Source organism: Coprococcus sp. AM11-30B, from assembly GCF_027674365.1.
In the GTDB taxonomy this organism is placed as follows: Bacteria; Bacillota; Clostridia; order Lachnospirales; family Lachnospiraceae; genus Allocoprococcus; species Allocoprococcus comes.
Genome location: NZ_JAQDVB010000011.1, coordinates 1 through 57671 on the forward strand (window position 1 = coordinate 1; position 57671 = coordinate 57671).

Here is a 57671-nt window from a genome sequence, read left to right on the forward strand (position 1 = left end):
TTACTGTAAAATATTAAATTTTCAAGGTTCTATTTTGGGGCTTTTGACCCTGGCATCATATAATTAAAGTAATACAAATGGATGGTGGAGGGAGGTAATCATGGTATGAAAAGAAGAAATATTATATTATTGATTTCGATTCCGTTAGGCATTATGTTAATTGTATATTATGGCTATACCGCATTAGATACCTGGCTCCAGTTTCAAATTACAACAGGAAATGGTATTTTGGCAGCAAATAGTGAATGGATATTTTCCATTCAAAACACATTTCTTTTCATATTGAAATGGTTTGGACCGATCTTATCAATCATATGTATATACGGAATTCTAAAATGGTTAAAAAAGAATGAATAAAGAAAAACTCCAGAATCAATTTTATACTGCTGATTCTGGAGTTTCTTTTACTTAGAAACGATATAATTTCACTTTATTACTTCTCTTTACTATATTCCAGAGAAGCTTCCACAAATCCCTTAAACAGCGGATGTGGTTTGTTCGGACGGGATTTGAGTTCCGGATGTGCCTGGGTTCCGATGAACCAAGGATGTTCCGGAATTTCCACCATCTCTACGATTCTGCCGTCCGGAGAAAGTCCGGATAAGAGCATACCGTTCTGGGTAAGAGCATCACGGTAGTCATTGTTGACTTCATAACGATGACGATGACGTTCGTGGATCTCTTCTTTTCCATATAATTTATAAGCTTTTGATTCTTTGTTAAGAACACAAGGATAAGAACCAAGACGAAGGGTTCCACCGATGTCTTCAATACCGATCTGGTCAGGCATGATGTGGATGACCGGATGTGTAGTGTTTGGATTCAGTTCTACGCTGTGTGCATCATGATATCCGACAACGTCTCTTGCAAATTCTACGATGGCAAGCTGCATTCCAAGGCAGAGTCCGAGGAACGGAACCTTATGTGTTCTTGCATATTTGATGGCTTCGATCTTACCTTCGATACCACGGTCACCGAATCCACCAGGTACGAGGATACCACTTACATCACCGAGAAGTTCATCGACATTTTCCGGTGTGACAGTTTCAGAGTCAATCCATTTGATATTTACGGTTGTGTGGCTGTAGATGCCGCCATGTTTTAATGCTTCAACAACGCTGATATATGCGTCGTGGAGCTGGATATATTTGCCGACCAGGGCGACTGTTACATCTTGTGTCGGATGTTTCAGGCATTCGACCATCTCTTTCCAGTCTTTCAGATCTGGTTCCGGACAGTCAAGCTTCAGGCATTCGCATACAACGGAAGCGAGATGTTCTTCTTCCATGGCGAGTGGTGCTTCGTAAAGGTATTCCACATCCAGGTTCTGAAGAACGTGATCAGATGGCACGTTACAGAAAAGGGCGATCTTGTCTTTGATTCCCTGATCCAGTGGATGCTCAGAACGGCAGACCAGAATATCCGGCTGGATTCCCATTCCCTGTAATTCTTTTACGCTTGCCTGAGTCGGTTTGGTCTTCATCTCCTGGGAAGCATGCAGATATGGGATTAGTGTGACGTGGATCAGCGCAACATTGTCATGTCCCATATCATGTTGGAACTGGCGGATAGATTCCAGGAAAGGCTGGCTTTCGATGTCTCCGACGGTTCCACCGACTTCGATGATCGCAATCTCGGTATCTGTAGCTGCAGGGTTACGATAGAAACGGCTCTTGATCTCATTCGTGATATGCGGGATGACCTGTACGGTTCCTCCACCAAAATCTCCACGACGTTCTTTCTGAAGAACGGACCAGTAAATCTTTCCTGTCGTTACATTCGAGTTCTTGGTAAGACTTTCATCGATAAATCTTTCATAATGTCCAAGGTCAAGGTCTGTCTCAGCTCCATCGTCTGTTACAAAAACTTCACCGTGTTGTACCGGATTCATTGTACCCGGGTCAATGTTGATGTACGGATCAAATTTCTGCATTGTAACTGTGTACCCGCGTGCCTTGAGCAGACGCCCAAGAGAAGCTGCTGTGATTCCTTTTCCAAGACCTGAGACAACGCCTCCGGTAACAAATACATACTTAACTGCCATAGTTCCAGTTCCCTCCTTATGGTAATTTTTTTTGTCTACTACTCATTGTGTTCTGTAAAAAATAAGATAGAATGCGATTTTTATTCACCAAGAAAGTCCGATATAACCTTCTGACGGATAAAAATAGAAAAAAACCCCATAAAAACAAATTTATGTGGCTCCCTCGCTACTTTGATTTCCCCTTGAAATCAATTCCCCTATAAAATACTTTAAAAGTATACACCCATTCCAGAAAAAAATACAACAATTTTTTTTGAAATGGGTGTATAAAAATCAAAAATATAATATTTGTCTACTGATAGATCGGTTTTTTCTCGTATCTCGGTTCAGATGTAACCTGGATGGATAACTTCTGGAACAGACGGATATCTACATTTGCAAGCATAACGGATACATGAGCCTGGCAGCCTTTTAAATTCGGGACTTGTCTGAGTGCCTGTTCAGCAACCGGATTGGAAGAGGCACTGATAGAAAGTGCAATCAGAGCTTCATCGATGTGAAGTCTTGGGTTCTTGCTTCCAAGGAATTCGGTTTTAACTTTCTGGATCGGTTCCAGGGCAGTCGGTGAGATCAGGTGCATATCATGATCGATTCCGGCGAGTTCTTTTAAGGCGTTCAGGATCAGGGCAGCAGATGCGCCAAGCAGATCAGAGGTTTTTCCTGTTACGATGCGTCCGTCCGGAAGCTCCAGAGCGGCAGCCGGTGCACCGGTTTCTTCAGCGCGTGCAAGAGCGGCATCAACAACCTTACGGTCATGTACGGTAACTCCTGCCTGATTCATCAGAAGCTCGACCTTATAAGTCTCTTCCTTCGGGCATTCACCGGAAAGGAAACGGTCCATGGTGCGGTAGTAGCGGCGAATGATCTCCTGACGGGAAGCTTCTTTGCAGACTTCATCGTCACAGATGCAGTTACCTGCCATGTTAACACCCATGTCTGTTGGTGATTTGTATGGATTTTCTCCGTAAATGCGCTCAAAAATTGCACTCAGTACAGGGAAGATCTCTACGTCACGGTTGTAGTTGACGGTAGTAACACCGTAAGCTTCCAGATGGAACGGGTCGATCATATTTACATCGTTAAGGTCAGCAGTAGCTGCTTCATATGCTAAGTTGACCGGATGCTTTAACGGGATATTCCAGATCGGGAAGGTTTCGAATTTGGCATATCCTGCGCGGACTCCGCGCTTGTGCTCATGATAGAGCTGGGAAAGGCAGGTAGCCATCTTTCCACTTCCAGGTCCAGGTGCGGTGATGACAACCAGAGGTCTGCTTGTCTCAATATATTCGTTCCTTCCGTATCCTTCGTCACTTACGATCAGCGGGATGTTGGAAGGATAACCTTCTATTACATAATGGATATAAACTTTAATGCCAAGCTTTTCCAGACGTCCTTTGAAAAGATCGGCACTGTTCTGTCCGGAGTACTGTGTGATAACAACACTTCCGACAAAGAGACCATTGGCTTCAAATTCGTCTTTCAGGCGGAGAACGTCAGTGTCATAAGTGATCCCGAGGTCACCGCGGATTTTGTTGGCTTCAATATCGGCTGCACTGATAACGATCACAATCTCTGCGGTATCCGATAATTCTTTTAGTAAATGTAATTTGCTGTCCGGCTGAAATCCCGGAAGCACGCGGGAAGCATGATAGTCATCGAAAAGCTTTCCACCGAATTCGAGATACAGTTTGTTGTCAAACTGATTGATTCGCTCACGAATGTGAGAAGACTGCATTTGCAGGTATTTTTCATTATCAAACCCAATTTTCATAAAGTTCCATCCTTTTTGTCCATAATTTTACTTTCATAGAAGCAATTCAAACCTAGTATACTATAAAATATGACTTTTTTACAATCTTTTCATAAATTTTTCATTGATTTCTAAAAAACGCCTACTTATAATAGAGAGGACGACACTTAGGAGGTAGGTATGGATAACCAGAATAATAGAAATAAGCAGAATCTTCCGGGAAATAATAATCCGAATAATAAAAATAACCGCCAAAGATGGAATATTATATTATTTACCGTTATGCTGATCTCGTTTATCGTATTTGCGTTGTATCAGTTCCGGGAAGACACAGATGCCCGGGAGATTACCTATGATCAGTTCCTGAACATGGTAGATTCCGGGGAAGTTAAGAAAGTTGTGATCGAGGATGACAAGATTGTGATCACAGCGAAGACAGAAGCTGAGATGAAGAACAGCAAGAAAAAAGGCGCTTCTGAGAGCGATGTGGTCGAAGGTTCTGTAGCAGATAACAACGACAGCAGCAGTAAGGACAGCAGCGATGACAGTACAGGTCTGTTCAGTAATGTGACAAGGAAGCAGTATTATACCGGTATTGTGAAGGATGATACCCTTTCGGACAGACTGTATAAAGCAGGTGTTGAGTATGAACAGAAGATACCGGATTCTACATCTTATATGGTGATGAATCTTCTGGTCAACATTGTTCCGCTTGTGATCATGATTGGTCTGGGCGTGATGCTGATGCGCCGTATGACAAAGGGTGGCGGCATGATGGGCGTTGGTAAGAGCAATGCCAAGATGTATGTGGAAAAATCTACCGGAGTCACATTTAAGGATGTAGCCGGTCAGGATGAAGCAAAAGAATCCCTGCAGGAAGTAGTCGATTTCCTGCATAACCCTGGCAAATACACCGGAATCGGAGCGAAGCTTCCGAAGGGAGCACTTCTTGTAGGCCCTCCCGGAACCGGTAAGACACTTCTTGCAAAAGCAGTTGCCGGAGAAGCAAAAGTACCGTTCTTCTCTCTTTCAGGTTCTGCATTTGTTGAGATGTATGTCGGTGTCGGAGCGTCAAGAGTACGAGACCTCTTTAAGCAGGCACAGCAGATGGCGCCGTGTATTATTTTTATCGATGAGATCGATGCGATCGGAAAAAGCAGAGATTCACAGCTTGGTGGCAATGATGAAAGAGAACAGACACTGAATCAGCTCCTTGCAGAGATGGATGGATTTGACAGTAATAAAGGTCTTCTGCTTCTTGCGGCAACGAACCGTCCGGAGATCCTGGATCCGGCGCTTCTCCGTCCGGGAAGATTTGACAGACGTATCATCGTAGATAAGCCAGATCTCAAGGGACGTATTGATGTCCTGAAAGTACATGCCAAAGATGTTAAGATGGATGAGACAGTCAATCTGGAAGAGATTGCACTTGCAACTTCCGGGGCAGTCGGTTCTGATCTTGCCAATATGATCAACGAGGCTGCGATCAATGCAGTAAAAAAAGGAAGAAATGTTGTATCTCAGGCAGACCTTTTTGAGGCTGTTGAGGTCGTTCTTGTGGGTAAAGAGAAGAAAGACCGTATCATGAGCCAGAAAGAACGCCGTATCGTATCATACCATGAAGTCGGTCATGCACTGGTAACTGCCCTTCAGAAGGACGCAGAACCGGTACAGAAGATTACAATCGTTCCGAGAACCATGGGTGCACTCGGTTATGTGATGCAGACACCGGAGGAAGAAAAGTTCCTGAATACCAAGGCTGAGCTGGAAGCAATGCTGGTGACAGCTCTTGCAGGACGTGCAGCAGAGGAACTGGTGTTTGACACAGTTACAACCGGAGCATCGAACGATATTGAGCAGGCAACCAAGATTGCAAGAGCGATGGTAACACAGTACGGTATGTCAGAAAAATTCGGACTTATCGGACTGGAATCTATCCAGAACCGTTATCTGGACGGAAGAGCTGTTATGAACTGCGGAGAGGCAACCGCGGCAGAAATCGATCAGGAAGTTATGAAGATGCTTAAGGGAGCATATGCAGAAGCGAAGAGAATGCTTTCCGAGCATCGTGAAACGATGGATCAGATCGCCGGATTCCTGATTGAGAAAGAGACGATCACCGGAAAAGAATTCATGAAGATTTACCGCAGATGTGAAGGAATTCCGGAACCGGAAGAAAAGAAAGAAGAGAATCCTGTAAAAGAGCAGACGATCGAGATGCCGAAGAAAGAGGCAGATACCGAAGCTGCACAGCAGGAAGAGAAAGAAACGCAGAAGAAAGTAGAAAGAGATGAAGACGGATTCATCCTTCCGCAGAAGCGTGACTAGTCTAAAATAACAGAAGATGCAGAGGTTTCAGAACAATAAGTTCTGAAGCCTCTTTTTTTTCTGTAGATTCTTTTGAAAGAATGACTTGTATTGTCTGCAGGAAGCAAGGTATAATGTGACTATGGAAAATCAGACATTTATTATTGAAGACGAACTTAAAAAACTTCCTGGGAAACCGGGAGTCTATCTGATGCATGGGGAAAAGGACGAGATCATTTATGTTGGAAAGGCGATCAGCCTGAAGAACCGTGTCAGACAGTATTTTCAGCCGAGCAGGAACCGGGGGGCCAAGATTGACCAGATGGTGACGCATATCACCCGGTTTGAGTATATCGTGACGGATTCGGAACTGGAAGCACTGGTTCTGGAATGCAATCTGATCAAGGAACACCGGCCAAAGTACAATACGATGCTGATGGATGATAAGAGTTATCCATTTATCAAAGTGACAACCGGCGAAGCATATCCAAGGATTATGATGGCAAGGCAGATGAAGAAGGACAAGTCAAAGTATTTCGGCCCTTATACCAGTGTGACGGCGGTAAAAGATACGATCGAACTGATCCGGAAGCTTTACCGTCTGCGTAGCTGTAACCGCATCCTTCCGCGCGATATCGGGAAAGAAAGATGCTGTCTCTATCATCATATCAAGCAGTGCGATGCACCGTGTCAGGGGTATATTTCGCAGGAAAAATACAGAGAATCGGTTGATGAAGTACTCAAATTCCTGGGAGGAAATTATGATAAAATCTTAAAGGATCTGGAGAAAAAGATGCAGGAGGCATCGGATGATCTGGAATTTGAGAAAGCAATTGAATACCGGGAGCTTCTGCACAGCGTGAAGCAGATTGCACAGAAGCAGAAGATTACCGATACAGGGGGCGAGGACCGGGATATTGTGGCTCTTGCAAGAGAGCATGAGGATGCGGTGGTACAGGTATTCTTTATCCGCAATGGTCGTCTGATCGGCAGAGATCATTTTTATCTGCGGATTGCCCAGGGAGATGAAAATGCAGAGATCCTCTCCAGCTTTATTAAGCAGTTTTATGCCGGAACGCCATATATTCCGGGCGAACTGATGCTTCCGGTGGAACCGGAAGAGCGGGAGATCCTGGAAGCATGGCTTGGAGAAAAACGTGGGCATAAGGTTCATTTCCGTATCCCGAAAAAAGGGGAAAAAGAAAAGCTTGTTGAGCTTGCGGCGAAAAATGCAAAGATGGTACTGGAAAAAGATAAGGAGCGTATCAAGCGTGAAGAAGGAAGAACGATCGGTGCAGTAAAAGAAATAGAAAAGTTGCTTGATCTTAATAACCTGGTGCGTATGGAGGCGTATGATATTTCCAATACCAATGGATTTGCCTCGGTAGGGTCGATGATCGTTTATGAGAGGGGCAAACCGAAACGAAACGATTATCGTAAGTTCCACATTAAGGGTGTGCAGGGGGCGGATGATTATGCAAGTATGCGTGAGGTCCTCACCAGAAGATTCCGGCATGGTCTGGAGGAACAGAAAAGCGGGAAAGAGCTGGGAAGTTTTAATGTTTTTCCGGATCTGATCATGATGGATGGTGGAAAAGGACAGGTTAATATAGCACTGGAAGTACTGGATGAACTTCATATATCCATTCCGGTATGTGGTATGGTCAAAGATGACCACCATCGGACGAGAGGACTCTACTATCAGAATATCGAGATTCCGATCGACCGCAATTCCGAAGGGTTTCGACTGATCACAAGAGTGCAGGATGAGGCGCACAGATTTGCTATAGAATTTCACCGGAAACTGCGTAGTCAGGGACAAGTGCATTCGATCCTGGATGATATTCCGGGAATCGGACCTGCGAGAAGAAAAGCACTGATGCGGACATTTGCCAGTCTGGATGAGATTAAGAATGCAGAGGTGGAAGATTTGAAAAAAATTCCATCAATGGATGAAAAATCAGCCAAAAGCGTGTATAATTTTTTCAGAGGAAGCGAAATGGAAGATACAGAAGCTACTCGGATGGAAGAACAATAAAAGGAGACAGGACTATGGGAGTAACATTAACAAAAATCGTAGAGAAGATGGAACTTAGAAATCTTACTCCGGATGTCGATATGACACAGCGGGAAGTAAAAATTCCGGATATTAACCGTCCGGCACTTCAGCTCGCCGGATTTTTTGATCATTTTGATTGCGAACGGATTCAGCTTATCGGATATGTAGAGTACACTTATCTGCAGACACTGGAATATGAGCATAAGATGAAAATATATGATACACTGCTTGATTATGGGATTCCATGCTTTATTTTCTGCAGAAATCTGCAGCCGGATCCGGAATTTCTGGAGAAAGCAGTGAAGAACAATATTCCGGTATTTATTACGGATAAACAGACCTCTTCCTTTTCAGCAGAACTGATCCGCTGGATGAAAGTGGAACTGGCACCGTGTATTTCAATTCACGGGGTACTGGTGGACTGTTATGGAGTCGGTGTTCTGATCATGGGAGACAGCGGTATCGGTAAAAGTGAGGCGGCACTGGAGCTGATCAAGCGAGGTCATCGTCTGGTAACAGATGACGTGGTGGAGATCCGGAAGGTCAGTGATGATACTCTTGTTGGTACAGCACCGGATATTACCCGCCATTTTATTGAACTTCGCGGAATTGGTATCATTGACGTAAAGACGCTGTTTGGTGTGCAGAGTGTAAGAGAGACACAAAATATTGATCTCGTCATCACGCTTGAGGACTGGAACAAGGATCGTGAGTACGACAGGCTTGGACTTACTGAGGAGTATACAGAATTTCTTGGTAATAAGGTTGTATGCCACAGTATTCCAATCCGCCCGGGACGTAATGTTGCCATTATCGTAGAATCAGCGGCAGTCAATCACAGACAGAAACAAATGGGTTATAACGCAGCTCAGGAGCTGTACCGCCGGGTACAGGAAAATCTAAAAAAGAATATGTAAGGAGCAGGAGACAGATGAAATATTGTTTTGGTATCGATATAGGCGGAACGACAGTAAAGATGGGACTTTTTCAGGAAGACGGAGAGCTTCTTGACAAATGGGAGATCAAGACACGTACGGAGAACCAGGGAGAAGCAATCCTCCCGGATATTGCACAGGCAGTGAAAGCGAAGATGGCAGAGAAGGACCTGGTGAAAGAACAGATCATCGGACTTGGAATGGGGCTCCCGGCACCGGTAACCGAGGATGGAATTGTTCAGAATACAGCAAATCTCGGATGGGGATACAAAGAAGTGACACGTGAACTGGAAGAGCTTCTTGACGGAATGAAAGTGATTCCGGGGAATGATGCAAATGTAGCTGCGCTTGGTGAGATGTGGAAAGGTGGCGGAAAAGGTCACAAGAATGTTATTATGGTTACCCTTGGAACCGGTGTTGGCGGTGGAATCATTGTGGATGGAAAATGCCTTGTAGGGGCACACGGAGCTGGCGGAGAGATCGGTCATCTGTGTGTAAACTACCAGGAGACAGAAACCTGTGGATGTGGAAAGAAAGGCTGTCTGGAACAGTATGCTTCTGCAACAGGAATCACAAGACTTGCCAATATGCGTCTTGCAAAAGATGAGAAACCAAGTACCCTCAGAAATGTGGCAGAGATGTCTGCGAAAGAAGTGTTTGATGCAGTGAAAGCCGGAGACGAAGTTGCAATCGAAATCGCAACTGAATTTGGAAATTATCTGGGACATGCGCTGGCGAACCTTGCAGCTGCATGTGATCCGGCGGTTATCGTAATCGGCGGAGGTGTATCAAAAGCCGGAGAGGTTCTGCTCGATTACATCAAAGGACCATTTAAAGAAATGGCATTCTTTGCAGATAAAGATACAGAATTTGCACTTGCAGAGCTTGCAAATGATGCAGGAATCTGCGGAGCAGCAAAACTGGTACTGAAATAAGTGAAAGATATTATAAAAAATAAAAATCTTGTGAGAAATATTTAACATTCTTGCAAGATTTTTGTTTTTTTGCAGAAGAAAATGAAGAATGAGAAATGTTTACATTTGACATTCTTCACAAAATGATGTAGACTTATCGTAGTAACATTGTTAAATAAGCCTATAAACTCTAAATAATTGTGAAAAGGAAGACAAAATGATAATACGTAAAACATTAAGAGAGCAAGTAGTTGAAATTTTAAGACACAAGATTTTATCAGGAGAGATCAAACCGGGAGAACGAATTATAGAGGCAAAAGTAGCAGAAGAGCTGAAAGTCAGCAGAGGTCCTTTAAGAGAAGCTCTCAGGCAGATCGAAGAAGAAGGGCTGGTTGTATATGAAGCACAGAAAGGCTGCGTAGTAAAGACGATGACTTATGAAGAGATGCAGGAAACATACCTGATCCAGTCTACGCTTGAGAAACTGGCAGTGCAGATGTGCGGGGGAGAGATCAGCAAAGAACAGGATGAAGAGATGCAGAAGCTTGTCCTTTCCATGGAGAAAGCGGCTAATCAGAAAAATCTGTATGATGTTATAAAATTCGATGAACAGTTCCATGAATGTATTGTGAAGACCGCACACAGTGAAAAACTTCATAGAATCTGGAAAATACTGGAAGGAGGAAATACGGCGGCATATTATACGATGGATACAAAAACTCTGGTACCATTTGATGTGGTCCACATCAATCATCAGAGAATTTTGGATCTGTTTCATAATGGGACAGTCGAAGATATCTGTAAAGAGATAGAAATCCACTACATGGTTGTCCCGCATGTTCTGTATGAAAATCAAAAGAAAAACGGAGAAAGGAACTGAAGGTATGGTTAAATTTATTGGGAAAAGGCTGACATATGCTGTGTTGACATTGTTCTTGATTGCCACAGCAACATTTTTTCTGGTGGCAGGTGCTCCGGGAGATCCGATCGCTGCAAAAGTCGGACAGATGCCGGAACAGGCACAGGAAATCATCCGTGAGAAATACGGACTGGACCAGCCGGTAGTAAAGCGGTATACAACGTATATGAAGAATCTTCTGACGACAGGAGATTTTGGGGAATCAATTATTTATACCGGACAGTCAGCAAATGATATTATAAAAAATAATACGTTGGTATCAGCGAAGATTGGGTTATTGGGATTGCTGTTCCAGGTGACGATTGGTATCAGTCTTGGAATGGTTGCAGCACTGAACCGGGGAAAACCGGTGGATCATGTCATAAGGGTACTCGTTGTATTGGCAATTTGTGTTCCTAGTTTTGTATTTGCATCGGTATTGCAGTATTTTCTTGCATTCAAATGGAAACTGGTGCCGGTATTTGGCTGGGGAGAATTAAAACACTATATTCTTCCTGTTGCCGCCTATGCAATCGGAGGAATTGCATCTTATACAAAATATATGAGGAGCAGTACACTGTCTGTAATTGGGGAAGATTATATTATCACAGCGAAAGCAAAGGGATGTACGAAAAAAAGAGTGGTACGGAAACATATTTTGAGAAATGCAATGCTTCCGATCATTACAATGATCGGACCTTCTCTGGCAGGAATTTTTGCAGGATCATTCATCCTTGAACGTATGTTTGCGATTCCGGGACTTGGATTCTATTATGTAAAAGCAGTTTCGGATAATGATTATACGATGGTAATCGGTCTTACAATTTTCTTTGCTATTTTGTTCGTTGGCTCGCTGATTGTCGTAGACATTCTGTACGGAATCGTCGATCCGAGAATCCGAGTTGCAAAAGGTAAGAAATAGGAGGGCTTCTGATGAGTACAAAAGAGGTAGTAATGACAGAAGAATGGAATGAATCAGATGATTTTAAACGTATCGGGACGGAAGGATTATCTGGTGAAGATATCGGAGAGAAATCCCTGACCTATTGGGCGGATGTCTGGAGAAGATTCAGGGAAAATAAACTTGCGATATTTGGTCTTATATTATTAGCTGTGATCGTAGTGATCCTGTTTATCGGACCAGTGATTACAGGACAGAATTATCAGCTGATTGATGCGTCAATTAAGAACCAGGGACCAAGCAGTGCACACTGGTTCGGTACTGATGATATGGGAAGAGATCTCTTTACCCGTGTCTGTGTCGGTGGACGTATTTCAATCTATATCGGTTTATGTTGTACATTGGTAATGTTTGTGATCGGAGCACTTCTTGGTGCACTGGCAGGATTAAAAGGCGGACTTGTAGATGATATTATCATGCGTATCTGTGAATTTATCGGAAACCTGCCGTATCTGATCATTGTAGTAATTTTATCCATGGTACTTGGAAGAAGTATGTTCTCCCTCGTCTTTGCGATGAGTCTTACCGCGTGGGTAGGAACCGCGCGTATGGTACGAGGACAGATCCTTCAGATCAAGGAACAGGATTATGTGCAGGCAGCAACAGCACTTGGCGCGTCAACGGGACGTATTATTATCAAACATCTTCTTCCGAATACACTTGGAATTATTATGGTTGATATTACGATGTCAGTTCCGGGATTTATTTTCAGTGAGGCTTTCTTAAGTTATATCGGACTTGGAGTAAGACCACCGGAAACCAGCTGGGGAGCACTTGCATCAGCAGGACAGCAGCAACTTATGTTTTACCCGCATGAATTGTTCTTCCCATGTCTGATGATCGTACTTACAATGCTGACTTTCCATCTGATCGGTGATGGACTTTCAGATGCATTGGATCCGAAGCTGAGAAAATAAAAGGGGGAACTACAAGATGAAAGAAAAAATACTGGAAGTGAAAAATCTGGAGGTATCTTTTAAGACCTACGCCGGAATCTCACACGCAGTAAGAGGAATAGATTTTGATCTGCATAAGGGAGAAACTCTTGCGATAGTAGGAGAGTCTGGTTGTGGTAAGACGGTATCTTCAAAAGCAATCATGCGATTGCTTCCAGAATCAAACACATTATTAAATGAAAATTCTGAAGTATTGTTTCATGGGGAAGATCTTCTGAAAAAGTCAGAAAATGAAATGGTTTCTATTCGAGGAAGCAAAATTTCAATGATTTTCCAGGATCCAATGACTTCACTGAATCCGACCATGAAGATCGGAGATCAGATTGCGGAAAGTATTCTGATCCATAGACAGATTTCTAAAGAAGAAGCACATAAAGAAGCTTTAGAAATGCTGCAGCTGGTTAAAATACCAAATGCAGAAAAACGAATGAAACAGTATCCATTTGAGTTTTCCGGCGGTATGAGACAGAGAGCGATGATCGCAATTGCGCTTGCATGTAAACCGGAAATCCTGATCGCAGACGAGCCGACCACTGCTCTGGACGTAACGATCCAGGCACAGATCATGGAGCTGATCGGAGAATTGCAAAAAGAACTGGATATGGCGATGATCCTTGTAACACATGACTTAGGTGTTGTAGCGAGCGTTGCAGATAAGATTCAGGTTATGTATGCAGGAAAAATTGTAGAACGTGGTGATGTACGAGAAATTTTCTATCAGTCTACACATCCTTACACGAGAGCTCTTCTGGATTCCGTTCCGAAGATCCATTCTACAAATAAAGAAACATTGTATTCCTTAAAAGGAACGCCGCCGGATCTTATTAATCCACCGGTTGGATGTTCTTTTGCTCCACGTTGCGAGTATGGAATGAAGATCTGCAGAAAGAAATATCCGGAGCTTACAAAATTCAGTGATACACAGGAATGTAACTGCTGGCTTCACGATCCAAGAGCGGATGTGAGCAATCTTCCTGAGAATATGATAAGGAGGAGACAGTAACCATGGATAAGAAAGAAGTATTGATCGAAGTAAAAGATTTGAAGAAGTATTTTCAGGTTGGAAGAAACCAGACACTGAAGGCAGTGGATGGAGTAAACTTTAAGATCTATAAAGGTGAGACTCTTGGAATTGTAGGTGAATCCGGCTGTGGAAAAACAACCTGTGGAAAGACAGTTATGGGGCTTTATAAGGCAACAGACGGTGAGGTTCTTTTTGACGGAGTCGATATTAATAAACTGAATAAAAAAGAAAAGAAAGAGTTTACAAAAAGAGCTCAAATTATTTTCCAGGATCCGTATTCTTCACTGAATCCAAGAATGACAGTCGGTGACATCATTGGGGAAGGAATTGATATCCATAAGCTTTACACTGGTAAAGAACGTCAAGAAAAGATTTATGAATTACTGGAACTGGTCGGACTTAACAGAGAGCATGCACTTCGTTTCCCTCATGAGTTTTCGGGTGGACAAAGACAGCGTATCGGAATTGCAAGAGCACTTGCAATCGAACCGGAATTTATTGTCTGTGATGAGCCAATCTCTGCACTTGACGTTTCCATTCAGGCACAGGTTGTTAACCTGCTGATCGAACTTCAGCAGAAGAAAAATCTGACCTATCTCTTTATCGCACATGATCTGTCTATGGTAAAACATATTTCAGACCGTGTCGGTGTAATGTATCTGGGAAATATGGTTGAATTTGCAGAGAGTGATGAGTTATATCAGAAACCATTTCATCCATATACAAAGGCGTTGATGGCAGCGATTCCGATTCCGGATCCGGATACAGAAGAACAGAAGACGAGAATTCGACTGGAAGGAGAGATTCCAAGCCCGGTTAATCCAAAACCTGGATGTAGATTTGTGACAAGATGCAGATATGCAACAGAAAAATGTCATCAGGAAACACCGAAGCTTGAGGAACTCGCACCGGAACACTTCGTAGCTTGTCACAGAGCAAAAGAGTTGATGGAAGATCACCCGCAAGCGTAATCTTGCTGGATATAAAGGAGGAAGACTATGAAAAAAAGAAAAACATTAGCAATGGGGCTTGCAGTAGCAATGGCTGTCAGCTGTCTGGCCGGATGTGGCGGAGATGACAAAAAAGCAAGTTCTGACGGAAAAACAGAACAGGTTCTGAACATCTCCAACAACAGTGTGGTTGTCGGACTGAACCCGCTGATCAACACAACAGGTCCTGATAACGCAGCATTTAATATGGTGTTAGACCCACTCGTTAAAAGAGTAACTCGGGATGGAAATACTTATGAGATCATTCCTGCTGCAGCAGAAAGCTGGGATATAAGTGAAGACGGACTTACTTATACCTTCCACATGAACAAAGATGCAAAGTGGAGTGATGGAACGAAAGTAACAGCAAATGACTTTGAATTTACTTTCCAGAAGATGGCAACTCCTTCCGTTGCAGCAACAAACGCATGGCTGTTTGACGGAGTTATCGAGAACTTCTCAGAAGCTCTTTATGATCAGGGAAAGAAACCGGAAGATATCGGTGTGCACGCCATTGATGAAGATACATTGGAAATCAAAATTATCCACCCGGCATCTTACTTCCTGGAACTGGTTTCTTCATCAGCTTATCCGGTAAACAAAGCAATGTATGAAGAGCTTGGAAGTGATTATGCAACATCTGAAACAAAGACTGTATTTAACGGACCATTCAAGATTGAAAGCTGGAGCCAGAATACAGAAATGGTAGTGGTAAGAAATGACCAATACTGGGGAGCTGACGATGTGAAGCTTGACAAGATCAATTGCAAGGTCATTCAGGAATCAGGTACTGCAGTTCAGTCTTACATCAACGGTGAGTTGGATGTGATCGGTACAACGGATGCAAACTGGGGAAAGACTATCGAAGAACAGGGAGAATCTGAATCATATCAGGTTCCGGATAGTTCACCGGAATTCTTCATGCTGAATGCAGCAAACGAATATCTGTGTAATGAAAAGATCAGACAGGCTTTAACTGTAGCTTATGACCGTCAGGAAATGATCGATACTCTTCGTAATGGAAAAGGCGTTCCGATTTATTCTATGATGCCAGATACTGTCCAGGTTGGAGAAAAAACTTACACAGAATTAGTTGGCGGAAAGAATCATTTCGTTCAGGAACTTCAGGAAGAAATCAAAGATCCGAAAGCTTTACTTATTGAAGGCTTAAAAGAACTTGGTAAAGATCCAGACCCGTCAAAGGTAACAATCCGTTATGCAAGCCGTGGTACATCTGAAGTATCTAAAAAGATTGCTGAATGGATGAAGCAGCAGTGGGAAAGCGTTCTTGGAATCAATGTCGAAATCGATATGATGGAATGGAACATCATGTGGGATAAGATTGACGCCGGTGATTACGATATCGCAACAGGCGGCTGGGGACCATACTACAATGAACCAAGTGCTCTTCTTCAGTTGTTCGATCCTGATAATGGATACTTCAACGCAGAAAAGACAGGATGGTCAGGAGAAGATCCTAAGAAATACCAGGAACTTTTAAATGAAGCAAAATTTGAAGTTGATGACCAGAAGAAGGCAGAGCTTTATCTGCAGGCAGAAGAACTGGTTGTTAAGTCAGGACTGATCGAACCTACTTATGTTGAAGAGGCACCTACATTTGTTAAGAAATATGTGAAGAACTACTTCGTTTCTACAGTTGGTCAGGTTGATTTCTCTCAGGTTTATATTGAAAAATAGTATATTGACTTACAGAGTAAACTAAATTGAAATGTCATAGAGGTTATAAAACCTCTATGGCACTTTAGGTTTAAAAAATAAAAGTAAATGGAGAAATGATTATGTATGTAATTAAAAATGGAACCATTCATACCGGAACGGGTGAAGTGCTTGAAAACTATGATATCTTAATCGAGGGGGAAAAGATTAAGAAAATCGAAAAGAATATCTGCGAAGCAGATGCAGAAATTATCGATGCAACAGGAAAACAGGTTTTCCCTGGTTTCATCGATCCACATTCTTCTATCGGAGCTATGGGGATTCCGACTCGTTACAGAGATAATGCAGAAACTACAAATGTAATTAATCCGGATCTGAGCGTGAAGTATGCCATCGATCCAGATGAAGTGAATGCACAGGAATTCTATAAATCAGGAATTACATCTGTTGGATTTTCACCGGATCACTGCAATGTGATCGGAGGACAGATCACAGTATGTAAGACAGCTCCGGATCATATGGCGAACCGTATTGTAAAAGAGCATGCAGCAATGAAAGGAAGTGTATGCTCAACCGTTAAGGATGTGTATGGTGCAAGTAACCAGATGCCGAAAACAAGAATGGGAATTTTCCATTTGCTCAAAGAAGCAATCAGAAAAGATGACCTTTTGAAGAAATATCAGATGCCATTTGTCATCGCTGCAGAAACTGCAGGTGAGATTCAGTGTCTTATGGAGCTTCTGAAAGATGAAGATATCCAGCTTACAATTGTAGATGGATTTGAATTCGGCGATGCGATCGAAGAACTGAAAGAAAAGAAAGTTGGAATTATCTTTGGTAATTTCAGCAATCTGTCACAGATTTCAAAACATGAAATCGACCTTTCCAGATTAAAAGAACTGGTAGAAAACGGAAACCGCATCGCATTTACAAACACATGCAAAGGTGCTTCTGAAGGTAGAGAAGTATTCATCTGGAGTGCGATCGAAGTATATCGTGCAGGAATCGATGCCGAGGATGTAGTAAAAATGATGACGATCCAGCCAGCCGAGATGCTTGGTGTTGCAGATCGGATCGGAAGTATCGAAGTTGGAAAAGATGCGGACATCACAATTTACAGTGATCATCCTGTAAAATCTTATGCGGCACATGTACAGTTTTGTATGATAAATGGAAAGGTGGTATTATCGTAATGCAGACATTAATCAAAAATGGTATTTTGTATACAATGACAGAGGATAAGGGCATCTTTCAGGGTGATATTCTCGTCGAAGGAACAAAGATCAAAGAAGTAGCAGAACATATCAGTGAAGACTGCTTAGAGGATGGAGATAAGCTCATTGAGGCAGAAGGATATTATGTTCTTCCGGGACTTATCGATGCACATTCTCACATCGGATTATTTGATTTCAATGTGGATCCGTGTGTAGACGATGCCAATGAGATGACAAATCCGGTTACTCTTTCTGTTGATGCACGTTTTGGAACAAATCCAAAAGCAAGAGAATTTAAAGTAGCTTATGAGCACGGAATAACAACCATGCTTCTGACACCTGGAAGCGGAAATGTATTCTGCGGACTTCCGTTTGCACTTAAAACTTATGGAAACAATGTGTTTGATATGACAATCAAATCACCATGTGCGGTGAAGATCGCACTTGGAGGAAATCCGAAAAATACATATGGTGATATGAAACGGCTTCCGATGACGAGAATGGGAATCGCTAAGGTTCTGGATGATACCTTTGCAAAAGCAAAGAAATACATGGAAGACAAAGAACAGAATAAAGAAGTGGAGTATGATCCGGATATGGAAGCTCTTTGCCTGGCTTTAAAAGGAGAAATTCCATGTAAGATCCACTGTACACAGTATGATATGCTCACAGCAATCGAGATTGCGAAAAAATACAACGTACACTTCTCATTAGAACATGCATGGGGAGCAACCGATTATCTGGATGAAATCGTGGAAAGCGGATGCGATATATGCTACGGACCGATTGCAACTTACCGTAGTCCTGGAGAACGTAGAAAAATCGATGTGGAAGCTGTAAAAATGCTGGATGACAGAGGGGTGAATGTGGCGATGATCACTGATTCACCGATTCTGAGTGAAGAATCCCTGTATCATCATGTGGGAGAAGCAGTGCGTGAAGGACTTGCACAGGAGAGAGCAGTAAGAACGGTTACGATCAATGCTGCAAAGGTGCTGGGTGTAGAAGACCGTCTGGGAAGCCTGGAAGAAGGAAAAGATGCAGATATTATTGTAATGAAAGGAAAACTCGGACTTGATACCGATGCAATGGTATACTATACGATGATTGAAGGTAAGATCGTATATCAGAAATAGAAACCAGATTGATAGATAAAAAAGAGAGATCAGTGAATTTCAAATATTCACTGATCTCTTTTTATTCTAATTAGATGATAGATTCTTACTGTCCATTGCCAGAATCTGAGCCACCGGTATTGCCGGAATCAGTGCCGCCACCGGTATTACCGGAATCGCCACCGGTATTACCAGAATCGCCACCGGTATTACCAGAATTGCCACTATTATTACCGGAATCTGTGCCGCCGCCAGTATTGCCGGAATCACCGCCGGTACCACCGGTAGTATCCCCATTAGTGCCGGTAGAGTTACCGGAGGAGTTTCCACCTGTTGTACTATTAGAATCGGATTTGTCATTCGAATTTTTTGTACTGTTTGTGGTAGTTGACTTGCTTGCATGTCCGGAACATGTCTCGGTCGGGACAGTATCCGGATCAAACCATTCGGTCTGTGACGGACAGCCGGAACCGGCAAGCTTACCGGAAATTGTACATACGCTCTTCTGAACGAGAGAACCTGGCATCTCGAAGTCTTTGTAGGTAAGTCCCAAAGCTTCATCGATCCGGTTCATGATCTTAGCCCAGATCTTGAAATGATAGTTCCAGCTTCCTTCAGACATTTCCTGGTTACCATCGTAACCCATCCAGATACCACAGGTATAATACGGTGTAAATCCTTCGAACCAGAAGTCACGGTTGTCGGAGGTTGTACCGGATTTACCGGATGCAGGCATATTATTGAGCTGTGCATCGGTTGCAGTACCCTTTGTGACAACATCCTGCATGGCGTTGGTAAGAAGTGCCGCAGTTGTATCTTTGATCACAGTGTGGCTTTCCGGATTGGAGTTGTCGATCAGGACATTACCATCATGATCCAATACCTTTGTGTACAGGGATGGTTTGTTATATACACCGCCGTTTGCAATGGATGCATAGGCTGCTGTCAGTTCATAGTTGTAAACACCATGGGAAATACCACCAAGAGCAAGAGACTCTACAGCATCGTCTTCGGTAAGTGTGGAAAGACCAAATTTCTCGCAGTATTCAAAACCAAGATTGATACCAATCTTATTCAATGTCTTTACCGCAATGATGTTCATGGACTGTTCGATCGCCTGACGGTATGTTACGGTACCTTTATAGTAATCGCCCCACCAGTTATGAACCTGATGATGTTCCAGGTCGTGCTGATAGTAGTATTCTTCATCAACTTCGGTGGTAGCAAGTGTAAGATCTGCGCTGTCCAATGCCGGAGCGTATACGGCAAGAATCTTGAATGTAGAACCTGCGTTACGGGTAGAACCCTTGTATGCGCGGTTCAGTCCACGGTTGGTTGTTTTTTGTCCACGGCCACCGACAAGAGCTTTGATCTGCCCTGTTTTCTGATCGATGATGGTAAGTGAAGTCTGCGGCTGTGGAGAGAGGTTGACGTACTCATCATAGGTCTCGCCATCCTGGAGAAGACTGTTACGGAATGCGTCAATTCTTTCCTGTGCAGCTTCCTGTGATCCGAAGAGAAGTCCTTCATCATCACCGTACTGATCTGCCCCGAATTGTTTCAGGTGTCCGGCACTGTAGTTATCTACCGAGCCATCAGTATGATAGACTGTGAGGGCATAATCAACACCCCAGTCAATATTGGCCGGATAATTGTTGTCATCATTCAATTCTTCATCACAGATGTTCTGCATCGTAAGATTCTGAGTTGAATAAATGGTGAGACCACCGCTGTACAGTGCGTTCTCTGCCTGTGTCTGGGAATATCCAAGTCCGTCTTCTGAGGTGAGATCTTCGATCAGCTGCTCAGACAGGGCATCAACAAAATAAGAGTTGACGGTGTTGGTCTCTTCGATCCGTGTATTTACGTTCTGAATTCTGGAATATACGTCATCTGCCAGTGCTTCATCATGGGCAGCCTGGTCGATCCAGCCCTGATCGAGCATATTATCCAGAACTTTTTTGCGGCGGGTTGCGTTGTCTTCCGGATTGGTGATCGGATTGTATCTTCCCGGATTCTGTGTGATTGCAGCGATGGTTGCAGATTCGGAAAGGTTAAGTTCATTGACATCCTTATTAAAATATCTCTGTGCGGCTGACTGTACTCCCAGACAGTCCTGACCAAGGTTGATCGTGTTCAGGTAGCTTTCAAGGATTGAATCTTTATCAAGCTGCTTTTCAACCTGAATTGCGAGATACTGTTCCTGGATCTTACGTTCCAGCTTTTCTTCAAAAGTGCTTTCATTTACAAAGTCAGGGAAGACATTGTTCTTGATCAGCTGCTGGGTAATGGTACTGGCTCCTTCAGAGAAGTTGCCACCATGAGTGATACCAACAACAAAAGCACGGATAATACCTTGGATATCAACACCGTTATGCTTGTAAAAACGGGAGTCTTCGATTGCGACGAATGCATGCTGCAGATCCTCCGGGATCTGATCAATCGTCTTATATACACGGTTGGCACCTGCACCGGTGAATTCGGCTATTGTTGTCGTGCCGTCATCTGCAAGTGCGGTGGACGTATAACCCTGTGGTTTGATGCTGTCAGCTGTAATCTCAGGTGCATTATCAATCACATGCCTGATGATAAAGCCACCTCCGATCGCTGCGAGGATACAGCAGACAAAGATACATAATAGAAAACCTTTAAAAAGGCGAACGCCCAGTTTCTTTTTGTGCATATTCTTTTTCGATGTTATGCGTTTTTGTTTTTTAGAAGCTTTTCGCTTTCCATAATTCATGAATGCTTCCTCCTTCATATTGCAATATTATATCAAACTTGATAATTTAAATAAAGGAAAACTTGAAAACTTCAATGTTCCATTTTACAAAATTAAGAAAAATTTCGGAAATATAGGGAAATTGTAACATTTTTGTAATTTTCTTGCATCTGAAGAAATAGATTTGTATACTGGAAATAGTGAAAATATAAGGAAAATGAAGGGAAAAACGCAGACATGCAGGAAGAATACAAAACAGTATACCGGGGAGGAGAAGGGGAAATTGTTGAAAAGAAATCCCGTTTTATCGCAACGGTAAGACCGGTACACTCAGAAGAAGAAGTACTGGCATTTATAGAAGAAGTGAAGAAAAAATACTGGGACGCAAGACATAACTGTTTTGCTTATGTGATCGGTGTAACAAATCCAACTCTGAGATGTAGTGATGACGGGGAACCTGCAGGTACAGCAGGAAAACCGATGCTGGATGTGCTTACAGGGGAAGATCTTCACGATACGGCGGTTGTTGTGACCAGGTATTTTGGCGGGACGCTTCTGGGAACAGGTGGTCTGGTGCGGGCTTATCAGGGAGCAGTAAAGGAAGGTCTTCAGGCAAGTACTGTGATCACAAAGCGCCTGGGTTACCGGTATGAGATTGGAACGGATTATACCGGACTTGGGAAGATCCAGTATATCCTCGGACAACGGCAGATCAGTGTGCAGGATACACAGTATACGGATAAAGTGCTGATGAAAGTGATTCTGCCTTATGATCAGGAGCAATGTGTGGTTTCCGAGATTACAGAGGGAACAAATGGACAGGCTGTGATCGAAAAAGGAGACAGCTGCTATTTTGCGGAGGATGGAAAAGAAATCCTGGTTTTTGAGGAATAGAACAGGAAAAAGAACCCCTATACAGAACGGAGAATCCGTTCTGTATAGGGGTTTTAATGTCTTAGTATACAGGAGGAACTGCAGACAGCAGGTTCTCTGTATGAGTTTATTGGTTTACTGGAATTCCGGTTCGATCAGACCGTAGGTTCCATTCTTTCTCTTATATACAACATTGACTTCGTCTGTCTCAGCATTGCTGAATACGTAGAAGTTATGTCCGAGAAGTTCCATCTGAATGCAGGCATCCTCCGGGAACATTGGTTTGATGCCGAAACGTTTGGTACGGACGATCTCAATCTCGTCTGACTCTGCTGCCGAAGTATCGGATTCAATAAATTCCTGACGGAAATCATGTCCGCCCTGCTGTTTTGCAATCAGTTTGGTTTTATACTTTCTGAGCTGACGCTCGATAATTTCTTCTACGAGATCAATGGATACATACATATCGCTGCTTTCCTGCTCGGAACGGATAATGTTTCCTTTTACAGGGATCGTAACTTCGATTTTCTGACGTTCTTTTTCTACACTGAGTGTAACGATAATGTCAGTTTCAGGAGTAAAATACTTTTCCAGTTTTCCTAATTTCTGTTCTACAGCCTGTCTGAGACCAGGTGTGATGTCAATGTTTCTTCCGCTAATGATAAAATTCATACAGCTCAACTCCTTTTTTCTCATATTTCTCATAGTATGTACGGAGATAAGTGCATCTATAAGAGCTTGACCGGCAGGATGTATAGATAGTTTTTATATCCTTCCGACTATAGCTACATTATACTCTATCATAGGGGAGAGATGCAATGGTAAATGCAAAAAAATTATTAAAATTCTGTAAAGAAAACTGAATTATCAGAAAATTCTGTCAATGTATGGAGCGGATTACTTCGATACGACTGATCTTTCCATTATGCATTTTGGCAACGCGCAGACCAAAATTATCGAAGAATGTACTTGCACCCACACCAATTTCTGTTTTTTCCTGTTCAAATCTTTTAGTGATCACGTCATATAAGGTTTGTTCATCTTCATATGGAATATGGACGTGCAGGATGCTGTTTACAATCCGTGCTTTTGTAGTAGCACGGAAAATGATTTTTTCAGATTCATCAAATTCAATAAAAAGGAATTTTCTGGTTGCAAATAAAAGTGCGATGGAGATCACACCGATCAGGCTGGATACCGGATTATTATGTGCCATGATCACCTGTCTGGCGATGGCAAATAACAGCACCTCAAACACAGTGGAAGGCTTGTGCTGATAAAGCATACGGATCAGCTCGACACCAATGATCAGATTGAAACAGGTTTCTACCAGGTCTTCGTAATTTGGATAAATATTCAGATCCGGAACATTTGGCATGGACAGGATCAGCTGGACAAGCAGAATGATGATTCCGGCAGCCAGAACGAATGAAATGATAAATTCCAGAAGTACGGTCAGCTTATGGAGTGCTGCGTTTAAGTATTTTTTCATAAAAAATCCCCCTTGTTCGTTGTATACAAAGATTGTAACGGATACAAGGGGGAAGTGTAAAGAAAAATCTATAGTTTTTTACTGGAAATTGCTTCTCTTACGGAGTTTCGGATCCAGAATCTTTTTACGGATACGCAGGCTCTTCGGTGTGACTTCCAGAAGTTCATCGGTATCGATGAAATCAAGTGCTTCTTCCAGACTGAGGATTCTCGGCGGAGTAAGCTTTAAGGCTTCATCAGCACTTGAAGAACGGGTATTGGTAAGGTGTTTGGTCTTACATACATTCAGTTCGATATCATCTGTCTTCGCATTCTGACCGATTACCATACCGGAGTAAACCTTTTCACCAGGTCCGATGAAGAGTGTTCCACGATCCTGTGCGTTGAACAGACCGTAAGCTACAGCTTCACCTGTCTCGAAGGCGATCAGGGATCCCTGGCTTCTGTACTGGATATCTCCTTTATACGGAGCGTAGCAGTCAAAGGCTGTGTTCATGATACCGTTACCTTTTGTATCGGTCAGGAATTCTCCACGATAACCGATCAGACCTCTTGACGGGATGGAGAATTCAAGACGGGTGTATCCGCCATTAGACATTCCCATGTTGCGGAGTTCGCCTTTTCTCTGGCTTAATTTATCAATAACTGTACCTGTAAATTCATCCGGTACATCAATGTATACGGTTTCCATTGGCTCGAGCTGCTTGCCGTTTTCGTCTTTTTTGTAAAGAACTTCGGCTTTGCTGACTGCGAATTCATAACCTTCACGACGCATGTTTTCAACGAGGACGGAAAGATGAAGCTCTCCACGTCCGGATACCTTGAAGCTGTCTGTGTTGTCTGTCTCTTCAACACGAAGGCTGACGTCTGTATTCAGTTCACGGAACAGACGGTCACGGAGGTGACGGGAAGTGACGAATTTACCCTCCTGTCCTGCAAACGGACTGTCGTTGACAACGAACTGCATTGCGATCGTAGGCTCGGAAATCTTCTGGAATTCGATCGGAACCGGATTGTCCGGCGAACAGATCGTATCACCGATGGAAATATCTGCAATACCGGAGATTGCAACGATAGAACCGATGCCTGCTTCTTTTACTTCTACTTTATTCAGACCGTCAAATTCATATAATTTGCTGATCTTTACTTTTTTCTGTTTGTCCGGATCATGATGGTTTACAACAACTACATCCTGGTTGACAGAAATCGTTCCGTTATCGACTTTTCCAACACCGATACGGCCAACGTATTCATTGTAATCGATGGTACTGATCAGCATCTGTGTACCTGCATCAGGATCTCCTTCCGGAGCCGGGATGTAATCCAGGATGGTCTCAAACAGAGGAACCATGTCTTTCGGTTCATCGTCGATATTGTAAGTTGCATATCCGTCTCTTGCAGAAGCAAAAAGGAACGGGCAGTCAAGCTGTTCGTCAGATGCGCCCAGATCGATGAGAAGTTCAAGAACTTCATCGATAACTTCATCCGGACGTGCTTCCGGACGGTCGATCTTGTTGATACATACGATAACCGGGAGCTTCAGTGCAAGAGCTTTTTTCAAAACGAATTTGGTCTGTGGCATGGCACCTTCAAAAGCGTCAACCAGAAGAACCACTCCATTGACCATCTTAAGGACACGTTCTACTTCTCCACCGAAATCGGCATGTCCAGGAGTGTCAATGATATTGATCTTTGTATTTTTATAAACAACTGCAGTGTTTTTGGAAAGAATGGTAATTCCACGTTCACGTTCGATATCGTTGGAATCCATTACTCGTTCGGCTACTTCCTGATTTTCACGGAAAACACCGCTCTGTTTTAAAAGTTCATCTACTAATGTTGTTTTACCATGGTCAACATGGGCGATGATAGCGATATTTCTAATGTCTTCACGTTTTGTCTTCATATTCTCAAAACCCTTCTTATTACCTATTTAAAGTTACAACCCGTATAGTTTATCACATTTTGAAAAATTTACAAGTAGAAAGAAAAAAATTTGACTTTCTGCAAAAAAAGAGTTTACTTTTTGTTCTAAAAACTGGAAAAGCTTCATAGATTAGATAGTGATCAAGAGTAAGAACGCGGTAAAATACGCCTGCGAAGAGGAAGGAGATTTACATTATTATGTCAGATAAGATTATTGAAAATAACCAGGTAACGATCATGGGAAAGGTAGCAACTGAATTTTCATTCAGCCATGAGGTCTTCGGAGAAGGCTTTTATATGGTAGAGGTAGAAGTGAAAAGACTGAGCAATTCAGAAGACCGTATTCCGCTGATGATCTCAGAGAGACTGATCGATGTGACACAGGATTATACCGGAGAGTATATTATGGTGCACGGGCAGTTCCGCTCTTACAACCGGCATGAAGAGCAGAAAAACCGTCTGGTATTATCCGTGTTTGTACGGGAGATTTCCTTTATGGAAGAAGAACCTGACGGGACAAAGACCAACAGTATCTGGCTGGATGGCTATATCTGCAAGGAACCGATCTACCGAAAGACACCGCTTGGAAGGGAAATCGCAGATCTTTTGCTTGCGGTTAACCGCCCGTATGGAAAATCTGATTATATTCCATGCATCTGCTGGGGGAGAAATGCAAGATATGCCTCCGGCTTTGAAGTGGGAGAGCATGTACAGCTTTTGGGAAGGATCCAGAGCAGGGAATATGTAAAACGGATCTCAGATACCGAGACAGAAAAGAGGATTGCCTATGAAGTTTCGGTCAGTAAGCTGGAAAAGACTCTGATTGACAGTGCCTGTATTTAATGCTAAACTTAATTTGATTGTTTAGTATCATAAAGCAACATGTCAGGAGGAATATTATGGCTATATTTACAGGATCAGGAGTGGCACTTGTAACGCCGTTTCATGAAGACGAGAGTATAAATTATGACAAACTGGATGAAATGCTGGACTACCATTGTACACATGGAACCGACAGTATTATCATCTGCGGAACAACAGGTGAATCCTCTACTTTATCAGAAGAAGAGCACATGGAATGCATCAAATTTGCAATCGAGCGTGTCAAGGGAAGAATCCCGGTGATCGCAGGTACCGGTTCCAACAGTACCTACACAACGATCCAGATGTCAAAAGAGGCAGTAGAAGACGGTGCAGACGGACTGCTGCTTGTAACACCATATTATAACAAATGTACACAGGACGGACTGATCGCACATTATACCGCTGTTGCAAAAGAAGCAAAAGCACCAATCATCCTTTACAGTGTGGCGAGCCGTACCGGTGTGAATATTGCTCCGGAGACAGTTGCAGCTTTACATAAAAATATAGAGAATATTGTTGCGGTAAAAGAAGCATCAGGCAATATTTCCCAGATTTCAAAGATCATGCAGCTGACAGATGGCAAGATCGATCTGTATTCAGGCAATGATGACCAGATCGTACCGCTCCTTTCTGTTGGAGGAAAGGGTGTCATCTCAGTTCTTGCGAACGTGGCTCCGCAGTATACACATGACATCTGTGCAAAGTTCTTTGAAGGAGATGTCAAGGGAAGCTGTAAGATGCAGCTGGATGCGATTCCGCTGATCGAGAAGTTATTCTGTGAAGTGAATCCGATTCCGGTTAAAAAGGCTTTAAATCTGATGGGATGGCAGGCAGGTCCTCTGCGTATGCCTTTGACAGAGATGACAGAAGCACATACAGCACAGCTTGCAAAAGAACTGGAAGCATTTGGAATTAAACTGGCATAATAAAGGGTCAGATTATAGAGAAAAGGGACTGACTGGAGTATCCATCAGTTCCTTTTGTGCTATACAGGAATTTGTGAAAAGATACACAAGAAAATGGAGATAACAAGGAGGAATACAAAATGGTTAAGGCAATTATGCATGGATGTAACGGAAAAATGGGACAGGTGATCTCGGAACTTGTAAAGGAAGATGATGTGATCGAAATCGTGGCAGGTATTGATAAATTCACCGGAATCGAGAATCCGTACCCGGTATTTACAAGCCTTGCAGAGTGTGATGTGCAGGCAGATGTTGTGATTGATTTCTCAAACGCAGCAGCAGTTGATGAGCTTCTGGATGTATGTGTGGAGAAAACTCTTCCTGTTGTTCTTTGCACAACAGGACTTTCTGAGGAACAGCTTGCAAAGGTGAAAGAAGCAGGAGAAAAAGTTGCGGTTCTCCGTTCTGCAAACATGTCACTGGGAGTCAATCTTCTGATGAAGCTTTTAAAGGATGCAGCAAAGGTTCTTGCTCCGGCAGGCTTTGATATTGAAATTGTAGAAAAACATCATAATCAGAAAGTTGATGCTCCAAGTGGAACAGCGATCGCACTTGCAGATTCGATTAATGAAGCGATGGCTGACCAGTATGTATACAATTATGACCGCAGTCATGAACGAAAAAAACGTGAGAAAAACGAAATCGGGATCGTTGCAGTACGTGGAGGTACGATCGTTGGACAGCATGACGTCATCTTTGCGGGGGCAGATGAAGTGATCGAATTCCACCACACTGCATATTCAAAAGCAATTTTTGGAAAAGGTGCAGTTGAAGCTGCCAAATTCCTGGCTGGAAAACCGGCAGGAATGTACGATATGAGTGATGTGATCGGACTGTAAGCAGAAAAAGCTTTTATACAAGAGGGAGGAAGTTATGAAAGCATTAGAGGAGAAATATCTGGAAGGGCTGTCGGAATTATTTCCATCAATCGCAGCTGCGTCCACAGAAATTATTAACTTACAGGCAATCGTGAATCTTCCAAAAGGAACGGAACATTTTCTGACGGATATTCACGGAGAATATGAAGCGTTTGCACATGTGCTGAAGAACGGATCGGGTTCGGTAAAGCGCAAGGTCGATGATGTATTTGCAAACACAATGAGCAGCCGGGACAAGCAGACACTGGCAACCTTGATCTACTATCCGCGGGAGAAGATGGAGCGGATCCGGGAAGAAGAACAGAATATGGATGACTGGTACAAGATCATGCTGTACCGTCTGATCGAGGTAGCAAAACGTTCGGCGAGCAAATATACCAGATCGAAGGTCAGAAAAGCACTCCCGAAGGATTTTGCATATGTGATCGAGGAACTGATCACAGAAAAGTCAGGAATGACAGATAAGGAATCATATTATAATTCGATCATCAGTACAATTATCCAGATCGGAAGAGCGGAGGAATTTATTGTAGCCTTGTGTGAACTGATCCAGCGTCTGGTTGTGGATCACCTGCATATTGTCGGTGATATTTACGACAGAGGTCCGGGACCGCATCTGATTATGGACAAGCTGATGGAGTATCATTCGGTGGACATCCAGTGGGGGAATCATGATATCCTGTGGATGGGAGCGGCAGCGGGGCAGAAATGCTGTATTGCGAATGTAATCCGTATCTGTGCCCGCTATGGGAATCTGGATATTCTGGAGGATGGATATGGGATCAATCTGCTTCCGCTTGCAACTTTCGCATGGAAACAGTATGCAAAAGATCCCTGTGAATGCTTTTTATTAAAAGGGCAGGACAATTGCAAACCACAGGAGCTGGAACTGAATATGAAAATGCACAAGGCAATTTCTGTTATCCAGTTCAAAGTAGAAGGACAGGCAGCAGAGCTTTATCCGGAATTTGGTTTCCAGAGAAGAAACTTTCTGGATAAGATCAACTACGAGGAAGGGACTATAACGATAGGCGGAAAAATCTATCAGCTTCTGGATGATTATTTTCCGACCATAGATCCGAAGAATCCATATCAGCTTTCAGCTGAAGAAGAAGAGATCATGAACCGCCTGGTGAAAGCGTTCCAGAGCTGTGAAAAATTGCAGAGGCATATGCGTTTCCTTTTGAACAAAGGAAGTCTTTACAAGATTTATAATTCCAATTTGCTGTATCACGGCTGTGTTCCACTGAATGATGACGGATCACTCAGAAAGGTAAAGATATACGGTAAAAGCTATCAGGGAAGGACACTTTATGATGTGATGGAGTCCTATGTGAGAAAAGGATTTTTTGCGGTAGATCCGGATGAAAAGAAAAAAGGGCGTGACCTGATGTGGTATATCTGGCAGGGTGCGAATTCTCCTCTTTTCGGCAAAGATAAAATGGCGACCTTTGAGCGTTATTTCCTTGCAGAAAAGGAGCTGTGGAAAGAGAAAAAGAATGCGTATTATCTTCTTCTTGAAGATGAAAATGTGATGAACGGAATTCTGGATGAATTTGGCCTGGACAGAGAAATTTCCCATATCATCAACGGACATGTTCCGGTGAAAACGAAAAATGGAGAGAATCCGGTCAAATGTGGTGGAAAAGTGCTTGTTATTGATGGCGGATTTTCAAAAGCGTACCAGAAAGAAACCGGAATTGCAGGATACACGCTGATCTATAATTCCTATGGACTGATCCTTGCGGCGCATGATCCGTTTGAATCGACGGAGGCAGCTATTGAAAAAGAAAGAGATATCCATTCGGACAGTGTGATCGTAAAACGGACACTCGAACGCAAGACGGTAGGAGATACTGATGTTGGAAAAGTACTGAAGGAACGGATCGCGGATCTGGAGGCATTGCTGGACGCTTACAGAAGTGGTCAGATCATCGAAAAAGTGTAACTGTTCAGAGCCAAGCAAAATTTCATAAAACAGGTGTAAAATGCTTGCATTTTTAAGACTGTTTTTGAAATTTTATTTGGCGGATACGCCACACCGACGAAATGCGTAGCATTTTGGAGGTTGGCTCTGAACAGTTACGAAAAAAATTAAAAATAAGTATAAAAATCCTTTTTCTGCGGATAGTAATAGTACAAGTATTTTACAGAAAAAGGAGAATTACAACATGCAATATCTAAGAAGAATGGTTCTGGTTTTTACCTGTGTGATGCTGATGGGAGGAATTACGGCGTGTGGAAATGGTGATAACGCTGCAAATCCGGATACGAATACCGGTGGGACGAATCAGAATGGAACGGTAAATGATGTCACAAACGATATCGGAGATGGCGTTGAGGATGCAGTAGATGATGTGAAAGACGGAGTCGATGATATGACCAGAAACAGGACAGAGGACCGGAATGTAAATGATAATCATACAATAGATGGTCAGGAATAGGGAAAAGGCAAGACTTTGCGGAAAAGTCTTGCCTTTTTACAGACAAAAGGTAGTAAAATGTCCGTGAGTGTGATACAATATGACGGTATGCAAAGACGAGATCAACAGAAAAAGCGGAGGACTTCATGAAATTTCGACCATGTATAGATATTCATAACGGTGCAGTCAAGCAGATTGTGGGTGGTAGCCTGAAAGATGCGGGAAATGCAGCGGTAGAAAATTACATATCCAGACAGGATGCAGATTATTATGCGACAATGTATAAGAAAGATGGACTTACCGGAGGACACATTATTTTGCTGAATCCGCCGGCATCGGAATACTATGATGCGACAAAGGCACAGGCACTGAAAGCACTACATGCCTATCCGGGCGGAATGCAGATCGGCGGAGGAATTACTGCAGAAAATGCTGCAGAGTATCTGGAGGAAGGGGCAAGTCATGTGATCGTTACATCCTATGTATTTCAGAATGGACAGGTGCGGTATGACCGGCTGGACCGGCTGAAAAAAGCAGTAGGGAAAGAGCATCTGGTACTGGATCTCAGCTGCCGGAGGCGCGAGAACAGTTATTATATTGTAACCAACAGATGGCAGACATTTACTGAGCTCAGACTGATACCGGAGGTCCTGGAAGAGCTGTCCGGATGGTGTGATGAATTTCTGGTTCACGGGGTTGATGTAGAAGGAAAAGCATCTGGTACAGAGGAGGATCTGGTCAGAATGCTTGCGGCGTGGGACGGACTTCCGATCACCTATGCCGGTGGAATTGGAAGCATGGAGGATCTGCGGGAGTTTGCACGGATCAGCGGGGAAAAGCTGGACTATACGATCGGCAGTGCACTGGATCTTTTTGGCGGTAAGATTCCGTATGCCGAGCTGACAGAACCGGTGAAATAAACTGATTGAAGAATAAAAGAAATGGTGCTACAATGGATACTGTCTATCTATAGCGGAAAAAAGCAAAACACTTCAGACAGAAGTGATAAGCAAGGAATATAAGGAGCTTAATAAAATGGGAATTATTGAAAAGATATTTGGAACGCACAGCGAACATGAATTGAAGCGAATCTACCCGATCGTGGATCATATTGATGCGCTGGAGCCGGAGATGCAGAAGCTCTCCGATGAGGAATTGAAAGAAAAGACGAAAGAATTCAAGGAGAGACTTGCAAAAGGAGAGACACTGGACGATCTTCTTCCGGAAGCGTTTGCTGTTGTAAGAGAGGCAGCTGTCCGTGTACTTGGAATGCGCCACTACCGTGTACAGATGATCGGTGGTATCATCCTGCATCAGGGCCGTATTGCCGAGATGAAGACCGGTGAAGGTAAAACACTTGTATCTACACTGCCGGCATACTTAAATGCACTGACCGGAGAAGGGGTGCATATTGTAACAGTCAACGACTATCTGGCAAAGCGTGATGCTGAGTGGATGGGAAAGGTTCATGAATTCCTGGGACTGACTGTTGGAGTTGTTCTGAACCAGATGGATAATGATGAACGACGTGCAGCGTATAATTGCGATATCACTTATGTGACGAATAATGAACTTGGTTTCGATTACCTCCGTGATAACATGGTTATCTATAAAGAACAGCTGGTACAGCGCGGTATGAAATATGCACTTATCGATGAGGTTGACTCAGTTCTGATCGATGAAGCGAGAACACCGCTTATCATTTCCGGACAGAGCGGAAAGTCAACCAGACTTTACGAAGCATGTGATGTTCTGGCAAGACAGCTGGAGAGAGGTGAAGCAAGTGGGGAATTCTCTAAGATGAATGCCATTATGGGAGAAGAGATCGAAGAGACCGGAGACTTCATTGTCAATGAAAAAGAAAAGAATATCAACCTGACCGAAGAGGGTGTGAAGAAGGTTGAGAAGTTCTTCCATATTGAGAACCTTGCTGACCCGGAGAACCTGGAGATCCAGCACAACATCATTCTGGCACTGCGTGCACATAATCTGATGTTCCGTGACCAGGATTATGTAGTAAAAGATGATGAGGTCCTGATTGTTGATGAATTTACCGGACGTATCATGCCGGGACGCCGTTATTCTGACGGACTTCATCAGGCAATCGAAGCAAAAGAGCATGTAAAGGTCAAGAGAGAAAGCAAGACTCTGGCTACCATTACATTTCAGAATTTGTTTAATAAATATGAGAAGAAATCCGGTATGACAGGTACAGCCCTCACAGAGGAACAGGAGTTCCGTGATATTTACGGAATGGACGTTATTGAGATTCCGACGAATGTTCCGGTACAGAGAATTGACCTGGAGGATGCCGTTTATAAATCAAAGAAAGAGAAATTTAACGCAGTTATTGATGCAATCTGTGAAGCGCATGAAAAAGAACAGCCGGTTCTGGTTGGTACGATCACGATCGAAACTTCCGAGCTCCTCAGTAAGATGCTCAGTAAACGCGGCGTAAAACATAATGTACTGAATGCCAAGTTCCATGAATTGGAGGCTGAGATCGTTGCACAGGCAGGACAGCATGGGGCTGTTACGATCGCAACCAACATGGCAGGCCGTGGTACGGATATCAAGCTTGATGAAGAATCAAGAGCAGCCGGCGGACTGAAGATCATCGGTACAGAACGTCATGAGTCCCGTCGTATTGACAACCAGTTGCGTGGACGTGCCGGACGTCAGGGCGATCCGGGAGAATCCAGATTCTATATTTCTCTGGAGGATGACCTGATGCGTCTGTTCGGTTCCGAGAGACTGATGGATGTATTTACCAAGCTTGGAGTAGAAGAAGGAGAACAGATCGAGCACAAGATGCTTTCAAGTGCGATTGAGAAGGCTCAGAAGAAGATTGAGAGCAATAACTTTGGTATTCGTAAGAACCTGCTTGAATATGACCAGGTAATGAACGAACAGAGAGAGATCATCTACGATGAAAGACGCAGAGTCCTTGACGGTGAGAATATGAGAGATTCTATCTTCCATATGATCACAGACTTTGTGGAAAATACTGTCGATGCCAATCTTTCTGAGGAACAGGATTTTGAAGAATGGGATCTTGGAGCAATGAACCGTGATCTTCTGGATGTGATTCCAACGCTTCCGCCGGTTACGGAGGAGGATGCAAAGGATAAAGAGCCAAAAGAGATCAAGCATCTCCTGAAAGAACGTGCTGCAAAAGCATACGAAGAAAAAGAAGCACAGTTCCCGGAAGCAGAGCATCTGCGTGAGGTGGAGCGTGTGTTCCTTCTGCGTGTGATCGATGCAAAATGGATGGATCACATTGATGATATGGATCAGTTACGTCAGGGAATCGGTCTGCAGGCTTACGGACAGAGAGATCCGTTGGTTGAATACAAGATGATCGGATATGATATGTTCGGTGAAATGACACGTGCAATCGAAGTGGATACAGTCAGACTTCTCTTCCATGTCAATGTAGAACAGAAGGTTGAAAGAGAACAGGTTGCAAAGGTAACCGGTACCAATAAAGATGACAGCGTTGCGAAGGGACCAAAGGTACGTGCCGAGAAAAAGATATATCCAAATGATCCATGCCCGTGTGGAAGCGGCAAGAAATACAAACAGTGCTGTGGAAGAAAATAAATACGACTGTTTGGATTTTTATATAATTTTATGAGATTTGAGGTGATACAGTGGTTGAATTAGACGGATTTAAGCAGACATTAAATGCGTATGAAGAACCCCTGAAGGAAATGAGGGATTCACTTTGACCTGGCAGGCAAAGAAAAACGGATTGAAGAGCTGGAAAGAAAGATAGAAGAACCGGGGTTCTGGGACAAGACAGAGCTTTCGCAGAGGATCATGAAAGAACTCCGGAAAATGCAGGACTGTGTGAAGGAGGTCCGGGATCTGGAAAGTTCATATGAAGATATCAATGCACTGATCGAACTTACGGAAGAGGAAGAAGACCGGGAGATGATCAAAGAGATCCAGCGTGAGATCGCTAAATTTGAAAAAGAATTTGAAGATCTCAGGATCCGGACGCTTCTTTCGGGAGAATATGATTCCTGCAATGCAATCGTGACACTGCATGCAGGAGCCGGAGGAACAGACAGCTGTGACTGGGCAAATATGCTGTATCGTATGTATACAAGATATGCACAGTCAAAAGGATTTCAGATAACCGTGCTGGACTATCAGGACGGAGATATTACCGGACTGAAAGGAATCACGTTTGAAGTAACGGGAGATAATGCATATGGCTATTTTCAGTCAGAAAAGGGAGTGCACCGTCTGGTGCGTATTTCTCCGTTCAATTCAGCAGGCAAGAGGCAGACATCTTTTGCATCCTGTGATGTGATACCGGATATTGAAGATGATATTGACATTGAGCTGAATGACGACGACCTGCGGATCGATACCTACCGTTCGAGCGGAGCCGGAGGACAGCATATCAACAAGACTTCGTCTGCGGTGCGAATCACGCATCTTCCGACAGGAATCGTAGTGCAGTGCCAGAATGAACGTTCGCAGCTTTTTAATAAGGACAAAGCGATGCAGATGTTGAAAGCCAAGCTGTATCTTTTGAAAAAGCAGGAGCAGGAAGAAAAGGTATCCGGTATCCGGGGGGAAGTTCAGGATATCAATTTTGGAAGCCAGATCCGATCCTATATTTTACATCCTTACAATCTGGTCAAGGATCACCGTACCGGTGAAGAGACCGGAAATGTAAGTGCAGTTCTGGATGGGGAGCTGGATCCATTTATCAATGCTTATCTGAAACAGAGGAGTAACAATGGATAATACAAAGTACTATGTGGTAAAGAAAAAAGCAGTGCCGGAGGTGCTCATAAAGGTTGTCGAGACAAAGAGACTGCTCGCAACCAGACGTGGAATGACTATTCAGGAAGCGACAGAAGAGATCGGTATCAGCAGAAGTTCTTTCTATAAATATAAGGATGATATTTTCCCATTTCACGAAAATGAAAAAGGAAGGACTGTTACGATGGTTATTCAGCTTGATGATACACCGGGGGTTATGGCAGAGCTTTTAAACGCGGTGGCAAGGTATCAGGCGAATATCCTGACTATTCACCAGAGTATTCCGATCAACGGGGTGGCAACACTGACACTCAGTGTGGAGGTGTTGCAGACAACGAAGAATCTGTCGGAGATGGTGGAAGAGATTGAACAGCATTCAGGTGTGCATTATTTGAAAATCGTAGGCAGGGAGTAGACAAAAAGATGAAGATTGCAGTATTGGGTTATGGTACCGTAGGTTCTGGTGTGGTAGAAGTTCTGGATGTAAATCAGAAGCTGATCGCGTCACGGGCAAAAGAAAAAATTGAAGTAAAATATGTGTTGGATCTGAGAAATTTCCCGGGAGATAAGATCCAGGAAAAGATTGTTCATGATTATGAGATTATCCTGAATGATCCGGAGATTGGAATTGTAGTAGAAGTGATGGGCGGTGTGGAACCGGCGAATACCTTTGTCAGAAAAGCACTGGAAGCAGGAAAAAGTGTTGTGACATCCAATAAGGCGTTGGTTGCCAAGCATGGATCCGCACTTCTTAAAACAGCACGGGAAAAGAATGTGAATTTCCTTTTTGAAGCAAGTGTGGGAGGGGGGATTCCAATCCTCCGGGCACTTGGATCATCCCTGACAGGTGATGAGATCGAAGAAATCGCAGGAATCCTGAACGGAACAACCAATTACATGATGACCAGGATGTTCTACGAGGGAGCGAACTATGAAGAGGTTCTCCGTGAAGCACAGAAGAATGGATTTGCAGAGGCAGATCCGACTGCTGATGTGGAAGGACAGGATGCATGCCGGAAGATCGCGATCCTTGCATCGATCATCTCAGGAAAATATGTGGATTTTGAAGAAATTTATACCGAAGGTATTACAAAGATCACAACAGAAGATATGCAGTATGCAAAGGCTCTGGGAATGAATATCAAACTTCTTGCTGAGTGTAAGCATGTGGACGGAACTCTTTATGCGGGAGTTGCACCGGTGCTTCTTCATGCAGAACATCCGCTTTACAGTGTGAATGGTGTATTTAATGCCGTATTTGTAAAGGGGAATATGCTGGGAGATGCGATGTTCTACGGAAGTGGGGCAGGAAAGCTTCCGACTGCAAGTGCGGTTGTGGCTGACATTGTGGCAGTTGTACAGAATCAGGGCAGAGATATCATGAATTTCTGGAGCGAAGAAAAGCTTACATTGGAAGACAGAAGCAAGACCAGCAAGAAGTTCCTGGTGCGAATCCGTGGAAATGAGGATGCGCTCAAAGAACGAATCGGCAATGATTTTGGTGAAGTAAGATTTGTAGAGGCAGCAGTCAATGGAGAATTCGGTTTTGTCACACCGGTGATGACCGAGGGAGAATATGAGGAAAAAGCAAAAGCTTATCCGGAAATTCTGCATATGATAAGAGTAGAAGAAGAAGTATAAAAATGCAGGAACTGTAGGAGGAAATTATGCTGGTAGTTAAGAAATTTGGCGGCAGTTCGGTTGCAGATAAAGAGAGGATCTTTAATGTGGCAAGACGCTGCGCAGAAGAGTATCAGATGGGGAATGATGTGATCGTTGTTCTCTCTGCAATGGGAGATACAACAGATGAACTGCTTGAGAAGGCAGCCGAGATCAATCCGTATCCATCAAAACGAGAACTTGATATGCTCCTTACCACGGGAGAGCAGGTATCTGTGGCACTGATGGCAATGGCACTTCAGTTTTTGAATGTTCCGGCAATCTCGCTGAATGCATTCCAGGTAAAGATGCATTCTACGGCGCGGAACGGAAATGCAAGATTTAAAAGAGTGGATACAGACCGTATCACCCACGAACTGGAGAACCGTAAGATCGTGATCGTAACCGGATTCCAGGGAGTCAACCATTATGGAGACTATACCACACTTGGAAGAGGTGGATCCGATACGACAGCTGTGGCACTTGCGGCTGCAATGCATGCAGACAAATGCGAGATTTATACAGACGTAGACGGTGTTTACACTGCAGACCCGAGAGTGGTACCGAATGCACGCAAAATCGAAGAGATCACCTACGATGAGATGCTGGAGCTTGCAACATCAGGGGCAAAGGTTTTACATAATCGTTCTGTAGAGATGGCGAAAAAATACGGGGTTGAGCTGGTTGTACGTTCCAGCCTGAACACAGAAGAAGGAACCCTGGTCAAGGAGGTAGCAAAGGTGGAAAAAATGTTAATTACCGGCGTTGCGGCAGATAAAAATACAGCGAGAATTTCAGTAATGGGTGTAGAAGACAAACCAGGTACTGCGTTTAAGATTTTCAATACACTTGCAAAGCATAATATTAACGTAGATATTATTCTTCAGTCAGTTGGACGTGACGGAACAAAAGACATTACGTTTACTGTATCACAGGATGATCTTAAAGAGGCAATGGAAGTTCTGGAAGCCAGAAAAGAAGCCCTTACGATCAAAGAGATGAATTATAACGAAAAAGTTGCAAAGGTATCGATCGTAGGAGCCGGAATGCTCAGCAATCCGGGCGTTGCTGCGACCATGTTTGAATCACTTAGCAATTCCAATATCAATATCAATATGATTTCTACATCAGAGATCCGTATCACGGTTCTGATCGATGAAAAAGATGCAGACCGTGCACTGGTTGCAATCCATGACGGATTTGGTCTGGAAGACTAATAAAAAGAATGTGGTCGCAAATGTACCGGATGGAGCATTTGCGGAAGAAAAAAGGATTGGGAAATTTCTCAATCCTTTTTCTGACTCAGTGTACTGTTATGATATTTGCTGGAAAAGGTGACATCCTCACCAAACCAATCCGGCGGGGTAAAGGAATTTGCCTCTTCTTCGGAAGAGAATTCGACTTCGGCAAGGAGAAGTGGGGCGAGATCACCGGCGAAGACATCAAGCTCGATCGTGAGATGATCTCCGTAAGGGATGCAGTAGCGTTCTTTTGTGATAATGCGCCCGTCTGCCTTTTCGCGCAGATGGCAGTAGGCTTCCTCGGTAAGAGGAAGATTATGTTCTTCATGAATCATCAGACCTTTGGATTTGTAGGTCAGGATGTAGTCATCAGCATCCCTGCGGACACGGACAACCGGTTCGGTGCATAGATAAGCCTGCTCAAGTGTGCGGTGCGGATAAGCTTCAAGGTGATCCGGAAGCTTATGAATCAGATATTTGCGTTCTATTTCCATGGGAAAGCCCTCCTTATATATTCATTAACAGTATAGCGGAGTTTTTCGGGGGAGACAAGGCAGAAAGTTGCCATTTTTGCAGGCTTCTGTTACAATGGGGAACATCAGGAAAAAGAAAGGATGGACAAGATTATGAGTGAAGTATGTGTATTTCTTGCAGATGGATTTGAAGAAATTGAAGGTCTTACGGTCGTTGATCTTTTAAGAAGAGCCGGGATCGAGACCAGAACCGTTTCCATCATGGGACAGGAAGAGATCCAGGGGGCACACGGAATTATAGTAAAAGCAGACAGCTTGTTTGAAAATACAGATTTTTCAGAGGTGAAGATGCTGGTGCTTCCGGGGGGGATGCCGGGAACAATCCATTTAAAAGAACACAAAGGTCTTGAAAAGCTGATCTTAAAACATAATGAAGAAAAAAAATATCTGGCTGCAATCTGTGCGGCACCGACCGTATTTGGCGGAATGGGAATCCTGAAAGGAAAGAAGGCAATCTGCTATCCGGGAATGGAAGAAGGACTTACCGGAGCGGAAGTTACCTGTCAGCCGGCAGTGACAGATGGACATATCACAACCAGCCGGGGACTTGGAACCGCGATCGATTTTGCACTTGCGCTGATCAGCGAGCTGCGGGATAAAGAAAGCGCAGATACCATTTCAAAGCAGGTAGTCTATGAACGGTAGTTTCTGGAAAAAGAGAAAAGCAGGCAGTGTGTTTCTGGCAGTGTTGCTTTTGACTACACTGCTTGCCGGATGTGGGATCAATGAAGGAAAGGCGGAAAAATATGTGCAGGCGAACCTGGATCTGACTTTTCAGGGACAAACCCAGGAAGCAAAAGAAATCCTCGGAGCATCAGACAGTGATCTGAAAAAGGTCTATGAGAACGGGATCAATGCTTTTGTCCAGGACTGTCTGCTAAATGGTGTGGAGACGGAAAATGACTTTTCTGAGACATATGGTGTATTGATCAAAGAGATCTTTAGTTCTGTCCGTTATCAGGTAAGTGGTGTAAAAAAGACAGGGAGTAAGACCTGTGAGGTGACGGTAAAGTACCAGCCGGTGGATGTATTTACCCGCTTCATGCCGAAGCTGAAGGAAGAGTCCGAGAAGATCCAGGCAGACAAAGATGCAGGAAAGTACAGCGGAACAGATGAAGAAATCAAAGAGGCAATGGTGTTGGATTACATGACCGGTGCATACAGCCTTTTAAGAAGTTCTTATCTTGATATGCAGTATGGAGAGAAGCAGGAATATACCTTTACCGTGACGCAAAAAGGGCGGAATACCTGGTCGATCGGTGATGAGGAATTAAATGGCTTTATAGAACGAATTTTAGAGCTTGATAAACTGTAGAAGTTGTGCTATACTTGTAAAATGATTGTAATGTAGATAAGTCTGTCGACTTTTTGCATATGTAAATTTAGGAGGAAATGGTAATGAGTTTACAAGTTGAACAGTTAGAACACAATATGGCGAAACTCACAATCGAAGTTTCAGCAGAAGAATTAGAAGGAGCACTTCAGAAAGCATACCAGAAACAGAAAAGCAGAATTAATGTTCCTGGATTCCGTAAAGGAAAAGTTCCGCGCCAGCTCATCGAAAAGATGTACGGACCGGAAATCTTCTATGATGATGCAGCAAACGCTCTGATTCCGGAAGCATATTCAAAAGCATACGATGAAAGCGGACTTGAGATCGTATCTCAGCCGAAGATCGATGTAACACAGATCGAAAAAGGAAAACCGTTCATCTTCACAGCTGAAGTAGCTACAAAGCCGGAAGTAGAACTTGGCGAATACAAAGGAATCGAAGTTCCGAAATATTCTAACCGCGTAACACAGAAAGAAATCGACGCTAAGCTTGAGGAAGAACAGCTTAAGAACGCAAGAACAATCACAGTAGAAGGACGTCCGGTACAGGATAAAGACGAAGTTGTCCTTGATTTTGAAGGATTTGTAGACGGAGAAGCTTTTGAAGGTGGAAAAGGAGAAAACTATCCGCTGACAATCGGTTCAGGATCTTTCATTCCAGGATTTGAAGAACAGCTGATCGGTGCAGAACCAGAAAAAGAAGTTGAAGTTAAGGTTACATTCCCGGAAGATTACCATGCAGAAGACCTCAAAGGAAAAGAAGCTGTATTCAAATGCACAGTTCATGAGATCAAAGCAAAAGAACTTCCGGAGCTTGATGATGAATTTGCTTCAGAAGTATCAGAATTCGATACTCTTGATGAATTAAAAGCTGATATCAAAGCTAAGATCAAAGAGCAGAAAGTAAACGATGGCAAGAGAGCACAGGAAGATGCAGCTGTAGATGCAATCATCGAATCAGCTAAGATGGATCTTCCGGAAGCTATGGTTGATACACAGGCAAGACAGATGCTTGATGAATTCGCTCAGAGAATGCAGCAGCAGGGACTGACTCTTGACCAGTACATGCAGTTCACAGGCATGACAGCTGACAAGATGATGGATGAACTTCGTCCGCAGGCTGAGAAGAGAATCAAGACAAGACTTGTTCTTGAAGCAATTGCAAAAGCAGAAAACATCGAAATCACAGATGAAAAATTAGACGAAGAGATCGCTAAGATGGCAGAAGCTTACCAGATGGAAGCTGACAAGCTTAAGAGCTTTATGGGCGACAAAGAAAAAGAACAGATGAAGCAGGATATGGCAGTTCAGGAAGCAATTACATTTGTAGTTGACAATGCCGTAGAAAAATAAGTATCTGTTTCATACTTTAATATAGCAGGAGGAGTGTTACATGAGTAGTTTAGTACCTTATGTCGTTGAACAGACAAGCCGTGGAGAACGCTCTTACGACATTTATTCAAGACTTTTAAAAGACAGAATCATTTTCCTGGATACTGAAGTGAATGATGCATCAGCGAGCCTGATCGTAGCGCAGCTGCTGTTTCTGGAAGCAGAAGATCCGGAAAAGGATATCCAGTTTTATATTAACAGTCCTGGCGGATCGATTTCAGCAGGTATGTCGATCTACGACACTATGAATTACATCAAATGTGACGTCTCTACGATGTGTATGGGAATGGCTGCAAGTATGGGAGCCTTCCTTCTCGCAGGCGGAGCAAAGGGAAAGAGATATGCCCTTCCGAATGCAGAGATCATGATTCACCAGCCTTCAGGCGGTGCACAGGGTCAGGCAACCGAGATTGAGATCAATGCACAGCATATTCTGAAGATCAGAGAAAGAATGAACAGATTGATGGCTGCAAATACAGGTCAGAGTTATGAGACAATTTGTGCAGATACGGAAAGAGATAACTGGAAGACTGCCGAAGAAGCTTTGGCATATGGATTGATTGATAAGGTTATTACAAGCCGTTAACGGGAAAAGGGAATGTCCTTATTGGGACATTCCCTTTACGTGTAAAAAAGTGCGAGGTAAAAATATGGCAGGAAAATATGAAGAAATCGTAAGATGTTCTTTTTGCAATAAACCACAGAGTCAGGTACGCAAGATGATCGCCGGACCAAATGGGGTGTTTATCTGCGACCAGTGTGTGGATGTATGTACTGAGATCATTGAAGATGAACTTGGTTATGAAGAAGAAAATGCATATGATGATATCAATCTTCTGAAACCGGAAGAAATCAAGGCATTTCTGGATGATTATGTGATCGGACAGGACGAAGCAAAGAAAGTACTTTCTGTTGCGGTATATAATCACTATAAGCGTATTATGGCAGAAAAAGATCTGGGCGTGGAGCTTCAGAAGAGTAATATCCTGATGGTAGGACCGACAGGATGCGGTAAGACTTTTCTGGCACAGTCTCTCGCAAAAATTCTGAATGTACCGTTTGCAATTGCAGATGCAACTGCGCTTACAGAAGCGGGATATGTCGGAGAAGATGTAGAGAATATTCTTCTTAAGATCATTCAGGCAGCAGAGGGTGATATTGAACGTGCAGAGCACGGAATCATTTATATCGATGAGATTGACAAAATCACAAGAAAATCTGAGAATCCGTCGATTACCCGTGATGTATCAGGAGAAGGTGTTCAGCAGGCACTTCTGAAGATCCTGGAAGGTACAATCGCAAATGTACCGCCACAGGGTGGACGTAAGCATCCGCAGCAGGAGATGATCCAGATTGATACCACCAATATTTTATTTATCTGCGGTGGAGCGTTTGAGGGAATAGATAAGATCATAGAGAACAGAATAGATAAGAAATCCATTGGATTTGAGGCACAGATCGCGCAGCGGCATGAGGAAGATATCGACCGGCTTCTGCAGCAGATCCTTCCACAGGATCTTGTGAAGTTCGGACTGATCCCGGAACTTGTAGGACGTGTGCCGGTAACTGTATCCCTGGAACTTCTGGATAAGGAAGATCTGATCCGTATTCTGACGGAACCAAAGAATGCGATTGTAAAACAGTACCAGAAGCTTCTGGAGCTGGATGATGTGGAACTGGAATTCGACAAAGAGGCGCTGGAGGCGATTGCTGAGACTTCCCTGAAGCGTAAGACAGGAGCCAGAGGACTCCGTGCGATCATGGAAAATGTAATGATGGATATCATGTATAAAGCACCGTCTGATGAGAATCTGAAATACTGTCTTGTGACAAAAGAGGCAGTACTTGGGGAGAAAGCACCGAGTACAGAAAAGATCGAAGCAAGACCGGAAAGTGCATAAGAAAATCAGACGTATGGAAATGGGTGCTGACGGTTAAGGCCAGAAGCATCCATTTTTATTTAACAGGAGAAAAAACTATATGAACAGAACAGAAAGTCTGCCAATGGTTGCCCTGCGGGGAATGACAATTCTGCCGGAGATGGTGGCACATTTTGACATCAGCCGGGAACGCTCGATTGAAGCGGTTCAGGAAGCGATGGCAAGCGACCAGAAGATTTTTTTGCTGACACAGAAAGATGTGGAAGTGGAAAATCCGGGAGAAGCAGATCTCTACCGTGTGGGAACAGTTGCGACAGTAAAACAGATCATCAAACTGCCAAAGCAGATTCTGCGGGTGCTTGTATCTGCAGAAGAGCGGGCGGTTTTAAATACAATAGAATTTGCAGATCCGTATCTTCGGGCAAATATTACGATCCCGGAAGAGAGTGATCCGGATATTGCAGGCGAGATCAACCGGGAAGCGATGATGCGGGGACTTCGGGATCTGTATCTGGATTATGCGGCGAGAATGCCGAAGATCACAAAAGATATGGTAAACCAGATCAAAGAGATCACGGAATTGAAAAAGATGGTGAATCAGGTGGCAGCGAATATGCCTCTGGATTACCGGGAATTGCAGGAAATCCTGGAAGAACTTGATTTTGACAGACGTTATGAGCTTATTTCCTTTAAGTTGGTCAATGAGATGCAGATCATGAACATCCGCGATGAGATCCAGATGAAGGTGAAAGAGCGTGTGGATAAGCATCAGAGAGAATATATCCTGCGCGAACAGTTGAAGCTGATCCGAGAAGAGCTTGGTGAGGATACTACAATTTCCGATGCGGAGGAATTTGCACAGAAGGCAGAAGCGCTGGATGCACCGGATGAGGTAAAAGAAAAGCTGAAAAAAGAGATCAGCAGATTTAAAAATTCCATGCAGAGTCCGGCAGAAGCGGGTGTGATCCGTACATATATTGAAACCATGCTGGAAATGCCATGGAATAAGCGGGCTGAGGATTTTACAGACATTGCATATGCGAAAGAGCTTCTGGAAGCAGAACATTACGGACTGGAAGAGGTTAAAGAACGTGTGCTGGAGTTTCTGGCAGTACGTGCTCTTACGAAAAAGGGTGACAGCCCGATCCTGTGTCTGGTAGGTCCTCCGGGAACTGGAAAGACATCCATTGCAAGATCACTTGCAAAAGCACTGAAAAAACCGTATGTGAGAATTTCTCTTGGCGGTGTCCGTGATGAGGCTGAAATCCGTGGACACAGAAAAACTTATGTTGGTGCAATGCCGGGACGGATCGCAAACGGTATTAAGAGCGCCGGGGTAAAGAACCCACTGCTCCTTCTGGATGAGATTGATAAAGTCAGCACAGACTATAAGGGAGATACTTTTTCTGCGCTTCTGGAGGTGTTGGACAGTGAACAGAACAATCGTTTCCGTGATCATTATCTGGAAGTCCCGGTCGATCTGTCTGAGGTGACATTTGTAACGACGGCTAACTCGCTGCAGACAATCCCCCGGCCCCTTCTTGACCGTATGGAAGTAATTGAGGTCAGCAGTTATACGGAGAATGAAAAGCTGCATATTGCGACAGAACATCTGATTCCAAAGCAGTTGGAAAGACATGGACTAACAAAAGAACAGCTTACGATCAGTAAGGGCGTGATCTGGAAAATTGCGCAGAACTACACCAAGGAAGCCGGTGTGCGTCAGATGGAGCGTGAAATCGGTAATATCTGCAGGAAGGCTGCCAGAGAGATCTATGAACATGATAAAAAGAGAGTTCAGGTAACAGAGCGGAATATTGAAAAGTATCTTGGAAAAGAAAAGTACACCTATCAGATGGCAAATGCCGAGGATGAGGTGGGAATCGTCCGTGGTCTGGCATGGACCAGTGTAGGAGGAGATACCCTGCAGATTGAAGTGAATGTAATGCCAGGAAAGGGTGAGATCATTCTGACGGGACAGCTTGGCGATGTGATGAAAGAATCTGCGCAGGCAGGAATCAGTTATATCCGGTCAATCAGCAGTAAATATAAGGTTGCTGAAGATTTCTTTGAAAAACATGATATCCATATCCATATTCCGGAAGGGGCAGTTCCGAAAGATGGACCTTCAGCCGGTATTACGATGGCGACTGCGATGCTCTCTGCAATTACAGACAAGAAAGTGCGTGCTGATCTTGCCATGACGGGTGAGATTACGCTGAGGGGAAGAGTACTTCCGATCGGAGGACTGAAAGAGAAGCTCCTGGCGGCAAAGAATGCCGGAATCAGGACGGTACTTGTACCGAGGGAGAACAAAAAAGATGTGGATGAACTTTCTTCTGAGATCACAAAGGGACTGGAGATTATTCCGGTATCGCAGATGGAAGAGGTTCTGAAAATCGCACTTATACGCACACGGAGGAAAAAAGATGGTAATTAAGAATGTAAATCTGGAAACAGTCTGTGGAATTACAAGTAAATTGCCGGATCACACTTTGCCGGAGATCGCATTTGCCGGAAAATCCAATGTCGGTAAATCTTCTCTGATCAATGCACTGATGAACCGGAAGGCGCTTGCCAGAACTTCGGCAAAACCTGGAAAAACACAGACCATCAACTTTTACAATATCAACGAAGAAATGTATCTGGTGGACCTTCCGGGATACGGTTATGCAAAGGTTTCCGAGCAGGAGAAGGCACAGTGGGGAAAGCTGATCGAGCGTTATCTTCATGGCTCTAAACAGCTGCGAGCCGTCTTCCTTCTGATCGATATCCGTCATGATCCATCTGCGAATGATAAGATGATGTATGACTGGATCGTGGATCAGGGATTCAATCCGATCATTATCGCGACAAAGCTTGATAAGCTGAAGAGAAGTCAGGTACAGAAGCAGGTAAAGGCAATTAAGACCGGACTGAAGCTGCTTCCGGGAACTGTTGTGATTCCTTTCTCAGCAGAGACAAAGCAGGGACGGGATGAGATCTGGAATCTTGTAGACACAGAATTCCTGGGAAAAGGAACAGAGGAATAACCTTGAAAAATCCATTGCATTATCAGTTTTCGGATTATGATTGTGGATCGACGTCCATGCAGAATGCGAGCAGCTTCCTCAATGCATCCAAACAAGATGTATGGCGATTCGGGCGCTGATATCTCAAGTGGGTTGCATCAACTAAGATACGGGGAGAAAAAGTTCACCCCCACAAATTCCACTTTGGGCGGGATTTGTGGGGGTTGCTTTTTCTGGTTGGTTGGTAAGAAAAGCAAGTGGGATACCAATTTTTAGAATGTGGATATCATTTTAGATTTCTTGCCAGATTATATAAATTTTTGATTACATCAGTTTTCTAAACAGATCTTTCAGATCTTCTACGGATGCGTCTTTTGGATTTCCAGGTGCGCAGGCATCGGCGTGGGCGGATTCTGCGAGGAACTGGAGATCTTCTTCTTTGAGGGCTTCGAGTTTGGATGGGATTCCTACGTCTTCAGAGAGTTTGCGGACTGCATCTACAGCTGCTTTTCTGTATTCTTCCTGAGACATATTATCTACGCCTTCAACTCCCATTGCGCGGGCGATTTCACGGTATTTTTCTCCTGTGCAGTCTGCGTTGTATTCCATTACGATCGGAAGCATCATTGCGCATGCAACACCGTGTGGTGTGTCATAGACTGCTCCAAGGGTATGAGCCATTGAGTGAGCGATTCCAAGACCTACGTTTGAGAAGCCCATTCCGGCGATGTACTGTCCAAGAGCCATTCCTTCTCTTCCTTCTTTGGTGTTTTCAACAGCACCGCGGAGAGATTTGGAGATAATCTCGATTGCTTTTAAGTGGAACATATCTGTCATTTCCCATGCGGCTTTTGTGGTGTAGCCTTCGATCGCATGAGTTAATGCATCCATACCGGTTGAAGCGGTCAGTCCTTTTGGCATAGAAGACATCATTTCCGGGTCTACAACAGCGATGATTGGCATATCATGTGGGTCTACACAGACGAATTTACGTTTCTTTTCTACATCTGTTACTACATAGTTGATCGTAACTTCTGCAGCAGTACCGGCTGTTGTCGGAACGGCAATGATCGGAACGCAAGGTTTCTTTGTCGGAGCCACACCCTCCAGGCTTCTTACATCTTCAAATTCCGGGTTTGCGATGATGATACCGATTGCTTTGGAAGTATCCATAGAAGATCCGCCGCCGATTGCGATGATGTAATCAGCACCTGAATTTTTGAAAGCCTGTACACCGTGCTGTACGTTCTCGATAGTCGGGTTTGCTTTGATATCAGAGTAGATTTCGTAAGCAAGTCCTTCTTTGTCTAAGATATCTGTTACTTTGGAAGTAACATTGAATTTGATCAGATCCGGGTCAGAACATACAAGAGCTTTTTTGAAACCGTGAGCTTTTGCTTCTGTTGCAATCTCTGCGATTGCACCTGCTCCATGATAAGATGTCTGATTTAACATAATTCTGTTTGCCATGATACATATCTCCTTTTCGTTTATGATAAAATCACTTGTTTCTGATACTATTTTAACAATAAGAAGGTGGTAAAAAAAGTTACAGAATATGAAAAGTGTAACATTTATACAAAAAATTAAGACAAAATATGCAAATCAGTGAAGAGTTGCACAAGTTTTTCCGGCATGCCAAGTACTAGTTGTTTTGCAAGCTGCGCAGGCGGAAATTTCATTCCGCCAAGCAGCCATTTGACAGTCATGTAAATCGAGCCACGGCAGTACATCTCTAAAAGAAATGAAGTTTCTGCATCCGGGCGTCTTCCGGTTTTCTGGAAAATAAGGTTTGAATAGAATTCCAGAATCAGTTCAAAATCATGTTCTTTTAAAGAGTTCTGATCATCAGAGCGGAATGCTGCAGCGAAAAACAGGTGCTCTTCCTTTAAATATTCAAATTTTTTGACCAGTCCGTCATAAACAGTGGTACCTTCGCCCATATGTTCAAATGATTTAAGAAGAAGTTTGTCAAAATACCAGTTGATCAGATCGTATTTATCAAGAAAATTGCGGTAAAAGGTCTGGCGTGTGACGCCGCAGACTTCCACAATCTGGCGGATGGTGATATCATCGACAGAAGTGGTCTTCATACAGGTTTTCATTGCTTCGGCGAGCCGGTATTTGGTAGATTCGGATTTGGCCATGTTCAATTCTCCTTAATCGTAGGCATGTTTTTTTCTATATAAATAGTACGGTATGATCAAAGCTGTGGTAGTGATCCAGGAAATCGGATAACTAAGCATTACACAGGTTGTGGTATGGTGTGCCGGTAAGACAAACATAATCCACGGAATACGGATCAGACATACGCCGCCAAGTGTGATCAGTGTCGGCAGCAGGACATCGCCGGTTCCGCGAAGTGCACCGGAGAGAACTTCAATAAATACATAAATAGTGTAGCACGGTGCCATAAAACGCAGCATATCAATACCGATATTGATCACATTTTGATCTGTCGTAAAAATTGAGAACAGTGGGCGGCAGAAGATGGCTAAAAACAGCACGATCCCTCCGCATACAGCCACTGCCATGGCAAGGCAGATACGTACACTTTTGAAAATACGTTCTTTTTTACCTGCTCCATAATTTTGTCCGGCAAAGGTTGTGATTGCAATTCCGAATGCTCCGTTGACTGTCCAGAAAAGCGCATCCAGTTTACCAAAAGAAGCCCATGCAGCGGCAGTATCGGTTCCGAAACCATTGATCGCTGCCTGAATAATGATATTGGTAATACTGTACATAAATGCCTGCAGTGCACTTGGAATACCGATGCGGAATTCCAGACGCAGCTTCAAAAGGTCTATGTGCAGTTTGCTCAGATAAAGCTTGCAGTCATCATATTTTTTCATCAGTGCATTGGTAACAAGGATTGCACTTACTGCCTGTGAAATAATGGTCGCGATAGCGGCTCCGACAATTCCCATATCAAATACAATTACCAGTACCAGATCGAGGATGATGTTTAGAAAACAACAGACGATCAGGTAATATAGTGGTCTGCGGGAATCACCGATGGAGCGCATGATGGCTGAGCCTATATTAAAAATCAAGGTACCGAAAATACCTAAAAAGTAAATCCGCAGATAAAGAATAGAATCTGCAAGTGTATCTGCAGGTGTATCGATGAGCTTCAAAAGAAATGGTGTTAAGGCCCATCCGAGTATTGTAAATACAATACTGAGAATAACGGAAAAAGCATAGGCGGTATGCAGACTCTTTTGCAGATTCCGCTCATCCTTTGCTCCATAAAACTGAGAAACAATTACAGATGCACCGCTTGCAAGTCCCGTAAAACATCCGATGATCAGATTGGAAAGAACGGCAGAAGATCCCCCGACTGCGGCAAGTGCGCCCTTTCCGACAAAACGACCGACGATGACAGCATCTACGGTGTTATAAAGCTGTTGAAACAAAGTTCCAACTACAATAGGAAAGAAAAAAATCAATAATTGCTTCCAGATAACTCCTTCGGTAATCTGATTGGTTTTTGTACTTTCGTTTGACATGTTAATAACCTCCAATGAAAAAACTAAAAAAACATACCTAAACGAAGTATAACATGAAGTCGGAAGAAAAGATATCAGATGAAGAGAAGTTTCATAGAAATAAAACCAACTTTGACTAACACCGTATGAAATGGTACAATTGAAACACTACGAGAAAAAAGGAGTACAAAGAAATTATGGAAAAAACAGTTGAAGCAGTAATCTGCGGACATGAAATTACATCAGCAGAGGTAGATGCATTTATCGCAAGCCTTCCGAGAGAACAGCAGGTATACGCATCCCATCCGGATTTCCGCAAACAGTGTGTTGATCAGCTGATCGCAGTTTATGCACTTGAAAAATATGGTGAAGAAGAAAAGTTAGACGAGACAGAAAAGTTTAAAGCAATTCTGGAAAATGCAAGAAAAGATATCCTTGCACAGATGGCGATCGGCAAGATCTTTGAGGGAATCACAATTTCAGATGAAGAGATCAGAGAATATTTTGAAGCAAACAAAGCAAGATTTGCAAAAGGAGCATCTGTTCATGCAAAACATATTCTGGTTGATTCCGAAGACAAATGTAACGAACTACTTGAATCCATCGTAAGTGGTGGGAAAGCATTTGAGGATGTTGCAAAAGAATCTTCTACCTGCCCGTCAGGAGCAAACGGTGGAGACCTTGGCGAATTCGGAAAAGGACAGATGGTCAAAGAATTCGAAGATGCCGCATTTGCAGCAGAAATCGGACATGTGGTTGGACCGGTCAAGACACAGTTTGGATACCATCTGATCAAAGTGGAAGATAAGAAAGGAGCCGAAGATGCGAAGCTTGATGATGTAAAAGAGCAGATTAAGAGTGAGATCATGCAGAAAAAGCAGCAGGAGGCTTATACCGCGAAGGTGGAAGAACTGAAGAAGAAATATATGGCATAGTATTTGCCAGGATTTCATTCGATTGATAAAAAACAGCAGGACAGATTAATTTTTATCGGATCTGCACCCATTGCGCAGGCAATCCTTCTATCTGGAATCACTTATGCTGCCAACTCTCATTTATGAAATATTTGTGAAAACTCCCCCGCAGATTTGACGAAACACGAAAAAAGTTGTAGTATATATGACGGAATTGTTACAGAACTGTTAAGAAACGGAGGTACGAATGCAGATTCGCAGTGCAGCAAAATGGATCGCAGCGGCAGCAGGGATACTGGTTGGCGCCGTTATCGTAGGATTTACATTAAAAGATACTACATATATAGAAGCAAAATTAGAACAGATCAAAGGAGCAAGACAGTCTGTTACAGCAGTGGAGAAAACGACAGCAAAGACGCAGAAGATAAAAAATGCGGAAATGGTGAAAAAGACACCCCTTCCGGAGAGTAGCAGTATTTCTGATTTTACATTTACAGGACAGATGCCTGAGCTTCCTACCGGATGTGAGATCACATCTCTTACAATGGCTTTGAATTATTATGGATATTCTGCAGATAAGATGGCAATGGCACTCAAATATTTACCGACAGTTGGATGGACCAACACTTATTACGGAAACAATGAAACTTTATATGGAAATGATATTTACAATTATTTTATAGGAAATCCACAGTCAGAGACGGATGGATTAAGCTGCGGAGCGGGAGCAATCGTGACGGCAGCAGATGGCTATCTTGCAGATAATGGAAATGCAATGAAAGCAGAGGACGAGACAGGATCAGAGCCGGAACAGCTGTATCGTTTTGTAAGTGAAGGAACCCCCGTGGTTGTATGGGGAACAATTGGTATGGAAGAACGTCAGATAATGGAAAGCTGGAATACGGAAGATGGAAGAGAAGCCAGCTGGGCGATGAACGATCATTGTGTTGTACTGATCGGATACAGTGCAGACAGTGTGACTGTTGCAGACCCGATTGAAGGGATTGTGAGCTATGACAGAGCACAGTTTGAATCGGCTTTTCGTTCCAGAGGTAATCAGTGTGTGATTTTGAAGAATGTACAATAGAGAAGTGGGAGGTACTTTGCAGATAAAAACAGTCTGTGAAGTATCTCTTCTTTATATATGTGATGAGCTGAGTGCAGAGTTTCGTCTGTTTAAGGAAAGAAGATCAGGATTGTAAAAATATTTGAGAAGAAGTTTGCCAAAGGATTGACAATTATTTGTTTTTTTGGTATCTTTAGACTATGGTACAAACGTTAGTCTAAAAAGTAAAATGACAAGAAGGAGAGTTACCATGAATTTAGTAACGAATATTCAGAAGTATTCGATCCATGACGGAGATGGAATTCGTACTACTGTATTTTTTAAAGGATGTCCATTAAAGTGCGAGTGGTGTCACAACCCTGAGACACAGCGTTTTGAGAGAGAACTTCAGTGTGATAAAGAAAAGTGCGTCGGATGTGGAACCTGTGCGAAGGTCTGTCCGAACGATGCCATCACTATGGTAGATGGAAAGCCGGAGCTTGACAAAGAGAAATGCCAGCTTTGTGGAAAATGCGATAATTTCTGCCCGCAGGGCATTCGAGAGATCGTAGGGCAGGAGTATCCGGTAAAGGAAATGGTAAAAGAACTGATGAAAGACCGGATGTTTTATGAACAGTCCGGCGGTGGAGTCACACTTTCCGGTGGGGAAGTGATGGCGATGTCAACGGATTATATTTTACAGATCGCGAAAGCGCTTAAAAAAGAAGAAATTTCGCTTACCATTGACACCTGCGGATATGTTTCGTATGATAAATTTGAAGCAATTTTACCGTATGTAGATACGTTTTTATATGACGTAAAAGTGATGGATCCGGAATTACATAAAAAGTATATCGGAGTTGACAATAAGCTGATCCTGGATAACCTGGTGAAGCTTTCAGATGCAGGAGCAAGGATTTACATCCGAATCCCGACGATCAAAGAAGTGAACGGCAATGTGCAGAACATGGAAGATACCATTCATTTTCTGAAGAAACACGGCATTCACCCGGCACAGGTTAATCTGCTGCCTTACCATAATACAGGAAGCAGTAAATATCCGAAGTTGGGTATGGAATACAAGGGAACTGATTTACATGCACCGGAAAAAGAAGAGATGGAAAGTTTTGTAAAGCTTTTTCAGGATGCAGGGTATACCAACACAAAAATAGGAGGATAAGAAAATGGCAAGAGGCATGAATGAAAGAATTCAGAAGCTGAGAGAACTGAGTGTTACAACACCGGTTCACATTGATCTCGAAAGAGCAAGAATCGAGACAGATTTTTACAGAAAAAATGATGGAAAATATTCGATTCCGGTTATGAGAGCCATGGTATTAAAAGAATATTTTTCAAAGAAGACACTTTATCTGGGAGACGGTGAGCTGATCGTTGGTGAAAAAGGAAAAGATCCACAGGCTTCTCCTACATTCCCGGAACTTTGCTGCCACAGCAAAGAAGATATGGTAGTTATGAGTGAACGTGATCTCGTATCTTTCCATACAACAGAAGAAGATCGTGAGATCCAGGAGAAGGAAATCATTCCTTACTGGTCAGGACGAAGCATGAGAGAGAAGATCCTTGCAGCTATGACTCCGGAATGGAATGACTGCTATTCAGCAGGTATGTTCACAGAGTTTATGGAGCAGAGAGGACCTGGACATACATGCGGTGGTGAACAGAATTTTAAAGTTGGATATCTGGAATACAAAGAAAAGATCAAAAAGACTATGGATGCGCTGGATTTCATGAATGATCCGGAAGCTACCGATAAAATGGAAGAACTCAAAGCGATGGATATTGCATGTGATGCGGTTATCATTCTTGGAGAAAGATATCACAAGCTTGCCCTTGAAATGGCAGAAAAAGAAGCAGATCCTACACGTAAGAAAGAATTAGAGCAGATCGCAGCCAACCTGGAAGTTGTTCCGGCTCACAAACCGCAGACCTTCTGGCAGGCAATCCAGTTATACTGGTTTACACATCTTGCGGTTACAACAGAACTGAACCCATGGGATGCATTCAGTCCGGGACGTCTGGATCAGCATCTGATTTCTTATTATGAAGCAGATACAGAAGCAGGAATCCTTGATGACGAGAAAGCAAAAGAACTGCTTGAATGCTTATGGATCAAATTCTACAACCAGCCGGCACCGGTTAAGGTTGGTATTACCTTAAAAGAAAGTGCTACTTATGTAGACTTTGCGAATATCAATACAGGTGGAGTTACACCAGAGGGTAAAGACGGTGTAAACGCAGTCAGCTACCTGATCCTTGACTGTATGGATGAGATGAAGCTTGTACAGCCGAACTCCAATGTAACCATCAGCAAGAAGACACCGGCACGTTTCCTCCGGAGAGCATGCGATATTTCAAGAAAAGGATGGGGACAGCCGGCATTCTACAATACAGAAGCACAGATCATGGAGCTTGTTAATGCAGGAAAGACTCTGGAAGATGCCCGTCGTGGTGGATCTTCAGGTTGTGTAGAGACAGGTGCATGGGGAAGTGAAGCATATATCCTGACCGGTTATATGAATATTCCGAAGATTTTCCAGCTGACTCTTTACAACGGTTATGATGCAATGTCAGGCAAACAGCTCGGACTGAAGCTTGGTTATGCAAAAGACTTTAAGACATTTGATGAACTGTGGGATGCATTCAAGAAACAGATGAAGCATTTTATCGATATTAAGATCCGTGGAAACAATGTAATCGAGAGATTATATGCAGAAAATATGCCGGCACCGTGTCTTTCCGTTGTAACAAACGACTGCATCAGTAATGCAAAAGATTACAATGCAGGTGGAGCAAGATACAACACGAACTACATTCAGGGTGTTGGTATTGGAACCGTTACAGACTGTATTGCAGCTGTTAAATACAATGTATTTGACAAGAAGAACTTCACAATGGAAGAACTGATCGAAGCAATGGATCACAACTTTGAAGGATACGATGCAATCTACCGTATGGTTCATGACAAGACACCAAAATATGGTAACGATGATGACTACGCAGATGATCTGATGCAGGACGTATTTTATCTGTATCATGACCTGATCACAGGACGTCCGACTATGAGAGGCGGAAAGTACGGAGTCGATATGCTTCCTACAACCTGCCATGTTTACTTCGGAGATGTGATCGGAGCAACAGCTAACGGACGTAAAGCACATATCCCGGTTTCAGAAGGTATTTCACCGGAGAAATCCGCAGATGTGAACGGACCGACAGCAGTTATCAAATCATGTGCTAAGATGGATCATCTTGCTACAGCAGGAACACTTCTGAATCAGAAGTTCACACCGGACGTCGTAGCAGGAGAGAAAGGTCTTGATAATATGGCAAGTCTGATCCGCAGCTACTTTGCAATGGATGGACATCATGTACAGTTCAACGTTATCGACAGAAAGACTCTGCAGGAAGCGCAGAAGCATCCGGAAGATTACAGAGATCTGATCGTGCGTGTTGCAGGATACAGTGATTTCTTCCGTAACTTAAGCAAACCGCTTCAGGATGAGATCATCAACCGTACAGAGCAGTCATTCGAATAGAAAATAACCAGAGAAATTGAAAAAGGTTAAATAAAGGAAGAAGCAGGAGCACCGCAATGCAGAGAGTAATCTGTGTGTGGTGCTTCTGTTATTTTTTGAACAATGAAAAACATTTTCAAATTCCATTGACATACAAAAATAATGTGATAAAATGAAAACGATTTCCAAATTGAAGGGAGAAGGTCAGTATGACAAAAGCACCATATAAAACAAAACAAATGACTGAGATTCTTACCTTTCTGAAATCGGTACAGGGAAGACATGTTACTGTGAATGAAATCTGTGATTTTTTCAGGGAAAAAGGGATTTCCATCGGAACTACGACCATTTACCGCCAGCTTGAGAAGATGGTGAAAGAGGGACTGGTTGCAAAATATGTGATAGACGGTTCGAGCAGTGCCTGTTTTGAATATATCGGAGATCATGGGGAAGAACATGAAAACTGCTATCATTGTAAATGTGAGAAATGTGGAAAGCTGATCCATTTACAGTGCAATGAGGTAGAAATCTTAAAACAGCATATGCAGCAGCATCATGATTTTCAGATGGATCCGCATCGTACCGTGTTTTACGGAATCTGCGGTGAATGCAGTAAGAAAGAATAGATAAAATTTATTAACAGATGAAATCTGGGAAAGGAGAAGGAGATGGATACAGGAAAGAAAAAAAGTATGGCAGCGGTTATATGTATTTTTCTTATATTTGTAACCTTTGCTTCTCTTTTTTATGTTGCCAGAGAGGAAAATCATAACTGTACGGGAAAGGACTGCCCAATCTGTGCCTGCGTTCATCAGGCAAAGCAGGTCCTTCGGAATCTGGGAACAACACCTGCAGTAGGATTTTTCGCCAGTCCGGTGATCTTTATCGCAGAAACTGTTGCTTTACCGGGGCTCTGGATCATTTTGTCCATTTCGTTAGTTCATCAAAAGGTAAGATTAAATGATTGAATAAAACTTTTTATAAAGCAGAAAGGGTATGAAAAGTCATACCTTTCCTTTGGTGTACCATTTTTTAATAAGTGTAGATAATGGAGGTTTTATTCATGAAAAAGTATATAGCAATTCTACTGGTCGCTGCGATGGCGACTCTGGGCATTTCTGCCTGCCGGAAGGAAAATTCCAATAAAGAAACAAAAGTTCAGAAAGATTCTGATATTAAAGTTGTGACAACCATTTTCCCGGAATATGACTGGGTACGTCAGATTGCGGGAGAAGAAGCGGATCAGATGGATATCACCATGCTTCTTGACAATGGTGTGGATCTGCACAGTTATCAGCCGACTGCAGAGGACATCATGAAAGTATCGGATTGTGATCTGTTCGTATATGTCGGCGGCGAATCGGATGCATGGGTGGATGATGCGTTAAAACAGGCGAAGAATAAAGATATGCAGGTGATCAATCTGCTCGATGTACTTGGAAACAATGCGAAAGAGGAAGAAGTGATCGAAGGAATGGAGCCTGAAGAAGAGAAAGAAGGCGGAGAGGAAGAAGAACCGGAATATGATGAGCATGTATGGCTGTCTGTAAAAAATGCAGAAGTGCTGAGTAAGGCAATTGCAGACGCGCTGGAAAAAGTAGACCCGGATCATAAGGATATTTATCAGGAGAATGCATCTGCATACAGTGAAAAGTTGAAAGACCTGGATGCTAAGTACCAGGAAGTTGTTGATGGCGCGTCACAGAAAACACTGCTTTTTGGCGATCGTTTTCCATTCCGTTATCTGGTAGATGATTATGGATTAAGCTATTATGCTGCATTTGTCGGATGCTCGGCAGAAAGTGAAGCAAGCTTTGATACAATTTCATTCCTGGCGAATAAAGTAGATGAGTTGGGACTAAAGGATATCATG

The 57671-nt window shown here is 43.3% G+C and carries 49 protein-coding genes (1 of these 49 running past the window's edge); 39 read left to right on the forward strand and 10 right to left on the reverse strand.

The annotated features are described in order from the left end of the window. Nucleotides 1-105: 105 nt before the first annotated feature. Nucleotides 106-357, forward strand: coding sequence for a hypothetical protein (locus PGU50_RS08635; RefSeq protein WP_118218080.1), 252 nt, complete (start codon nucleotides 106-108; stop codon nucleotides 355-357). A 76-nt stretch (nucleotides 358-433) separates the two neighbouring features. On the opposite strand, the gene PGU50_RS08640 is transcribed toward PGU50_RS08635, so the two are convergent. Both PGU50_RS08640 and PGU50_RS08645 read right to left on the reverse strand, forming a co-directional pair. Continuing rightward, the gene (locus PGU50_RS08640; RefSeq protein WP_022220297.1) at nucleotides 434-2044 is read right to left on the reverse strand and encodes a CTP synthase; all 1611 of its coding nucleotides are present in this window, start codon (nucleotides 2042-2044) and stop codon (nucleotides 434-436) included. A gap of 292 nt (nucleotides 2045-2336) precedes the next feature. Further along, a complete protein-coding gene (locus PGU50_RS08645) occupies nucleotides 2337-3815 on the reverse strand; it encodes a DUF1846 domain-containing protein (RefSeq protein ID WP_008374444.1) in 1479 nt (492 codons plus the stop codon). Between the two features lie 159 nt (nucleotides 3816-3974). Between PGU50_RS08645 and ftsH the strand changes: the two genes are divergently transcribed. The 12 genes from ftsH (at nucleotide 3975) to PGU50_RS08705 (ending at nucleotide 18864) form a co-directional block, all read left to right on the forward strand. After that, on the forward strand, nucleotides 3975-6122 hold the full coding sequence (ftsH, locus tag PGU50_RS08650; RefSeq protein WP_055156964.1) for an ATP-dependent zinc metalloprotease FtsH: 2148 nt from the start codon (nucleotides 3975-3977) through the stop codon (nucleotides 6120-6122). Nucleotides 6123-6243: 121 nt separating this feature from the next. After that, on the forward strand, nucleotides 6244-8139 hold the full coding sequence (uvrC, locus tag PGU50_RS08655; protein ID WP_117824783.1) for an excinuclease ABC subunit UvrC: 1896 nt from the start codon (nucleotides 6244-6246) through the stop codon (nucleotides 8137-8139). A 14-nt stretch (nucleotides 8140-8153) separates the two neighbouring features. Then, entirely contained in the window at nucleotides 8154-9077 is a 924-nt protein-coding gene (gene hprK / locus PGU50_RS08660) for an HPr(Ser) kinase/phosphatase (protein WP_117835624.1), read from the forward strand. Nucleotides 9078-9091: 14 nt separating this feature from the next. After that, entirely contained in the window at nucleotides 9092-10030 is a 939-nt protein-coding gene (locus tag PGU50_RS08665) for an ROK family glucokinase (protein ID WP_173824719.1), read from the forward strand. Between the two features lie 196 nt (nucleotides 10031-10226). Beyond that, complete coding sequence (locus tag PGU50_RS08670) at nucleotides 10227-10889, forward strand: GntR family transcriptional regulator (RefSeq protein WP_270246712.1); 663 nt, start codon at nucleotides 10227-10229, stop codon at nucleotides 10887-10889. Between the two features lie 4 nt (nucleotides 10890-10893). Continuing rightward, a complete protein-coding gene (locus tag PGU50_RS08675; RefSeq protein ID WP_270203581.1) occupies nucleotides 10894-11829 on the forward strand; it encodes an ABC transporter permease in 936 nt (311 codons plus the stop codon). Nucleotides 11830-11840: 11 nt separating this feature from the next. Beyond that, on the forward strand, nucleotides 11841-12785 hold the full coding sequence (locus tag PGU50_RS08680) for an ABC transporter permease (protein ID WP_270246713.1): 945 nt from the start codon (nucleotides 11841-11843) through the stop codon (nucleotides 12783-12785). A gap of 16 nt (nucleotides 12786-12801) precedes the next feature. Continuing rightward, nucleotides 12802-13827 carry an ABC transporter ATP-binding protein gene (locus PGU50_RS08685; protein ID WP_270203583.1) on the forward strand — a complete coding sequence of 342 codons (1026 nt, stop codon included), beginning with the start codon at nucleotides 12802-12804 and terminating at the stop codon, nucleotides 13825-13827. A 2-nt stretch (nucleotides 13828-13829) separates the two neighbouring features. Further along, nucleotides 13830-14819, forward strand: coding sequence for an ABC transporter ATP-binding protein (locus PGU50_RS08690; protein ID WP_270246714.1), 990 nt, complete (start codon nucleotides 13830-13832; stop codon nucleotides 14817-14819). A gap of 27 nt (nucleotides 14820-14846) precedes the next feature. After that, entirely contained in the window at nucleotides 14847-16535 is a 1689-nt protein-coding gene (locus PGU50_RS08695) for a peptide ABC transporter substrate-binding protein (protein ID WP_270246715.1), read from the forward strand. Between the two features lie 101 nt (nucleotides 16536-16636). Further along, nucleotides 16637-17707 carry an amidohydrolase family protein gene (locus tag PGU50_RS08700; RefSeq protein WP_270203586.1) on the forward strand — a complete coding sequence of 357 codons (1071 nt, stop codon included), beginning with the start codon at nucleotides 16637-16639 and terminating at the stop codon, nucleotides 17705-17707. Next, complete coding sequence (locus PGU50_RS08705) at nucleotides 17707-18864, forward strand: amidohydrolase family protein (protein ID WP_118198562.1); 1158 nt, start codon at nucleotides 17707-17709, stop codon at nucleotides 18862-18864. The genes PGU50_RS08700 and PGU50_RS08705 overlap by 1 nt, the downstream gene beginning before the upstream one ends. Before the next feature lie 85 nt (nucleotides 18865-18949). Here PGU50_RS08705 and PGU50_RS08710 read toward each other — a convergent pair whose 3' ends face one another. Then, on the reverse strand, nucleotides 18950-21586 hold the full coding sequence (locus PGU50_RS08710; protein ID WP_270203588.1) for a transglycosylase domain-containing protein: 2637 nt from the start codon (nucleotides 21584-21586) through the stop codon (nucleotides 18950-18952). 216 nt (nucleotides 21587-21802) lie between these two features. Here PGU50_RS08710 and PGU50_RS08715 point away from each other — a divergent pair, with 216 nt between their 5' ends. Then, complete coding sequence (locus tag PGU50_RS08715; protein WP_270246716.1) at nucleotides 21803-22459, forward strand: YigZ family protein; 657 nt, start codon at nucleotides 21803-21805, stop codon at nucleotides 22457-22459. Between the two features lie 114 nt (nucleotides 22460-22573). Here the strand turns inward: PGU50_RS08715 and hpf are convergent, their stop codons facing one another. The 3 genes from hpf to typA all read right to left on the reverse strand — a co-directional run bounded on the left by hpf (nucleotide 22574) and on the right by typA (nucleotide 25835). Continuing rightward, on the reverse strand, nucleotides 22574-23110 hold the full coding sequence (gene hpf / locus PGU50_RS08720) for a ribosome hibernation-promoting factor, HPF/YfiA family (RefSeq protein ID WP_022220288.1): 537 nt from the start codon (nucleotides 23108-23110) through the stop codon (nucleotides 22574-22576). 208 nt (nucleotides 23111-23318) lie between these two features. Next, nucleotides 23319-23930, reverse strand: a complete 612-nt coding sequence (locus PGU50_RS08725) for a transporter (protein ID WP_008374483.1) — start codon at nucleotides 23928-23930, stop codon at nucleotides 23319-23321. A gap of 78 nt (nucleotides 23931-24008) precedes the next feature. After that, nucleotides 24009-25835: a translational GTPase TypA gene (gene typA, locus PGU50_RS08730; RefSeq protein ID WP_117556949.1), complete on the reverse strand. Its 1827-nt coding sequence runs from the start codon at nucleotides 25833-25835 to the stop codon at nucleotides 24009-24011. A 218-nt stretch (nucleotides 25836-26053) separates the two neighbouring features. Here typA and PGU50_RS08735 point away from each other — a divergent pair, with 218 nt between their 5' ends. The 11 genes from PGU50_RS08735 (at nucleotide 26054) to PGU50_RS08785 (ending at nucleotide 38643) form a co-directional block, all read left to right on the forward strand. Further along, nucleotides 26054-26698 (forward strand): single-stranded DNA-binding protein, encoded by a 645-nt coding sequence (locus PGU50_RS08735; protein WP_117556951.1) that lies wholly within the window; start codon nucleotides 26054-26056, stop codon nucleotides 26696-26698. Nucleotides 26699-26754: 56 nt separating this feature from the next. After that, entirely contained in the window at nucleotides 26755-27645 is an 891-nt protein-coding gene (gene dapA, locus PGU50_RS08740; RefSeq protein ID WP_008374488.1) for a 4-hydroxy-tetrahydrodipicolinate synthase, read from the forward strand. A gap of 119 nt (nucleotides 27646-27764) precedes the next feature. Further along, nucleotides 27765-28523, forward strand: coding sequence for a 4-hydroxy-tetrahydrodipicolinate reductase (gene dapB, locus PGU50_RS08745; protein ID WP_270246717.1), 759 nt, complete (start codon nucleotides 27765-27767; stop codon nucleotides 28521-28523). 34 nt (nucleotides 28524-28557) lie between these two features. Further along, on the forward strand, nucleotides 28558-30510 hold the full coding sequence (locus PGU50_RS08750; protein WP_270246718.1) for a fructose-1,6-bisphosphatase: 1953 nt from the start codon (nucleotides 28558-28560) through the stop codon (nucleotides 30508-30510). A 223-nt stretch (nucleotides 30511-30733) separates the two neighbouring features. Then, entirely contained in the window at nucleotides 30734-31006 is a 273-nt protein-coding gene (locus PGU50_RS08755) for a hypothetical protein (RefSeq protein WP_117556957.1), read from the forward strand. 125 nt (nucleotides 31007-31131) lie between these two features. Then, a complete protein-coding gene (hisA, locus tag PGU50_RS08760) occupies nucleotides 31132-31905 on the forward strand; it encodes a phosphoribosylformimino-5-aminoimidazole carboxamide ribotide isomerase (protein WP_117824292.1) in 774 nt (257 codons plus the stop codon). A 115-nt stretch (nucleotides 31906-32020) separates the two neighbouring features. Then, the gene (gene secA / locus PGU50_RS08765; RefSeq protein WP_022220283.1) at nucleotides 32021-34588 is read left to right on the forward strand and encodes a preprotein translocase subunit SecA; all 2568 of its coding nucleotides are present in this window, start codon (nucleotides 32021-32023) and stop codon (nucleotides 34586-34588) included. A gap of 50 nt (nucleotides 34589-34638) precedes the next feature. Then, nucleotides 34639-35749, forward strand: a protein-coding gene (prfB, locus tag PGU50_RS08770; RefSeq protein WP_117556961.1) for a peptide chain release factor 2 whose coding sequence is annotated in 2 segments (ribosomal slippage) — nucleotides 34639-34713 and nucleotides 34715-35749 — 1110 coding nt in all. Because the reading frame shifts where the segments join, the coding sequence is not laid out codon by codon here. Further along, the gene (locus tag PGU50_RS08775; protein ID WP_008374505.1) at nucleotides 35742-36182 is read left to right on the forward strand and encodes an ACT domain-containing protein; all 441 of its coding nucleotides are present in this window, start codon (nucleotides 35742-35744) and stop codon (nucleotides 36180-36182) included. Before prfB ends, PGU50_RS08775 begins: the two co-directional genes overlap by 8 nt. An 8-nt stretch (nucleotides 36183-36190) precedes the next feature. Next, the gene (locus PGU50_RS08780) at nucleotides 36191-37408 is read left to right on the forward strand and encodes a homoserine dehydrogenase (protein WP_195250483.1); all 1218 of its coding nucleotides are present in this window, start codon (nucleotides 36191-36193) and stop codon (nucleotides 37406-37408) included. A gap of 26 nt (nucleotides 37409-37434) precedes the next feature. Continuing rightward, entirely contained in the window at nucleotides 37435-38643 is a 1209-nt protein-coding gene (locus PGU50_RS08785; RefSeq protein ID WP_117824294.1) for an aspartate kinase, read from the forward strand. 68 nt (nucleotides 38644-38711) lie between these two features. Here PGU50_RS08785 and PGU50_RS08790 read toward each other — a convergent pair whose 3' ends face one another. After that, on the reverse strand, nucleotides 38712-39161 hold the full coding sequence (locus PGU50_RS08790) for a CYTH domain-containing protein (protein WP_270246720.1): 450 nt from the start codon (nucleotides 39159-39161) through the stop codon (nucleotides 38712-38714). A 132-nt stretch (nucleotides 39162-39293) separates the two neighbouring features. Here PGU50_RS08790 and PGU50_RS08795 point away from each other — a divergent pair, with 132 nt between their 5' ends. From PGU50_RS08795 to yihA, 7 genes are all read left to right on the forward strand, one after another. Further along, nucleotides 39294-39845, forward strand: coding sequence for a DJ-1 family glyoxalase III (locus PGU50_RS08795; RefSeq protein WP_117557029.1), 552 nt, complete (start codon nucleotides 39294-39296; stop codon nucleotides 39843-39845). Continuing rightward, the gene (locus tag PGU50_RS08800) at nucleotides 39835-40515 is read left to right on the forward strand and encodes a hypothetical protein (protein ID WP_117556967.1); all 681 of its coding nucleotides are present in this window, start codon (nucleotides 39835-39837) and stop codon (nucleotides 40513-40515) included. Before PGU50_RS08795 ends, PGU50_RS08800 begins: the two co-directional genes overlap by 11 nt. An 83-nt stretch (nucleotides 40516-40598) precedes the next feature. Then, nucleotides 40599-41885, forward strand: coding sequence for a trigger factor (tig, locus tag PGU50_RS08805; RefSeq protein ID WP_055246719.1), 1287 nt, complete (start codon nucleotides 40599-40601; stop codon nucleotides 41883-41885). A gap of 40 nt (nucleotides 41886-41925) precedes the next feature. Next, nucleotides 41926-42510 carry an ATP-dependent Clp endopeptidase proteolytic subunit ClpP gene (clpP, locus tag PGU50_RS08810; protein WP_008374523.1) on the forward strand — a complete coding sequence of 195 codons (585 nt, stop codon included), beginning with the start codon at nucleotides 41926-41928 and terminating at the stop codon, nucleotides 42508-42510. Between the two features lie 64 nt (nucleotides 42511-42574). Next, nucleotides 42575-43825 (forward strand): ATP-dependent Clp protease ATP-binding subunit ClpX, encoded by a 1251-nt coding sequence (gene clpX / locus PGU50_RS08815; protein ID WP_270246722.1) that lies wholly within the window; start codon nucleotides 42575-42577, stop codon nucleotides 43823-43825. Nucleotides 43826-43904: 79 nt separating this feature from the next. Further along, nucleotides 43905-46244 carry an endopeptidase La gene (lon, locus tag PGU50_RS08820; RefSeq protein ID WP_270246724.1) on the forward strand — a complete coding sequence of 780 codons (2340 nt, stop codon included), beginning with the start codon at nucleotides 43905-43907 and terminating at the stop codon, nucleotides 46242-46244. Then, nucleotides 46234-46836: a ribosome biogenesis GTP-binding protein YihA/YsxC gene (gene yihA / locus PGU50_RS08825; protein ID WP_008374529.1), complete on the forward strand. Its 603-nt coding sequence runs from the start codon at nucleotides 46234-46236 to the stop codon at nucleotides 46834-46836. Before lon ends, yihA begins: the two co-directional genes overlap by 11 nt. A gap of 303 nt (nucleotides 46837-47139) precedes the next feature. Here yihA and fucO read toward each other — a convergent pair whose 3' ends face one another. The 3 genes from fucO to PGU50_RS08840 form a co-directional block, all read right to left on the reverse strand. Continuing rightward, on the reverse strand, nucleotides 47140-48285 hold the full coding sequence (gene fucO / locus PGU50_RS08830; RefSeq protein WP_118218149.1) for a lactaldehyde reductase: 1146 nt from the start codon (nucleotides 48283-48285) through the stop codon (nucleotides 47140-47142). Between the two features lie 116 nt (nucleotides 48286-48401). Next, nucleotides 48402-48962 (reverse strand): TetR/AcrR family transcriptional regulator C-terminal domain-containing protein, encoded by a 561-nt coding sequence (locus tag PGU50_RS08835; protein WP_008374533.1) that lies wholly within the window; start codon nucleotides 48960-48962, stop codon nucleotides 48402-48404. A 12-nt stretch (nucleotides 48963-48974) separates the two neighbouring features. Beyond that, on the reverse strand, nucleotides 48975-50324 hold the full coding sequence (locus PGU50_RS08840; RefSeq protein WP_118198568.1) for an MATE family efflux transporter: 1350 nt from the start codon (nucleotides 50322-50324) through the stop codon (nucleotides 48975-48977). Nucleotides 50325-50500: 176 nt separating this feature from the next. On the opposite strand from PGU50_RS08840, the gene PGU50_RS08845 reads away from it, so the two are divergent. From PGU50_RS08845 to PGU50_RS08875, 7 genes are all read left to right on the forward strand, one after another. Beyond that, nucleotides 50501-51238: a peptidylprolyl isomerase gene (locus PGU50_RS08845; RefSeq protein WP_270246725.1), complete on the forward strand. Its 738-nt coding sequence runs from the start codon at nucleotides 50501-50503 to the stop codon at nucleotides 51236-51238. Between the two features lie 226 nt (nucleotides 51239-51464). After that, nucleotides 51465-52304, forward strand: a complete 840-nt coding sequence (locus PGU50_RS08850) for a C39 family peptidase (RefSeq protein ID WP_270246726.1) — start codon at nucleotides 51465-51467, stop codon at nucleotides 52302-52304. A 229-nt stretch (nucleotides 52305-52533) separates the two neighbouring features. Next, on the forward strand, nucleotides 52534-53442 hold the full coding sequence (locus PGU50_RS08855; RefSeq protein WP_270246727.1) for a trans-4-hydroxy-L-proline dehydratase activase: 909 nt from the start codon (nucleotides 52534-52536) through the stop codon (nucleotides 53440-53442). Between the two features lie 4 nt (nucleotides 53443-53446). Next, on the forward strand, nucleotides 53447-55819 hold the full coding sequence (gene hypD, locus PGU50_RS08860) for a trans-4-hydroxy-L-proline dehydratase (RefSeq protein WP_270246728.1): 2373 nt from the start codon (nucleotides 53447-53449) through the stop codon (nucleotides 55817-55819). Between the two features lie 188 nt (nucleotides 55820-56007). Then, nucleotides 56008-56424 carry a Fur family transcriptional regulator gene (locus PGU50_RS08865; protein WP_117835656.1) on the forward strand — a complete coding sequence of 139 codons (417 nt, stop codon included), beginning with the start codon at nucleotides 56008-56010 and terminating at the stop codon, nucleotides 56422-56424. Nucleotides 56425-56466: 42 nt separating this feature from the next. Continuing rightward, nucleotides 56467-56766 (forward strand): hypothetical protein, encoded by a 300-nt coding sequence (locus PGU50_RS08870; protein WP_117556986.1) that lies wholly within the window; start codon nucleotides 56467-56469, stop codon nucleotides 56764-56766. Between the two features lie 95 nt (nucleotides 56767-56861). Next, nucleotides 56862-57671, forward strand: partial view of a metal ABC transporter substrate-binding protein gene (locus tag PGU50_RS08875; protein ID WP_270246729.1) — the 5' portion only. 183 nt of this gene lie beyond the right edge of the window; the window shows 810 of its 993 coding nt (coding positions 1-810); the start codon lies at nucleotides 56862-56864; the stop codon falls past the right edge of the window.

Coding starts and splice junctions, on each gene's coding strand:
- PGU50_RS08845 (WP_270246725.1), top strand. CDS start 50,501: ATGGAAAAAACAGTTGAAGCAGTAATCTGCGGACATGAAATTACATCA.
- hpf (WP_022220288.1), bottom strand. CDS start 23,110: ATGAATTTTATCATTAGCGGAAGAAACATTGACATCACACCTGGTCTC.
- PGU50_RS08710 (WP_270203588.1), bottom strand. CDS start 21,586: ATGAATTATGGAAAGCGAAAAGCTTCTAAAAAACAAAAACGCATAACA.
- typA (WP_117556949.1), bottom strand. CDS start 25,835: ATGAAGACAAAACGTGAAGACATTAGAAATATCGCTATCATCGCCCAT.
- PGU50_RS08690 (WP_270246714.1), top strand. CDS start 13,830: ATGGATAAGAAAGAAGTATTGATCGAAGTAAAAGATTTGAAGAAGTAT.
- PGU50_RS08835 (WP_008374533.1), bottom strand. CDS start 48,962: ATGGCCAAATCCGAATCTACCAAATACCGGCTCGCCGAAGCAATGAAA.
- PGU50_RS08670 (WP_270246712.1), top strand. CDS start 10,227: ATGATAATACGTAAAACATTAAGAGAGCAAGTAGTTGAAATTTTAAGA.
- PGU50_RS08705 (WP_118198562.1), top strand. CDS start 17,707: ATGCAGACATTAATCAAAAATGGTATTTTGTATACAATGACAGAGGAT.
- ftsH (WP_055156964.1), top strand. CDS start 3,975: ATGGATAACCAGAATAATAGAAATAAGCAGAATCTTCCGGGAAATAAT.
- PGU50_RS08735 (WP_117556951.1), top strand. CDS start 26,054: ATGTCAGATAAGATTATTGAAAATAACCAGGTAACGATCATGGGAAAG.
- PGU50_RS08700 (WP_270203586.1), top strand. CDS start 16,637: ATGTATGTAATTAAAAATGGAACCATTCATACCGGAACGGGTGAAGTG.
- tig (WP_055246719.1), top strand. CDS start 40,599: ATGAGTTTACAAGTTGAACAGTTAGAACACAATATGGCGAAACTCACA.
- PGU50_RS08680 (WP_270246713.1), top strand. CDS start 11,841: ATGAGTACAAAAGAGGTAGTAATGACAGAAGAATGGAATGAATCAGAT.
- hisA (WP_117824292.1), top strand. CDS start 31,132: ATGAAATTTCGACCATGTATAGATATTCATAACGGTGCAGTCAAGCAG.
- uvrC (WP_117824783.1), top strand. CDS start 6,244: ATGGAAAATCAGACATTTATTATTGAAGACGAACTTAAAAAACTTCCT.
- hypD (WP_270246728.1), top strand. CDS start 53,447: ATGGCAAGAGGCATGAATGAAAGAATTCAGAAGCTGAGAGAACTGAGT.
- PGU50_RS08795 (WP_117557029.1), top strand. CDS start 39,294: ATGAGTGAAGTATGTGTATTTCTTGCAGATGGATTTGAAGAAATTGAA.
- PGU50_RS08695 (WP_270246715.1), top strand. CDS start 14,847: ATGAAAAAAAGAAAAACATTAGCAATGGGGCTTGCAGTAGCAATGGCT.
- hprK (WP_117835624.1), top strand. CDS start 8,154: ATGGGAGTAACATTAACAAAAATCGTAGAGAAGATGGAACTTAGAAAT.
- PGU50_RS08715 (WP_270246716.1), top strand. CDS start 21,803: ATGCAGGAAGAATACAAAACAGTATACCGGGGAGGAGAAGGGGAAATT.
- PGU50_RS08665 (WP_173824719.1), top strand. CDS start 9,092: ATGAAATATTGTTTTGGTATCGATATAGGCGGAACGACAGTAAAGATG.
- PGU50_RS08725 (WP_008374483.1), bottom strand. CDS start 23,930: ATGAAAAAATACTTAAACGCAGCACTCCATAAGCTGACCGTACTTCTG.
- clpP (WP_008374523.1), top strand. CDS start 41,926: ATGAGTAGTTTAGTACCTTATGTCGTTGAACAGACAAGCCGTGGAGAA.
- PGU50_RS08790 (WP_270246720.1), bottom strand. CDS start 39,161: ATGGAAATAGAACGCAAATATCTGATTCATAAGCTTCCGGATCACCTT.
- PGU50_RS08750 (WP_270246718.1), top strand. CDS start 28,558: ATGAAAGCATTAGAGGAGAAATATCTGGAAGGGCTGTCGGAATTATTT.
- fucO (WP_118218149.1), bottom strand. CDS start 48,285: ATGGCAAACAGAATTATGTTAAATCAGACATCTTATCATGGAGCAGGT.
- secA (WP_022220283.1), top strand. CDS start 32,021: ATGGGAATTATTGAAAAGATATTTGGAACGCACAGCGAACATGAATTG.
- PGU50_RS08870 (WP_117556986.1), top strand. CDS start 56,467: ATGGATACAGGAAAGAAAAAAAGTATGGCAGCGGTTATATGTATTTTT.
- PGU50_RS08850 (WP_270246726.1), top strand. CDS start 51,465: ATGCAGATTCGCAGTGCAGCAAAATGGATCGCAGCGGCAGCAGGGATA.
- PGU50_RS08800 (WP_117556967.1), top strand. CDS start 39,835: ATGAACGGTAGTTTCTGGAAAAAGAGAAAAGCAGGCAGTGTGTTTCTG.
- PGU50_RS08775 (WP_008374505.1), top strand. CDS start 35,742: ATGGATAATACAAAGTACTATGTGGTAAAGAAAAAAGCAGTGCCGGAG.
- PGU50_RS08785 (WP_117824294.1), top strand. CDS start 37,435: ATGCTGGTAGTTAAGAAATTTGGCGGCAGTTCGGTTGCAGATAAAGAG.
- PGU50_RS08640 (WP_022220297.1), bottom strand. CDS start 2,044: ATGGCAGTTAAGTATGTATTTGTTACCGGAGGCGTTGTCTCAGGTCTT.
- lon (WP_270246724.1), top strand. CDS start 43,905: ATGAACAGAACAGAAAGTCTGCCAATGGTTGCCCTGCGGGGAATGACA.
- clpX (WP_270246722.1), top strand. CDS start 42,575: ATGGCAGGAAAATATGAAGAAATCGTAAGATGTTCTTTTTGCAATAAA.
- PGU50_RS08685 (WP_270203583.1), top strand. CDS start 12,802: ATGAAAGAAAAAATACTGGAAGTGAAAAATCTGGAGGTATCTTTTAAG.
- PGU50_RS08865 (WP_117835656.1), top strand. CDS start 56,008: ATGACAAAAGCACCATATAAAACAAAACAAATGACTGAGATTCTTACC.
- PGU50_RS08645 (WP_008374444.1), bottom strand. CDS start 3,815: ATGAAAATTGGGTTTGATAATGAAAAATACCTGCAAATGCAGTCTTCT.
- PGU50_RS08780 (WP_195250483.1), top strand. CDS start 36,191: ATGAAGATTGCAGTATTGGGTTATGGTACCGTAGGTTCTGGTGTGGTA.
- PGU50_RS08755 (WP_117556957.1), top strand. CDS start 30,734: ATGCAATATCTAAGAAGAATGGTTCTGGTTTTTACCTGTGTGATGCTG.
- yihA (WP_008374529.1), top strand. CDS start 46,234: ATGGTAATTAAGAATGTAAATCTGGAAACAGTCTGTGGAATTACAAGT.
- dapA (WP_008374488.1), top strand. CDS start 26,755: ATGGCTATATTTACAGGATCAGGAGTGGCACTTGTAACGCCGTTTCAT.
- PGU50_RS08675 (WP_270203581.1), top strand. CDS start 10,894: ATGGTTAAATTTATTGGGAAAAGGCTGACATATGCTGTGTTGACATTG.
- dapB (WP_270246717.1), top strand. CDS start 27,765: ATGGTTAAGGCAATTATGCATGGATGTAACGGAAAAATGGGACAGGTG.
- PGU50_RS08840 (WP_118198568.1), bottom strand. CDS start 50,324: ATGTCAAACGAAAGTACAAAAACCAATCAGATTACCGAAGGAGTTATC.
- PGU50_RS08635 (WP_118218080.1), top strand. CDS start 106: ATGAAAAGAAGAAATATTATATTATTGATTTCGATTCCGTTAGGCATT.
- PGU50_RS08855 (WP_270246727.1), top strand. CDS start 52,534: ATGAATTTAGTAACGAATATTCAGAAGTATTCGATCCATGACGGAGAT.